Raw genomic sequence first — 41,880 nt, forward strand, 5'->3', positions numbered from 1 at the left:
GAACTATACAGTCAGTCAATGGCATTCATGATTAAATAAAAAAGAGCACTTAAGTGCTCTTCAAAAAATGAATAGAGTTTAGAAACGATAACCCATTTTTAGTCCATATGCCCAAGCATCGTTGTCTTCAAATTTGCCGACTGGTCGACCAGCTGATCGGCCATCAGCATCTCCTAATAAGAAATATTTTACGCCACCACCGATAAAGGTTGCAGGGGTAGGGCTAAACTGAGCACTTAAACCAAAATTCCAATAACCTTCTGTAGGGCCAAGTGCGGTAACAGGATTGCCAGCACCTGAGTCCCAGCCAGCAGAAAGAGCACCACTCCATTTTTCATTAATTTTACGCCCAACACCAACTGTGGCAGACCATTGATCTTTATCATATTCTATAATGTATTGAGGAGTGCCTGTTAAGCCTGCAGAGAGATTTCTAAATTGCTCGATATCAATTTTCATGCCGCCCCATTCAACCCAGCGCACATTCGCAAATGCGACTGTATTGGCCATGATACCAGTTTGGAAATCTAAATTAACAGATTGTGGTGTAGATATTTTAGTATCTTTTGATGGCAGGTTTGGCTCTAATAAACCTGCCGCATCAAGCTGATTCAAGCCAGCAACAAGTTGAGCTTGTTCACGAGTAACTGTAGTACCTGGGATTGGCTGTAATTCATTAACTCCTAATAAATCCATTGTACTTAATAAGTTACTAGCTAAAGGGGCTAAAAGCTGTACACTAGGACTATTGTATAGATTTATTATTCCGTTTAATGATTCTTTAGTTTCTAATTCGTGATCAATTTCAGAGCGATAAGTAATTGATAGCTTTAAGGCGATCTCTGGGATTTGAAAAGCGAAACCAGCTAACCAGCCATACCCCTCGTCCCGTTTAAAATTAGCTTGATAGTTTTCAAGACTTGATAGTGTTAGATTGCCTCTCACATCTTGATAGACGCCCCCAGCATAAAAATTTAACTGCTCATTTGGTTGAAAACCAACTATGGCAGAAATATTATTCGAATTAACTTTTACATTGGTACCTGTATATTTGCCTCCATCAGTATAGTCTGCTGCAGCACCGAATGGTTGATCGTAAAGTAAACCAAATGAGAAGTTTTCATTCAGTTGTAATTTTAAAGCTGCGCTTGGGAAGTAGTAATCTTCAGCCATATCTGAAACTCTATCTCCATCTGTTGTAATACCTCCAACTGAAGGGTCAATAATGGAGATACCAGCTTCAAAGTAGTTATTTGGTTGTAAAAATGCTCCTATCGATTGACCTGAGCGATCCATTGCGGCTGCATAAGCCCCAGAAATCGGTAATAAAGCAAATAATACAGATGCACTGATGGTTTTTAATTTCATGTTATCTATCCTTAGATAATGTGAATTTTTAATTTAATAGAATTTTTTTAGTTATTTCCTTAAGAGCTGATAAATAAACGATTTATGCTTAAATGTTTATTTTTTGCTCTACAAACAACATATCATAAAGGTAATGAGATGCAACAAAAATTTGACTGAAATGACATTATTTTTTTTATTTTGGGTCAATTTGTTGATAAGTGTATTAATCTCAGAAAATGGTGCGCCCTGCGGGACTCGAACCCACGCCGGTCACTTAGGAGGCAACTGCTCTATCCAGTTAAGCTAAGGACGCATACTAATCTGATCAAATAAATTTTTGAAAAAAAGTTATTGCTTAGCAATAACTTTTTTAATGCGTCTTACTATTTTCGGTAAAGTAATTTAAATAATACCAACATCAGGATAATCCAGATCGGAATCATGATCACAGCACCGCTTAAGCCCTGAGTCCACATGATGTAAAGCACGACAATAATAAACCCAAGAACCAAATAGTTACTGGCTGGTGACCATAGAGCAGGAAATTTTGAAGTGGTATTTGACAGTTTCATCGCTTGTTTAAATTTCAAGTGAGTCAACGCAATCATCGCCCAGTTAAGTACTAGAGCACCAACAACAATATAAATTAAATTACTTAAAGCATCTTCAGGTGCAAAATAGTTTAATAAAACACATCCGAAAATTAACACTGCTGACAACAATACAGCAGGAACAGGTACACCTTGTTTATTGGTTTTTTCAAAAATTTTAGGGGCATTCCCTTGTTTCGCTAAACCAAAAAGCATACGGCTATTCGCGTACATTCCACTGTTATATACTGATAGTGCAGCAGTCAAAATAATAAAGTTGAGCAGGTGAGCAGCCCAATCAATACCCAGTTGACTGAAGATCATTACGAATGGACTTTTATCTAGACCACCAAGTTGCAGTTGATTCCATGGAACTAAAGAAAGAAGAATTGTAAGCGACCCAACATAGAAAATCAGAATACGGAAAACAACTTGATTAATTGCTTTAGGAATCGTTTTCTCTGGATTTTCAGCCTCAGCTGCTGCCATACCAATCAGTTCAATACCACCAAAGGCGAACATCAGGAATGCCAACATGAAGAATAAACCTTCGAATCCATGAGGGAAGAAACCACCGTGAGTCCAAAGATTACTGAATGATGCAGTAGAGTCAGATCCTGCTGTAAACAACAAGAATAGACCGAAGATAATCATCGACACGACAGCTGCTACTTTAATAATAGACAGCCAAAACTCTGATTCTCCATAAAATTTAACATTACATAGGTTAACTAAGGTAATGATAATAAAGAAAAAAAGAACTGATGACCAAGCAGGAATGTGAGGCCACCAATAGTTAATATATTTTGCAACAGCTGTTAATTCGGTCATCGCGACCAAAATATAAAGAATCCAATAGTTCCAACCTGCTAGAAATCCAGGAAACTTACCCCAATATTTATTTGCAAAATGACTAAATGATCCTGCAACAGGTTCATGAACAATCATTTCGCCTAATTGGCGCATAATTAAAAAAGCGATTAAACCACCAATTGCATAACCCAAAATAATAGATGGGCCGGCAGATTGGATCACGTGTGCGGAACCTAAAAATAAGCCTGTACCAATTGCACCACCCATAGCGATTAATTGGATATGACGATTCTTTAAGCCACGCTGAAGTTGTGAAGACTTGTTATTCAAAGTATTCAGCCCGACGATTGAAATAAGTTACAAGATTGTAATAGATCAAATTGCATTAGCCTAGTACGTCAGCGTTCATGAATGTTTTTTATGATTTAAATAAAATAAAATTATTATAGAAAAATTATTTAATTATTTTTTAATCAATCATTTAATTTTATTAGAATTTGTTTTTATGAGAGTGAATTAAATTTAATCTATCGTAATTGATGGAAATTCATACCATAGTGTTAAGTGCTCATGTTCACATAAAAAATCATTTATACTGTGTTGAACTAAAAATCACGATTGATAACAAATATTAAAAGAGAAGGAATGAGCTATGAGTTCAACACCACAAATTAAAATTCCAGCCACTTATATGCGTGGAGGAACGAGTAAAGGTGTTTTCTTTAACTTAAATGATTTACCTAAAGAAGCTCAAGTTCCAGGTAAAGCAAGAGATCAGATCTTATTACGTGTGATAGGAAGCCCTGATCCTTATGGCAAACAAATCGATGGAATGGGTGGTGCTTCATCTAGTACCAGTAAGACAGTCATTCTCTCTAAAAGCGCTCAATCTGATCATGATGTAGATTATCTTTTTGGACAGGTTGCGATTGATCGACCATTTGTCGATTGGAGTGGCAACTGTGGCAATCTTACGGCAGCAGTAGGCTCATTTGCGATTTCAAATGGTCTCGTGAGTGCAGAAAAGATTCCAGAGAATGGGATTTGTACGGTAAAGATTTGGCAGGTCAATATCCAGAAATCGATTATCGCGCATGTCCCAATCACAAATGGTCAGGTTCAGGAAACAGGTGATTTCGAGCTTGATGGGGTAACATTTCCAGCTGCTGAGGTGCAAATAGAGTTTTTAGATCCCGCAGATGATGGAGAGGATGGGGCTGCCATGTTTCCCACAGGAAATGTGGTTGATGAGCTGGAAGTTCCAGATATTGGTCGCTTTCAGGTGACGCTGATTAATGCGGGTATTCCAACTATTTTTATGTGTGCTTCAGACTTAGGGTATGAAGGAACTGAACTTCAGGATCATATCAATAATGATGTCGAGGCCTTGGCCAAGTTTGAAAAAATTCGTGCTTATGGTGCTGTAAAGATGGGTATTATTCAGCATATTGATGAAGCGGTTCAACGTCAGCATACACCTAAAATTGCATTTGTATCTGCGCCTAAAAATTACATCTCATCTAGCGGAAAAGCAGTACACGCTGATGAGATCGACTTGACGGTTCGTGCTTTATCTATGGGTAAACTACACCATGCCATGATGGGAACCGCAGCTGTAGCGATTGGAACCGCTGCTGCAATTCCTGGAACATTAGTCAATTTAGCCTCAGGTGGTGGTGAAAAAAAATCAGTCAGATTTGGGCATCCTTCTGGAACACTCAGAGTGGGCGCTGAAGCGGAGAAAATTAATGAGCAATGGACGGTAAAAAAGGCCATTATGAGTCGCAGTGCTCGAGTACTCATGGAAGGATGGGTGCGAATTCCTGGCGATACGTTTTAAAATAAAAAAACCACTTTCGAGTGGTTTTTTTACGCGCTTAAAATATGTGATAAGTATACTAAATTAGCCTGAAAGCATTACTAACAGTACGATTCACTCATAAATAATTGAGACTATGACAATTTTGACATGTTATATTAAGGAAATAAGTCAACGTGATTATATTCACCGAATTCATAAAATTAAGTTGCTGAATAGCCTTCGCTCCACGAATAATTAAAATGAGAAAGACCAATGAAGAAGGATAATAATTTTGAGCAGGATACGCCCAAGATTGATCAAGAGTTTCTAAACCAAATTCATGCTACAAATAAATTAGATTTGGTATCTGTGATTGCCAAAATCCCTGTGCCTGTGGCGCTAGTTCAGCATGATGGTGTATTTATTAGTGCAAATCAATTATTTGCTGATATCTATGAGAGTGATGCACTCTATTTACTCGGAAAGAAATTAGGTTTTGTATCAACGACGGTTTACCAATTATTTCAAGATGCGCTGCAATTGTTTCGAAATGATTCACGTTTATACAAAATTGAAAATGAGTTCTATTCAAAAGGGCATTTTTTTCAAATTTATTTTAGTGCTTTAAGAGATAAATCATCCTCTTTGGATTGCGTGTTGATCGTATGTGCAGATATAACAAAATTGAAAAGACGTGAACGTGTCTTGATCCAAAATAATAAAAGGTTGTTTGAAGAGCTATATTTGGACCCTGTGACTGGGATGAACAATAAGCTGGCATTTGAACAGTTTTTAAAAGATCGCTTCCTTATTCAAGAGCGGAAAAATTATTCTTTTATCAAGTTTGAAGTCGAAAATTTTAAAAAGTTTAATCAGCTCAATAGTTATACCATTGGCGATGAAATTTTGAGTCGTATTGGATCTCTGATTAAAGAGGAGTTGAATCAAGATTTAGCAGAAGTCTATCGTTTGAATTCTGCAAGTTTTATCTTGGTGATTCAAGAATCGACTCCTTGGAAAATTCTCACCATTGCTGAACGCCTAAAACAAACATTGGTCCGTGAAAAAATTTATTTCGATCCTCAAGAGGATGAGGTACTCACGTGTGCGATTGGGATTTTTCATCCTAATTGCCAGAAAATGTACTCAGAAAAGCAAATATTAGAAACCTTAGATCGTGCTGTTGACATTGCACATGTATTGGGTCGAAACTCGATTCATGTGTTAGATGAATAGTCACTCTTCATTTAAACTATCACTAAATAAAACAAATCAGCATTGTGTTTTGTAGCAATCACAATTGGTTGTAGAATAAGGACAATTTTATATATACCGACATGAAACGGTATAACTTGAGGTTCAAAGACGGCAGTGACAGTACATATCTCTGTGAATAGCGAAGTATTACAACGTGCTCAACAGCAAATCCAACAGGATCTGAAAATTGCCCTAGATGCATTTTTCATTCCAGAGCCATTGAAAAGTGCTGTAAATCATGCAGTCATGTTAGGTGGAAAAAGGGTTCGTCCAGCTTTAGCGTATGCAACAGCAGAATTAAGTGAAGATCATAAAAATTTTGCTGCTGTGCGACGTGCAGCAGTTGCAGTCGAGTTAATTCATTGCTATTCACTTGCTCATGACGACTTACCATGTATGGATAATGATTTGTTGCGTCGTGGTCAACCAACTTGTCATGTTGCATATGGTGAAGATACAGCACTACTTGCGGGAGATATCTTGCAGTCGATGGCATTTGAGGTTTTAGGAAGTCGCCTTTTTGATACACAAGTCACTGTAGATCCTTCTATTGTGTTGAAGCAAATGCAGATATTGGCGACATCATCTTCTAAGATGGTTTGTGGTCAAGTCCTAGATTTGCAAGCGGAAGGCAAGAAAATTGATCAGGAAGCATTGGAAAATATTCATCGTAATAAAACTGGTGCACTGATTCAGGCCGCAATCATGATGTCAGCAGTGACAGTGATGGACGGTGTAGATGCAGGAATACCGAAATTGCGTGAATTTGGTCAGGCATTAGGTTTAGCATTTCAAGTACAAGATGATATTTTAGATATAGTTTCGGATACTGAAACGCTTGGAAAGACCGCTGGAAAAGATGAACTTGTCGAAAAATCAACATACCCAGCTTTATTGGGCTTAGATGCTGCAAAAGAATATGCAAATAAGCTTCATCAGCAAGCCATTAGTGCTTTAGATTATTTTGGTGATTCGGCATCTGAACTTAAGCAGATTTCAGCTTTTTTACTTGCTCGAAAAAGTTAAAAAAAAAAGAGGACTGAAAGTCCTCTTTTTCATTTGTTATTTTGTCGCTTTATATAATCGGTCTGCTTCGTCAAATCGGTCAGTAACATCTGAGGTCGGTTGCTTACCTAATAAACTCACAACAATGATTGCGATGAGGGAGCAAATAAAGCCAGGAATGATTTCATAGATTCCAGTATCAGCCCAAATATTTTTCCATACAATAACGGTCACTGCACCAATGATCATCCCCGCCAAAGCGCCATTTAATGTCATGCGTTTCCAGAATAAAGACAGAATAATGAGCGGGCCAAATGCTGCCCCAAAGCCTGCCCAAGCGTAGGCAACTAGACCAAGTACTTTAGATTCAGGGTTTGACGCTAAAACAATCGCAAGTAAAGCAATCAGTAGCACCATCAAGCGACCCACCCAAACCAGTTCTTTTTGAGAAGCAGTTTTACGGATGAAAGATTTATAAAAATCTTCGGTTAAAGTGCTTGAACAAACAAGAAGTTGACAACTCAATGTACTCATTACCGCAGCCAAAATGGCAGCTAATACAATGCCGGCGATCCATGGGTTAAATAGAACTTTCGTTAACTCCATAAATACAGTTTCAGGGTTAGCATTCACAATATTAGCGAACTGTGGATTTTGCTGAAAATAAGCAATACCGACATATCCAGCAGCCACTGCACCACCAAGGCACAGAATCATCCAAGTCATACCAATACGACGAGCATTAGGAATCGATTTAACTGAATCAGCAGCCATAAAACGTACGAGAATATGAGGTTGTCCGAAATAGCCTAAACCCCAAGCCAGTAATGAAATAATTGCGACGGTACTTAAGTTACCCATTAAACTGCTTGCTTCTGGTCGCGCTGCTTCAAGTGCTAGATTCACTTGAGATAAATCGGAAAAAGTCAGTAAAGCCACGATGGGGGTAAGCAATAAGGCAAAAAACATTAATCCCGCTTGGATGGTGTCTGTCCAAGAAACAGCTAAGAACCCACCAATAAAAACGTAACTGATCGTTGCAATTGCACTAATCCAAAGGGCAGTGCTGTAAGAAAGATCAAACATACTTTCAAATAATCGAGCGCCTGCCACCATGCCTGAAGCACAATAAATGGCAAAGAAGATTAAAATGACAAATGCAGAAACGATTCGTAGAATTTTTTTCTGATCATTAAAACGATTGGAAAAGTAATCTGGGAGTGTAAGGGCATTGTGTTGAACTTCAGTATGAACTCTGAGACGTCCTGCCACTAACAGCCAGTTGAGCCATGCACCAATAATTAAACCAATTGCAATCCACATTTCTGATAGACCGGAAAGATAAATAGCACCTGGCAAACCCATAAGTAACCAGCCACTCATGTCAGAAGCACCAGCTGAAAGGGCTGTTACAAAACTTCCCAAGCGTCGTCCACCCAAAATATAATCTGAAAAGTTCGTGGTCGCTCGATACGCGATTAAACCAATCACGACCATGGCGACAATATAGAACAAGAAAGTGATTAAGGTGGGATCAAAGGTGCTCATACAATTTCCATGATGCAGTTAGACGATAGATTGTTTTCATGCAATCTTTCAGGATGCGAAATTTAACCATAAATTTAAAATAAATGCTGAAGAATTGAATCTTGAGTCATATCAATAACAAAGGCAGCCGAAGCTGCCTTTTAAATTTTGAAGAGTGTTTGAGCGATTTAAGGATTATTACGACCCATTACCCCACGAATCGTATTCATAATGTCAGCAGGCAATACCACAGTTTTAGCATTATTAGATTTAGCCATATCCTGCATTGCTTTTACATATTGTTCACCAAGTAGATAAGCGACAGGGATCTCTTTGTCGCCTACGGCATTGGTAACCATATTAATGGCTTTTTCTGAAGCTTCAGCGAGTACAACTTGAGCCTCAGCATCGCGACGTGATGCTTCAAGACGACCTTCAGCTTCAAGAATCGCAGCTTGTTTTTCACCATCAGCACGTGTCACTGTCGCACGACGCTGACGTTCAGCTGCGGCTTGGGCTTCCATTGCGGATTGCATTGTACCTGATGGTTGAATATCTTGGATTTCAACCGTTTTAAGCGTAATTCCCCAATCTGAAATATCATCAGAAATTGCTGCTTTTAGCTTCGCTTTAATGTGATCACGTGAAGATAAAGCATCATCCAAGTCCATTTCACCGACGATTGAACGTAAAGAAGTTTGGACAAGGTTTTGGATTGCCCAAGTATAGTTTTCGATACCGTAGACTGCTTTTTCTGGTGTAGTAATGTTGATATAGGCAACAGCGTTCATTAAAAGAACTGCGTTATCTCTTGTAATCACTTCCTGAGATGGAATATCGAGAACGATATCTTTTGTCGTGACTTTATATGCGACTTCATCAACATAAGGAATCACAAAGTTTAGACCTGGACTTAAGGTTGTATGGTATTTACCCAGACGTTGTACGATCCATTTATAGCCTTGAGGAACAATACGAACCCCTTTAAAAATAGTGATCCCGACGAATGCCAAAAATGCGATGGCAATAATTGAACCAGACATTTCTACTCCTTTAAGAATTATTGTTTATAACGGTGAGTTGAGGTTATTGTGCGCTTGAACGACCAGCTCATTACCTAAAATATCTGTAACTCTGACACGATCACCGACCTGAACAAGGCTCAGTGTTCTGCAATTCCATTCGTCAGAGCCTAGAACTGGAAGCTGAAAACGAACTTTGACCAATTCAGGTTCATGACCAATTTGAATCACCATCCCAACTTGTCCGATTGTCGCTTCACGTGAGAGACCCGCTTTAGTCTTATCAACGGAAAGTGGTTTAATAAATTTAAACCAAACCACCGTACATGAAATCGATAGTACAACCCATAAAATAATTTGAGTTGGAAGCCCCATAGAAGGAAATAGCCACACGAGTATGCTAATAATGACTGCAGCTATACCAAACCACAGTGCAGCAAAGGCCGGTAAAATGAGCTCAGACAGGATGAGCAAAATACCTAATACAAACCAATGCCAAGGTTCAATCAATAAGTCCATACATCTACTCTAATCGTTATCTTGTTATAGACGAAAACATCTATATCAAGATAACAGACTAGGGCAGAGAAGCCTATAAAAAATGCTTAAAAGCGAGCTGTTGGTGCAGGTTTGAAAGCAGCAGGAGATTTTTTGAAATTGGCAATTGCGGTATCTATTGATTTAATTTTCAGTTGCGCTGCTTTCTCACCTTCAAGTATTGCCTCATTGCTGGCTTTCAAATCCAAAGTTCCTAAATGGCCAACTTTTGGCTGAATCACGACTGTAGCTGCATTGAGTTCAGTATTGATACTTTGTTGACCCATAATATTAATCGTTTGATCCAACAGTCCCCACATGCTCATCGGCTTATTGCCTGCAGGGCGTGCAGAAATATCAACTGCTATCACAATATCTGCACCCATATTTTTGGCAGTTTGAACTGGAATTGGACTCACGAGTCCACCATCAACATATTTGGTTTTGCCAATCGTTGTTGGAACAAAGACGTTAGGGATACTACATGACGCTCTTACGGCTTGACCTGTATTACCTTTGACGAAATCAGCGCGTTTACCATTATCTAAACGTGTGGCAACTGCAGCAAATCGAATCGGGAATTGTTCAATCGGTTTGTTCCCAACCTGTCGATTGACATAATCTTGGAGCTTTTGACCGAGGACCACACCCTGTCGATTTAAAGTTAAATCACGAATATCGGACTCTTTCAGCTGAAGTGCAATTTGCTGTAGTTGATAGGGAGATTTGCCTGAAGCATAAATACTACCGACAAAACTTCCAGCACTTGTACCCGTAACAATTTTGGGTTTTATACCATGAGATTCTAAAACCTTTAATACACCAATATGCGCAAAACCTTTTGCACCACCACCGCCTAGAGCAATGGCGATCACTGGCTCGCGTGCTTGAATTTGAGTGGATTGTGTAGGATTTTTTACAGTAGAGTTACAGCCTGATAGCGCCAATAAACTCAGGCCAATGAAGCTGATTTTGGGAAGATTGAGGAGCAATGACATAGACATTAATCTGTTAAAAAGTGTCAAAATTTTAGGCATATCTCAACAGATTGCTGTCTATTTTTCTAGCATTTTTACAAAAGTTCTTTAAAGGGTAATGCTAAACGACTTATATTTTTAGGAGAAATTTTTCCACGATAATATTCTAATATTTTGTGCAGATCAGATTCATAGTCTCCCGTCATTTCAAGGCTTCCTAAACATCGTATGACTTTATGATCATAGTCAAATGCAAACATTACCACTGGTATATTTGCACCTAAGGCAATGTGATAAAAACCGCTGCGAATCTTTTTAGCACTTTTTCGTGTACCTTCAGGTGCCATTGCCACCCAAATTTTATCTCGTTCATGAATAGCTTGAACAATTTGTTGAGTCAAGCCTTGGGGGGTATCGCGTTTTACCGGAATCACCCCGATCCATTTGAGTAAATGTTTGAGTGGAGATTTGAACAGACTATCTTTTCCAAAGATTGTGACTTCAATGCCAATGCCAAGCATCGCGAGAAAGGCATACAGTCCATCATAATTTGATGTATGCGGGGACACAATTGCGACAGCTTTGGGAAAATTTGGAAATTCTCCTTCAAAAGACCAGCCTTGTCGAAGATAAAGCTGTTTGAACGCTGCTCGACTCAACGTTGAACCGCGTTGAGGAACTTGTGATGGTAATTTTGGAAATCTATTGTTCATTGTGCGTTGTATAATTGCTTTTTAAACTTATTATAAAGACCTTGTGTATGAGATACATTGGCAGAATAAGAATCAAGTGACAAGGACATCTCAATACGGATTGATTAAGAAAACATCAGTTGCAGGACACCTCTTTCATGTCACCAAATACCAAGATGTATGTGCTTTTATTTTCACTCTATTGGGCGCAAGGATTGCCAGTAGGATTTATGACACATGCTTTGCCCGTGATTCTGCGTGCTGAAGGTGTTTCCTTAACGCATATTGGTGGATTTGGATTGCTGATGGCTCCGTGGGCACTCAAAGTTTTATGGGCTCCATTGGTTGATCGCCATCATTTGTTCAATCAAGGGCATTACCGCAGTTGGATTATACCCACTCAGTTACTCACAATGATTACGCTGGTTATCTTATCATTTATCCCCATTCAATCACTGAACCAACCTCAATATCTCTTTGGATTTTTCGTGGCATTGTTGATGATGAATAGTATCGGAGCGACTCAAGATATAGCAACCGATGGCTTAGCTGTGAATATTCTAAAAGGTGAACAACAGCATCTAGGCAATATGTTCCAAGTGATTGGTTCAAGATTGGGCTTTATTGTGGGAGGCGGTGCGATATTGTGGGTATTAGATGCATTGACTTGGCAAACCACTTTTTTATGCTTGGCTGTTTTGGTGGCATTTAATACGCTACCCGTATTATTGTATCGTGAGCCTCAACATGCTTCACAAAGTATCAATAATCATCAAGATGATGATTCATCATCTAAAACTCAAAATTTCGTGAAAGCTTTAAGTCATTACTTAAAATATTTTTTTCAAAATCGAGAACTCAGACTTTGGTTTTTTGTATTGTGTAGCATTAAAGTGACGGATGGATTGTCTGGACCTATTCTTAAACCATTGTTGGTCGATTTAGGACTATCTAAGACGCAAATTGGTGTCAATGTGACCATGCTTGGAGCATTTGCTGCTTTGATCGGAGCAGGTATTGCAGGTTGGCTACTTAGGTTTTATTCGCGTCAAAGTGCTTTAATTACTTTTTCACTGCTTAAATTATTGAGTCTCATTGGATTTGCATGGTTATCGCATTATGAGGCGCGACCTTCTGAATTGAACGTCGTGTGGATCTATATCATCAATGCTTTAGAAGATATGTTCGCTGCGATGTTATTGGTGATTATTCTAACCTTGGTGATGCAATACAGTCGGAAAGAATTTGCAGGAACAGATTTTACTTTCCAAGTCGCATTGATGGCTTCCATTGCGGGAGCACTGTATACCGTGAGTGGCATATTAGGCGATTGGCTCGGTTATACCTCATATCTCATTTTGATCTGTATATTAGGATTATTTTTGTTCATACCGATTTTAGTATGGAGTCGGTATACAGCTCAAAACAAACATCAATGGAATTAGTCTGTAATCTATCTTTTATTCATTTTCATGCTTAGGATGAAATAAAAATGAATAATCGAGATTGCTGAGAGTTGATAGCATGGGCAAATGAATACACTCCTCTAAGCAGTATGAAAATTCAAGCTGTTATTTTTGATTTGGACAATACACTGACACACCGAGATTTAAGTGTTCAAACTTTTAGTCGGGCATTATTTAATACTTATAAACAGCAAATCGATCAATCTGCCTCGTCTGCGCAAGCTGAGATTCTCGAAACGATTCGATATATTGATCATGGTGGCTATCCCATCCGAGAAAGAATGACTGAACCTACCATTGGTGGTTCAGTTGCTCATGCATTACTCAAGCAGTTGAAATGGAAAAAAGCACCAGAATTAGATGAATTAAGTGACTATTGGTTTAATCAATTTGGACTAAACGCAGTCATGATGCCAAATGCTATTCAGACGCTTGATCAGCTTAGAAGCGAGGGATTTAAGTTGGCAATCATTTCGAATGGAGGACATTTCACTCGACACAAAATTATCGAAGGTTTAGGAATCGCGCATTATTTTGATGTGATCATGAGTTCTGAGAAGGCAGGTGTGTCAAAGCCTCAAGCAGAAATATTTCATATGACTTGTCAACAATTAGGAATTGCATCTGACCATTGTCTTTATGTTGGTGATCATCCATTGAATGATTATTGGGGTGCTACTCAGGCTGGATTAGATGGACTATATTTGGCGGGGTTTCACCAATCCTTAGCTGAACATCAACCGCCCTTAAATAAAACAATTCAGAATTTGCCTGAAATTTTAGCGTATATAAAACAAGTCAATGCATGATGTAAATGATGAATTTTTGAGACGATCAGCTTGATGCAGTGTAATATAAAATGATCAGTTCAAAATGCATGCAATAAACCACTGTGGTTGATTGAGCGTATTAGGACTGAGCGATCTGCACTCGATTAGGCTCATCATTTATGTACAGCATTGTTTTATCCTTAGTGCCGCTGATAGGGCTCATTTTAATTGGATATTTTCTTAAACAGAAATCATATTTAACTGACGAGTTTTGGGCGGGTGCAGAAAAACTTAACTATTTTGTTTTTTTCCCTGCCATGCTCTTTGGCAATCTGGCTCAAGCTGATATTCATATGGAGATGGTAAGTAAAATTTTAGTCATTTTACTCGTGGTCTTTCCAATTGTTTGTGCAGTTTTATATATTCTAAAAAGAATTTTTCAGACCCCAACACGAAGATTTGGAGTCTATGTTCAAAGCAATGTACGTTTTAATACCTATATTGGTTTAGCAGTAGTTGCTTCGCTTTTTCCAGCAGAAGGCATGACAATTTTTGCATTGCTGTTGGCGATCAGTATTCCTGTTGTGAATATCATCTCGGTATTGGCACTGACCGATCATGAAAATATGAATTTTCGAGCAGTGATTATATCGCTACTCAAAAATCCTTTAATTTTAGGTTGCCTGGTTGGGGTGCTCTACAATGTATCCGGGCTGCCATTATGGAAAGGTGCAGAGTCATTAATTTACCAACTTGCGATATGTAGCTTACCTATGGGACTAATGTGTGTCGGTGCTGCATTGCAATTTGTGGCTCTTAAAAAAGAATCATTTCCGCTAATGATCAACACGCTATCGCGTTTATGTTTAATGCCGATATTGGCTTGGTTGGTCTGTAAAATGCTGGGCTTCAATAGTTTAGAGACGCAAATCTTCATTTTATATTTTGCATTACCAACGGCTTCAGCTGCTTATATTCTGACAAAAGTATTGGGTGGTGACAGTCAATTAATGGCTGGCGTAATTAGTCTGCAAATTATCGGTGCTGCAATCACACTACCCATCGTTTTGACTTTCATATTGCACTAAAACTCAGAAGTATAATTCCAAATATTTAGAATCATTTGAAAGTTTATCGATTCAATTTGAATTAGATTATGTATTTGTGTTGAATTATGAGAAAATGCAAGATTAAGTTGAATTGAAGTACTCCCATGACACACCACAATGCTGAATCTTTAAGTGATATCGAAATTTTAGATATTTTGCAGTCAATGAAATCTGACGAACTTAATGTTGAGGCGAATAAACTGATTCGTAGTGGTGGTAAAGAGGGGCGTCAGGAAGCACATAAAAAAGCCTTGGTTGCATTACATAAATCTTTTGAAGAAAAGTTTGTTGAAGCAGTGACACTTGCGCTAGGCTTAAATGAAGCACAAGCAAAAAAAATTAAATATAAAAAAGACAGAATTCGTATTCTTAAAGCGCGTGGTATTGATTATCTTGAGATTGATGGTGCTGAAACAGCACAAGTTTTATCGCAGGTTGCACAGGCGATTACACGTGAAGAAGCAATCGTAACACATGATCTACACAATATTTTTCCATTTTGGAAAGAAGGCTGGCCAATGGTTCAGTTAGATAATGCGTATACTATTTTAGCTGAAGATATCGATATTCATTATCAAGCAACCTTAGATAAACTTTTAGAAATCTATGGTCGTTAATCCTTTATTATTCAAGTTAAACAAAGAGTTGAAAACGTAGTTCAGCGAACCAAGTGACTGAAAACCGATTTAAGCAAAGGCTTAAATCGGTTTTTTCTTTTACCATCAACCATGGTGTTGTTCTACTCGGACATTGCACTGGGATACTTTTTTAATCTGCCCGCTGTATTAGGATTCTTTATCGGAATTTCTGCAGATACTGTGACCCCCTGTGACAGTTATACAACCATACTTATTGCTTTGTATTCAGTTTTGCTTTGTCTTGGTGCTGACTTTTCAAGTGCTATTGCACATGATGATGTATTTTGGACTAGTAAATATTAAGACCTTCTAAAATAGACCTTAAAATTTTGTTTTTTAGTTTTTTATTGCCATGTTTGTAATGCTCCTACATATTCAATCAATGGTGATGAACGGGCCAATGATGTATCTATCATTTGAAATTGAACAGTTATTTTCGATAAAAATAGTCGACCAGATTATCATAAATAATGTTAAATAAATCACAAAATAATTAAATAACGTTAGTTATTTGTCATTAATACTACATATTTCATCCTGTATATTAAAAAATGCTTAACAAAAGTTAGGTGTATTTAACATAAATTCTTTATAACGAGGTTTTAATCATGAGCTTAGTTGAATTAAAGCAAGAAGAAATCAATGAAGTATCTGGTGCTGGAACGTTGATTGGTGACTCAATCATCCACGGTGTGAACTTATTCAATCAAACACTTAATTCAAAACTGATTTCATCAGTTGGTGTTGTATTTAGTGCAGTAGGTTTAGGGCTAGTACACCAAGCTGCTGATACTACTGGTTTAGTGGCATCAAAAACATTAATTGGTCTAGGTCGTGCACTTGGTGGCGATGTAGATGAAACTCCAAACCATTACGAAAAAGAAAAGGCAGAAGGTCAATATAAACTTCTTCCGACTTTAAATGGCGTTCGTGCTTGGCTTTCATAAGTTTTAAATAAAGTGTTAAAGGCAGACTGGTCATGAGTACTTGTCTGCTTTCAGTTACAGAAATAATAAAGCTAAAACTTTTGGTGGCTATAACAATGCAAAACTCATCAGAACAAATAGATCACGATAAAAGAAACTTTCTAAAAACAATGGGTAGCTTAGCTGCTGTTGGTGCTGTTGGTGCTGTTTCAGCATGGTTCCCAACACAAAAGGCAGAGGCTTGGTTTTTTCCTTTACAAGAAAGATTAGTAAATTTCCCAACTGAAATCTCAATTTTTAAACAGGAATATGAAAATTGGTCTGGGGAATCTCGTTATGAAAATGCATGGACAGCATCACCCAGAAATCAAGAACAAGTTTTAAAAGCGATTAATTGGGCTTATCAAAATGGTTATAAAGTCAGAGCCAAAGGGATGTCACATAATTGGTCACCTTTATTGTTGGATGATCAAGACAAGATTACTAAAATTTTATTGATTGATATGCCAACGCATATCAACAAAGTAAGTATTGAAGCAAACGGTATTGTGACTGCCGAAGCAGGCATTCAAATGGAAGCATTGTTAACCGCAATGGAATACCGTAATCGTGGATTTGTGGCAGTACCAGCACCTGGAGATTTGACTTTGGGTGGTGTGTTGGCCATTGATGGTCATGGCACAGGTGTACCTGCCGTAGGGGAAAAAAAACAAGAAGGTCAAACTTATGGTTCGATCAGTAATTTAGTGGTATCGATCACTGCTGCTGTTTTCGACCAACGAGAAGGTCGATACGTTGCAAAAACCTTCCTGCGAAATGATCCTGAAATTCGTGCATTTTTAGTTCATATAGGTCGTGCATTTATTTTATCTGCACAATTACAAACGTCAAAAAATCAATATATTCGTTGTGAAAGCTATACCGACATTCATATCAATGAGCTATTTGCTCAAGATAAGCATGCTGGACGTACCTTCTCTCATTTCCTGGATAAATCTGGTCGTGCAGAAGCAATTTGGTTTCCATTCACCGATTATCCTTGGTTAAAAGTTTGGACTGTTACTCCGTATCGTCCTTTGACTGCTCGACAGACAGTCAAACCATTCAATTATTGGTTCTCAGATAATTTAATCAAACCTATTACAGATTTAATTCATAAAATCATCGTCAATAAAAGTACTTATCTCACGCCAACCTTCGGTTTTACTCAGTATGAAATCTCTAAACTAGGTTTAAATGGTACGCCATTATCTGGAATAACGACGATTTTGACTGGTGGTTTGGCTTCTACTCAAACTTATGATTTATGGGGAACGTCAAAAAACGTTTTACTGTATGTCAAACCAACAACTTTGCGTGTTACGGCAAATGGCTATGCTGTCATTACAAGTCGTGCAAACGTTCAACGGGTTATTGCTGATTTTTGTGATTATTACGGCATTAAGATGAAGCAATATCAAAAATTGGGTCGTTTCCCAATGAATGGACCTGTTGAAATTCGAGTTACGGGCTTGGATCATCCAGAAGATTCAATTGTTCACGGCGCTCAAACAGCAGCATTATCAGCGATTAAACCATGTCCTGATCATCCTGAATGGGACTGTGCCGTTTGGTTTGATATTTTAACCTTGCCAGGTACGCCATTCTCAGCACAATTTTACACAGAAGTTGAAGAGTGGATGTCACAACGTTATCAAGGTGATTCATTGATGCGACCAGAATGGTCTAAAGGGTGGGGTTATACCAATCAAAAAGCTTGGGACAGTTCAACTTATATCGATTATGAAATTCCACGCGTCCATGCTCAGGGTCAATCTAATCATTTAACCATTCAGTCGAGTAGTCATATTTTAAAGCAATATGATCCTCATGCTTTGTTCACAGCACCTTTAGTTAATCGAGTTTTGAAATAAAACGAGATGAACGCTTCGTTTTTAATCTATTGAAATCAGTATCCAACTGAGTTTATTCAAAGCAGATTTAGCTGAGCGAAGTGTGGGATAGAACAGGAGACAACACAGATCATGACTATTTTATTGAAAACTTTTGGTTTGTGTTTGTCTCTTTTAAGCACGCTGTTGAAATGTAATCAACTTGATGAAAATTCAATATAAAAAACTCGCACTTGAAAAATTAATTACAAATATATATGACAAATAAGCTGTTTAGAGACAAAGCGATTGATGCACAAAAGTCAAAGTGGATTGGTGAAGTCATTTTGATTCGACCATTTTCATTTACGGTACTTACGATTGTTGTCGCCACTTTCACTGTTTTATTAGTGAGTTTTATTTTTTTTGGAAGCTACACGAAGAGGACGAGTGTTAAAGGATTATTGATTCCTAATACGGGTTTAATCCGAGTTTATAGTGCCGAAGGCGGCACAGTAAGTGAAAAATTCGTCAAAGAAGGTCAGTTAGTGGAGAAAGGGACACCATTAATTGCATTAAAAATGACGCGTTATAATAGTACAGGTAACTATAATGAGTCTGTACAACAACAAATTGAGTTAAAAAAACAAAGTTTAGATACTGAAAAAAATAAACTAAAAGACTTACATTTAAATAGTGTTCAACAATTAAATGCAGAAATTCAATCTATACGTTTAGATTTAATAAAATTAGATGGCTTAATTGCCGAGCAAAGCCAACGTCTAGCACTTGCACAAGAAAATGCACATCGTTATCGAGATTTAAAAGATAAAGAATATATTTCGATTGAAGAATATCAACTGAAGCAAGATAACTATATCAGCCTAAAAGTTGCTTTACAGAGCTATGAGCGAGAAAAAAATACTAAACAAGCTGAATTAGAAAATAAATTATTGGCTCAGCAAGGACTAGCATCGAAGTTGGAAAGTGAGCTGACTTTGGTCGATCGTCAATTAGCTTCGAATCAGCAAGAGTTTTTAGAAAATAAAGCGCGGGATAGTTTGCTATTACAAGCCAATGCGACAGGAAAAATAGCATCGATTAATGCAGAGGTTGGTCAGTTTATTTCTCCTAATATTCCTGTCATGAATATTGTTCCGACGCCTTCTTATTTAGAAGCACATCTTTTTGTACCCAGTTCAGCAATTGGATTTATACGGACTGGTCAAACCGTAAAACTTCGTTTTCAAGCCTATCCTTACCAAAAATTTGGTCAAGGTGAAGGTGTGATTCATTCAATCTCAGCGACGACGATGAACCCACAAGAACTGACCAATTTAGGCGAGTTAAGTCAGGGTGTAACACTTAACCAAAGTGAACCTGTGTATTTAGTCAAAGTCAAATTAGAACAACAGTTTGTAAAAGCCTATGGTGAAAGTAAGCCTCTTAAAGTGGGCATGGCCTTTGATGCAGATATCATGCAAGAAAAAAGAAAACTATATGAATGGGTACTCGAACCGTTATATAGCATCACTGGCAAGATATAAGAAGAAATAACATGCAGATATTAGACAAAATTTCTCTTGGATTTGGACGGAAAATTCCAACCATTTTACAGACGGAAGCGACAGAATGTGGATTAGCCTGTATTGCGATGATTGCGCATTATTATGGCTATGAGTCTGATTTATTAACGTTAAGACGTCGTTTTTCAGTTTCTCAAAAGGGTTCAAATCTCAATCAGCTGATCAAAATTAGTAATCAGTTGAAAATGGTAACACGCCCATTAAAGCTGGATTTAGAAGATTTAGATCAGCTTAAAACCCCGTGTATTTTACATTGGGATTTCAACCACTTTGTGGTATTGCAAGAAGTCAGTGCCAATAAAGTCACGATTTTAGATCCAGCATTTGGTAAACGTGTACTGACACTCAATGAGATGTCTGAACATTTTACGGGTGTTGCATTAGAGCTTTGGCCAGATACTGAATTTGAAAAAAAAGAAGATAAAAATCAGATTCAGCTTAAAGGTCTAATCGGTCATGTTCGTGGTTTATGGAAATCTCTCGGGCAAATTTTAATCTTGGCCTTAGCCTTAGAAGTTTTTTCATTAATTAGCCCATTTTTTATGCAATGGGTGATCGACCATGTGATCGTATCTGCAGATCGGGATCTCTTAACGATACTGGCTATTGGCTTTGGCATGTTGATGTTGCTTCAGCAGTTTATCGGGCTACTTCGTTCTTGGATCATGATGTATATGAGCACACATTTAAGTGTGCAGTGGCAAGCCAACGTCTTTAATCACATGATTAATGTTCCTGTCTCTTATTTTGAAAGACGATCACTCGGTGACATTGTTTCGCGATTTGGATCAATTGGTAACATTCAAACCACGCTCACCACAACGTTCTTAGCTGCGATTCTTGATGGATTAATGACAGTATTTACGTTGATTTTAATGTTTGTATACAGTCCGAAGTTAGCTTGGATTGCAATTTTTACCATGGGCTTATACGCCTTAATCCGATGGATTTGGTATGCACCTTTGAAACGAGCGACTGAAGCGCAGATTATTCATGCAGCGAAGCAAAGCAGCCATTTTATGGAAACTGTGCGTGGCGCAAAAACCATAAAACTGTTCCAACGACAAGATGTTCGCCGTTCGACTTGGTTAAATCTTATGGTCAATCAAGTCAATGCTGGATTAACGACCCAAAAGCTGGGGTTGGGATTCTCATTGGCAAATGGAGTGCTATTTGGGATTCAGAACATTCTAATTATTTGGTTAGGTGCCACATTGGTATTGGAGGGTAATTTTACTGTTGGTGTGCTGATGGCATTTATGGCGTATAAAGGCCAATTTGATAGTCGGGTTGCAGGACTAATCGATAAGTTTATCGAAGTTAAAATGCTTCAAATTGATGTAGAGCGTTTATCCGATATTGTGTTAACAGAACAAGAAAAATTATACGGTGATGCTGAAATCACAAATGTAGATCAGGTTGAGAATGCAATTGAAGTCGAAAATCTGCACTTCAAATATTCAGAAAATGACCCTTATGTACTCAAGGGGATTAGTTTTAAGATTCCCCAAAATCAATCTGTCGCCATTATCGGGGCAACAGGTTGCGGTAAGACCACATTGCTACATGTTCTGTTAGGCGTATTTAAGCAGAATGAAGGTGAAGTCAAAATCATGGGGCGTGACTTTGAACAATTAGGATTAAACGCTGTGCGAGATCAAGTCGCGACAGTGTTACAAGATGACATTCTATTTGCTGGTTCAATCGCAGAAAACATTTGCTTTTTTGATTCAAATCCAGATATGCAATGGGTACAACAATGTGCAGCATATGCCGCAATTCATGATGACATTAGCCGTATGCCAATGGGATATCAAACCTTAGTGGGGGATATTGGTAATATGTTGTCAGGAGGACAAAAACAACGAATTTTATTGGCTCGTGCTATCTATAAAAAACCAAAGATTTTATTTATGGATGAGGCGACCAGTAGTTTAGACGTATTAAAAGAACAAGAGGTCAATGCAAATCTCAAACATTTAAATATTACCAAATTGATTATTGCACACCGTCCAGAAACGATTTCATCTGCTGAGCGAATTATCGCTTTACAAGATGGCGTGATTGTCCGTGATATGTTGACCAAGGATTTGCAACCTAAATGAAAATTACATACATCGCTTTCATTGTTGTTGGGTCACTATTCGGACATAGTTCGTTGGCTTATGCAGAGAGTTGGTTGTCAAAACTGACTCCAAATCTAAAAAAACAGCGCGAGACATTATGGTTTGATGAGCTCACGGTTCAGCGTAAAGCCCGTGAGAATGAGACAAAACGTAAGGAAATAGAACAACAACTCAATCAAAATGTGTCACTTGATCTTCAAAATCAGAAAATGTTAAGTCAACCTCAATATTGTTTATCTCAAAATAATCTCAAGAATGAACAGCCAATAGAACTGATTGATGCCATTGAACGTGCAGTTTGTCGTAATCCTGAGACAAAAAGTGCTTGGGTACAAACGCGTATTCAAACTGCTCAGCTTAAAATCTCTAAAGCAAATTATTATCCTCAAGTGAATAGCACCTTGAATTACGATTGGTCACGTGATGATAATCAAGTAAAAGATCGTCCTGTTTTGAGTTATGACACTGACTTACGCCGTTACGGACTTGGAATAAGAGCCAATTGGCTAATTTATGATTTTGGTAGTCGATTTTATCAAGCAGAAGAAGCCGAAAAATTATTAGCGATGTCTTTGGCACAGCATGATGTTGCTTTGCAAAATATGATCATCAAAACGATTTCGACTTATTATCAAATTATTCAGGCTGAGTTAAAGTTAAATAATATTAATGAGTTGGTTTTACTTGCAGAAAAAAACTATGAAATTGCAAATGCTCGATATTGTGCGGGTGTTGGTATCAAATCAGATGCATTACAAATGTCCGCAAATTTGGCGAAAGCAAAGTCAGATCAAACTAAATTTTTAGGTGATTTAAAAATAGCAAAAGGACTTTTAGCATCATTAATGGGTGAGCCTGCATACCAAAATTTCAAAATTAATAATCAATTAAAAATTCCAAAAGAGCTAGATCTTAAACCGATTGAAATCCTCATTCAGGATGCTGAAAAAATGCATCCAAAGTTTAAAGCTGCACAATATGATTCACTCGCAGCTGAAAATAAAATTAAGGCAATACAGCGGTCTAGATATCCATCTGTTAGTTTTAACGGCATTTATGATCAGCAAAAACAAACGAGTGACAGTTATGGCAGTGATCGCCAATCTCTACAAGCAGGTGTGCAAGTCAATTTCCCATTGTTTGATGGTTATAATCGAAAAAATCAAATTGTCGTTGCTCAAGAAAACTTAAAATTAAAGCAATTAGAGCAAGAAAGATTGAAGCTTGAAATTAATGCTGAAATCTGGAAAAGCTATAATGAGCTAAATGCAATCCATGACAATATTAAGGCGCTAACGATATTGAATCAAAGTGCTTCAGAAGCCTATGAAGTCGCCCAAGGACGTTATAAAGCGGGTGTAGGAAATTTACTCGAAGTGCTTAATGCTCAGAATGTGTTAAGTGAAGCAAAAATGAATTATTCCACCTTGTTGACAGAGTTTTTAGTGGTGAGGTATCAACTTCTATCTAACATGGGGAACTTGAATATTTGGAATGAGACTCAAGCTCAATAAGCCTTTATAAATAAGAGATTGGAGTGATCAAAAAATCACTCCGAAACTAGAGATACGATTAAATAGCAGAATAGAATGGGAACATCCCAAATATTAATCCACTTGCAAGCATCACTAAGCACGTAATAATCGCCCATTTAATGGTAAATTTTTGGTGTTGACCAAACTCAATCCCAGCAAGCCCGCAGAGTAAAAAGGTAGATGGAACTAAGGGTGAGAGCAGATGAACGGGTTGACCAACAATCGATGCACGAGCCATTTCCACAGGAGAGATGCCATAATGTGCTGCAGCTTCAGATAAGATGGGCAGAACACCATAGTAAAAAGCATCATTTGACATAAAGAACGTTAAAGGCATGCTTAAAACGGCTGTGATCGGTGCCAAATATGGACCCATACTATCTGGAATAATCGCTACTAACTCTTTTGACATGGCATCGACCATACCCGTGCCAGTGAGTAAACCTGTAAAAATACCAGCGGCAAAAATAATACCAACGACATTTAAAGCACTACCAGCATGATGAGCGACTAAGCTTTTTTGCATATCAATATCACGATAGTTCACGACTAAAGCAATACACAATGCAATCATAAATAAAATAGGCATAGGCAAAATACCCATGACTAGGCTGGCCATCAGTGCAAGAGTTAATAATCCATTAAACCATCTCAAATGCGCTCGATTTGCCTCTGGGTTTGATGAAATTTGAATATTGTCGCCATGGCTAATATCCAATTCCATGATGCCTAATCTTTTTCGCTCCATTCGGCCATACATGGTTCCTAAAAAGTACAACCAACCAATGGCGAACAGCATCGGTAAAATCATAGGAACAAACACATCGCTAGGATCTACATGGAGTGCACTTGCCGCACGTGCAGTAGGTCCACCCCATGGCGTTAAATTCATGATTCCACTGGCTAACATCATGAGACAGGCCATAATTAAAGGGCTCATGCCTAATCGCTTGTAAAGCGGTAACATGGCAGCAACACAAATCATATAAGTGGTAGAGCCATCACCATCTAAAGACACGATCAATGTTAAGGTAATCGTACCTAATACTACTTTGAGGGGATCACCTTTTACCAATCTGAGAATAAATTTCACTGATGGATCGAATAAACCTGTATCAATCATGATGGCAAAATACAAGATAGCAAATAGCAACATGACGCCGGTAGGTGCTAACTTTTTAACACCATCTAACATCATTTCACCAAGTTCATTAAGTTGAATATGGTTCAAACTATCTACAAAAAAACCTAATCCATATGCAATTAGCGCAAAAAGAACGGGAATAAGCGTGAGTGCGACGAGGGGAGTCATACGTCTAGACATAATGAGGTACATAAAGCACAAAATCATGCCCAAACCAAGCAAGGTCAACATGGATCTATCCTTAGATTAGCGTTTTAATCAATATTGTTTCTATTACAGTATTTGTTATCTTCGAAAACGCCGACCATCTTAGAGAAATTTATGATTAAACTAAATATTGTTTAGAAAATATTAAAATAACCATAATTTTTATAAAAAATAGTAGTTAAAATTCATAAGTTTAAAATTTATATTTTGTGATTGGAGACATTAAACATGATTTTTAAGTGTGATATTTGTAATAAAAATTGAGTATAAATTCTAATTTTAATAATTTTTGAAGGCGAAAAATCTCAAGTTTAATTAGATAAACTGAATAAAAAAATCCACCTGAGTGGTGGATAGTGTCTTATTCAAAAGTTGATTCTAATTCTGCTTTTTCATCAAGTAATCTGGTCACGAGTAGTTGGTCAATTTTAAAATGGTCAACATCGACCACCTCGAATTTATAACCATTAAATACTACACTATCAGCAGGACGTGGAATCTTACGAAGTTTAAACATCATAAACCCAGCTAAAGTTTCATAGTTTTCATCATCAGGCATTTCATCAATTTCTAATGCATGCTTGACATCTTCAATAGGTGTACTGCCTTCAATCAGCCAAGAATGATCATCCCGCTTGATAATTTGAAGATCTTCATCCGTTGGCGTAACCCAGTCACCCATCACGGTAATCATAATATCAGATAGGGTAATAACACCAACCACCAAGGCATATTCATTGATCACAACGGCAAACTTTTCTTTACTAGATCTGAAGCGATCAAGTAATTCTGACAGTGTAAGTGTATCTGGAATCGTTAATACATTACGGATAGTGGATTCATTCAACTGATTAAATTTTTGATTATTTAAAATACGAATCAAGATATCTTTAGCATCAACATAGCCAATCACTTGATCAATATTTTCATTGCAGACTAAATATTTTGAATAGGGAAATTCAGCCAGTTTTTGACGAATACTTTCTTCTGATTCATTGATGGTAAAGAAAACTACGTTTTCACGTGTAGTCATGCTCGAAGGAACATTTCGTTCTTCAAGTTCAAATACATTTTCAATAAAGTGATGTTCTTGTTTTTGTAAGACACCTGCTTGTGCCCCTGCATCCATTACCGCGGAAATATCATCAAAAGTAATATTATCATCACGAGTAGTATTTACTTTGAATAAACGGAATAAGAGGTTGGCAATTGCATTGATAAACCAAGCTAATGGACGACAAACAGTAATGAATACCTGAATAGGATTAATTAAAGAGACAGCGATTTTTTCAGGTGCAATCATTGCCAATCGTTTAGGCATAAGATCAGCAAATAAAATAAACAGTGATGTCACTAAAGTAAATGACAATGCAAAACCAATTGATTGTGACCAAGGACCATCATAGAAACGATCGACCAAAATCACAAAATAAGGTCTAAATGCAGCTTCACCTAAAATCCCCCCCAAAATTGCAATAGCATTTAAGCCGATTTGCGAGGCAGCAAAGAAATCAGCTGAATTCTCTTGAAGCGTAAGCACTTTTTGTGCACGATCATCACCAGACTCAGCCAAAATTTTCAGTTTCACTTTACGTGATCCTGCAAGTGCGATTTCACTTAATGATAAGAATCCAGCTCCAGCAATCAAAATCATAATGATCACGAAATTCTGAAAGAGGCTCACACGAACACCTTTGTTTTTAAATTATTTATGAGGAAAGTTTTATCACAAAAAACATAGAGGTAGTGAATTTTTACACTACCTCAATATCATAGTTATTGAGTAAAAAATTTTAAAGTATTGATTTAAATCAGCTCTACTCAATCAAAATTGTGAGAAGTGGGTATTGTTATTTGAAAGAAATTCACGATTTTCTTCCTCAGTCATTTGACGAGCTACATATAAAATCAACTGACGTAACCAACGATGAGCAGGATGATGATGTAATAGAGGGCACCACGCCATTTTGAGTTCAAATTCAGGAATGTAAAATGGAGGGTCTTTGAGCATCAAGTTTTGACTTTTAGCTTGTAGGCGAGCGATTTTCGTCGGTAATGTCGCAATGAGATCGACATTAGACGCTAATAAACCTGGCATTTGATAATGACGTGTAAATACCGAAATTTTGCGTTTTTGACCAATACGCTCTAAAGCTTGATCAATCCAACCTAAACCGGCTTGTTTCTCTGGGTTAACACCAAATCCTACCCCCATCCCAGTTTTAGAAACCCAGATATGTTGCGCATCTAGATAACTTTTTAGATTCAAATTATTTACGGCAGGATGCTTATTATTCAGTAAGCATGAAAAGCTGTCACGCCACACCAGAACCTGATGAAAACTTTGTGGTATTTCGTTGAAACGGTTGATGGCAAGATCAACTTTACCTTGTTCCATATCACGATAAGATACATCACTCGGTGTTAGAAAATCTAAAACAACATTTGGTGCTTCTGAACGCAGAGCCTTAACTAAGCGAGGCACAAGTGTCGCTTCAGCATAATCTGAAGTCATGATGCGGAAAACACGATTTGACGTATAAGGTCTAAATTCTGTTCGTGGTTCTAAGATCATAGATAGATCAGAAAGGGCATCACGAATACGAGGCTGTAGTTCTAAAGCCCTTTCTGTAGGAGTCATTCCTTCAGAAGAGCGAATTAAAAGCGGATCATTAAATAAGTTACGAAGACGACGTAAAATATTACTCATTGCAGGCTGAGTAACACCCAATTGTTCTGCTGCACGTGTAACATTCTTCTCTCGCAAAAGAACATCTAAGTAAATTAAGAGATTGAGATCAACCCGCTCAAGATTCATAAAAAAAATACCGAAAATAAATTTTTGAAATCGTGGAGAATTATGCCATAAGCGCTTAGGTTTGTGTGTTTTTATGCTGATTTTTTCAGCAGAATTTAACATATATTCATCAAATTTACGTTATTTTTGTCATAAGGCAGTACCTATACATTTATTTAAGAAATAGGGCTTTAGTTGTTTTTGAAATTACCATGCTATGTTCTAAATTGTTTTTAGGTTTATCTCAATTTAAATGCTTTATTGTTGATTCCATCAATATGGTTCACAGTTTAAAAAATATTCATTTAAAACTAACAGTTTATTAATGATGCTCTGTCAGAAAAGTCAATTGAAGGGTAAAATCTAAAGATGTTTGAAGAAAAAATAAACGTAATTGTGAGCTTGATACTTAAGTCTAATGAATAAGAATTACTCAAATTGTGTTAAAAGTGTACAAATACTTATTTTATAAATTTTATTAAAATCAATAATTTATTGAATGGTATTTCATTTATATTACGACTTTAATCTACATATTTTTTAAATAAATACTGAGAATTAAACGAAAATATTGGATTAATTTCTAGAGTCAATCTAAGCTAAGTCCATAGCAACGAAGCGCTCTAAATCTGAACAATTAATACCGAGTAGATTTAGTCCTTCGATTGATAAATCCTAAAATTATATACAGGGTAAAATATCATGACTACATACCAAACAGCGATTGATGCAATCCGCGAATTAAAAGCAAAATTCGGCAACACTTGGGCAGACATCAGTCCTGAAGATGCTGCACGTATGCAACTTCAAAACCGTTTCAAAACTGGTTTAGATATTGCGAAATACACAGCTGCGATTATGCGTCGTGATATGGCTGCTTATGATGCTGATTCTAGCAAATATACTCAATCTTTGGGTTGCTGGCATGGTTTCATCGCACAACAAAAAATGATTGCGAACAAAAAATACTTCGGCACTACTGAACGCCGTTACATCTACCTTTCTGGTTGGATGGTTGCTGCACTTCGTTCTGAGTTTGGTCCACTTCCTGACCAATCTATGCACGAAAAAACTTCAGTTCCTGCATTGATCGAAGAAATCTACACATTCTTACGTCAAGCAGACGCAAAAGAATTAAACGACTTATTCCGTGCACTTAAAAAAGCGCAAGAAGCGGGTGATACTGCTAAAGCTGCTGAAATCACTTCACAAATCGACAACTTCCAAACTCACGTTGTGCCAATTATTGCCGACATCGATGCTGGTTTCGGTAACGAAGAAGCAACTTACTTACTGGCTAAGAAAATGATCGAAGCGGGTGCATGTGCACTTCAAATCGAAAACCAAGTTTCTGACGCGAAACAATGTGGTCACCAAGCAGGTAAAGTAACTGTTCCACACGAAGACTTCATTGCGAAAATCCATGCACTTCGCTATGCATTCTTAGAAATGGGTCTTGACGACGGTATCATCGTTGCACGTACTGACTCTGAAGGCGCTGACTTGACTCAAAAAATCCCAGTGGTTAAAGAGCCAGGCGATATCGCTTCTCAATACATCAGCTACTTAGACACTACTGAAATTGATATTTCAGAAGCGCAAGAAGACGAAATCCTAATCAAACGTGATGGTAAATTACACCGTCCTAAGCGTTTAGCTTCTGGTCTATATCAATTCCGTGAAGGTACTCAAATTGACCGTGTTGTACTTGACTGTGTAACAAGCTTACAGAACGGTGCTGACCTTCTTTGGATCGAAACTGCAACGCCAAACGTTGAAGAAATCGCTCACATGGTGAACCGTGTACGTGAAGTTGTGCCAAATGCAAAACTTGTTTATAACAACTCACCATCATTCAACTGGACGTTAAACTTCCGTCAACAAGCTTACGACCGTTGGGTTGCTGAAGGTAAAGACGTATCTGCTTACGACCGTGCTAAGTTAATGAGCGCTGAGTATGACAATACTGAATTAGCTGCTGATGCTGATGCGAAGATCCGTACGTTCCAAGCCGATGCTTCTCGTGAAGCAGGTGTATTCCATCACTTGATTACACTTCCGACTTACCACACTGCTGCGCTTTCTACACATGAGCTTGCAGAAGGTTACTTCGGTTCTGAAGGTATGTTGGCTTATGTTGCTGGTGTACAACGTAAAGAAATCCGTGGCGGTATCGCTTGTGTTAAACACCAAGCAATGGCTGGTTCAGACATCGGTGATGACCACAAAGAAATCTTCGCTGGCGACAACGCGCTTAAAGCGGGTGACGATGCGAAAAATACAATGAACCAATTCTCTGCATAAGCACTGAACTGATTCAAAAAAACCCTGCGTAAGCAGGGTTTTTTTATTGTTAATGAAATTATTTAACTAAATACATGAGCCAATTTAATTGATGTATAGATAGAAAAACAGCGGTAGTAAAACCTAATACATATTTTGAATAAAAGTAATGCCAAAGCTGTTACAATCCCGAAAATTTACATTTGTATATTTATATGTTTGAAAAATTTGCTGAACAGAGTTTAAATGCATTAGGTTGGGAAATTGATAACCATTGGCCCTTAGATTTAGACCAATGTGTCATGATTGCTGCACCACACACCAGTAACTTGGATGCTTTATACGCGCGATTAGCGCTCAAAGCTTTAGGTGTAAATGTCAGAATTACAATTAAAGACAGCTATATGAAGTTTCCATTTGGTCCTTTTGTCCGGGCTATGGGAGGGATCGGAATTAATCGCCGACCGAAGAAAGAGGGAGAGGAAAGACCAAGCATGGTGCAATTAATGGCAGATCTTTTTAAAGATCATCCAAAATTGGTCATGTTGGTGACGCCAGAGGGAACAAGGTCAAAACAAGAAAAATGGAAAACGGGTTTTTACCATGTAGCAATTACAGCGAATGTCCCAATCGCTTTAGCATATATGGATTACAGTCAAAAAAAATGCGGTGTAGGTAAAATTATTTATCCTACTGGAGATATAGAAGTGGATATGGCAGAAATTATGGATTTTTATTCAAAGATTTCAGCTAAATTCCCCGAAAAATTTAGTGTTGACCAACGATATTCACACAACAGTTAATATATGGAGAAGGCAGAACAATCTGCCTTTTTTAATACAAGAAAATTGCGTTTAGGGTTAAAATAAAGCCTGAAAAAAACAATAAAGTTAAGACAATCGATTTAAATTTTTGCTCAGATATTTGATAAAAAATTTTTGCACCAATGATCGTAGGTAGGCTAACTGCAAAGATCAAAATCCACAAATAAGACAAGTGATTCACGTTAATGGTCTGGTTAAATAAATAGATGATCAAAGTAAACAGTTGGATGGCAAAATTAAAATGTCGAAGAATGTTGCGTTGCTCATGTTTAGGAAGTTGTTTAAGCATCACCCAAGCCGAGGGAATTGCACCACAGAATCCACCGAGCCCACCTAAAATTCCACCCAAAAAACCAATCAAGCCGTCCATCCTGAGTCTGGTATCTTTTAAACAATGTAGTTGCGGATTAAAGAACATGAGTGGGCACCAAATTAATAAAAATATCCCAAGTAGTAATTTGAACGTGTCTGCATTGATATAATGAAGCAAAAAAGTACCCAAAGGTACTCCAATTAAGCCAGCGATAATATAGACCCAAACGATAGAAGGCTTTATAAAGGTTCTTGGTTCTTTATACATTGAAATGATATGACACCATAGTGATGCACAAACGACCAAGGGGGCGATGATCTGAGGCGGTAGAATCCATACCCAAAAAGACATCGCAATAAGAGCGAAGGCAAAACCTGTGAGACCTTGAATAAATCCAGCAAAAATTGCGCCTAGAATAAAGATACATAACGTCATAAGGTGACTGCATCAATTGCTGAAGCAGGAGTAAAAGAAAAATGCATGAGATCGTCGGGTAGGGAAAACTGATCAATCCTAAAATAATATTTGTTATCTTAAAAATAATAAGAAAAGCAATAGCTAGCAGTAAAGCGAATAAAAGCCCTGAAAATCAGGGCTTTTATCATTAATTGGTTTTAGGTTTTAGGTTTTAGGTTTTGTGTAAGACCGTTGATGTCTCCACCCTGAATACCGAGTTCACTCATTAAGCTGTCAATAAGAGGGGCTTGTGAACGATATCTGAGTGCGCTATTCACCACTTGGTCTGAAAGTGCAACAGATTGTGATTGATCTGCTTGATCAGCTGAAGTCGTGGCGCCAGTAATGCCACCCAGACCATTCACTTGTAATATCTTGATATCATCAATATTTTCCATTGGTTTAACACTTTCACGGATGATTTCAGGCAAATACTTTAAAAGCGCCAAACGAATTTGCATCTCAACTTGTTCACTCGACAAGATATTATTTGCTTCATTGACTGCGCGTGTCCCTTCAGCATCGACTTGGTATTGTTTTTCTAAAGCTTGAGCCAAAAGAATTTTAGCATCAGCTTCACCTTTAGCTTTTAAGCGGACTTTTTCAGCTTCTGCTTCAGCCGCAGTACGAACAGCTTCAGCCTCATCTACAGCAGCTTGTTTTGATGCCTCGGCAGCGACAGTAATTGAAATAGCATCAGTTTCTGCAGCCTGTTTTGCAGCAACAAGTTCAACCGCTTTAATACGCTCAGCTCGCTGTGTTTCACGAACCGTCACAACTTCTTCCTCGGCTTTCACTGCTTGCGCACGAGCTTGGTCAGCAAGTGCTTTGGCTTCAGATTCAGCACGAGATTTCTCGGCAATCGCGATTGCGCGATCTTGTTCCGCAAGTTCAATGGTTTTCTTTTGCTCTACTTGCGCTTGTTCAATAATTTGTGCTTTTTGAATATTTTGATTTTCGACATCACGTGCAGCTGAAATACGTTTTAATTCAATTTCACGTTCTGCAGCGATTTGGGCTTCTTCTGCCTCACGCTTTTTGGCAGCTTCTTGCGTTGCGATTTCAGCAAGTTGTTCAGCTTTACGAATCGAAATTTCACGCTCTTGTTGCATCTTTGCGTATTCTTGTTCACGCAGGATTTGAAGGCGTGCTTGTTCAGCTTCTAAATTTTTTGCTTTAATGGCTAAGTCAGCATCTTGTTCAATATCGTTACGTTTTTTTCGACGATCTTCAATAGTTTCTGTTAATTTTGTCAAACCTTCTGCATCAAATGCATTTTGTGGGTTAAAAAATTTAAAGCTGGTCTGATCAAGTCCTGTTAAAGATACAGTTTCGAGTTCTAAACCATTTTTGAACAGATCTTCTGAAACAACTTGTTGAACTTTCTGTACGAAGTCGACACGTTTTTCATGTAACTCTTCCATAGCCATTTCTGCTGCTACTGCACGCAGGGAATCTACAAATTTACCTTCAACCAAATCTTTTAATTCATTTGGTGACATGGTTTTTTGACCCAAAGTTTGTGCTGCGGTAGCAATTGATTCAGCAGTTGGCTTAACACGAACATAGAACTCAGCCATCACATCTACACGCATTCGGTCACGCGTAATCAAGGCTTGATCAGCTGCACGTTTAACTTCTAAACGAAGGGTATTCATATTAACAGGAATGACTTCATGTAAAACAGGAAGTACAATTGCACCGCCTCCTAATATAACTTTTTCCCCACCAAAACCAGTTCTGACAAATGAAACTTCCTTGCTTGAGCGTTTATATAGTCTTGCAATAATGGTTCCGATGACAACCAGCGCAATGAGAATAAGTCCTGCAATTATAATAATTTGATAAAAACTTGAACTAAACATTTTTTTCTCTAAGTTGATTTATTGTGAAATTGCTTGAAAGCCTTTGAGACTACGTTGTGTAAGTAAGACTTGCTGACCTTGTACGAATATTTCGTCAGCTTCAGGTTCGACCAAAATGTAATGTGTTTGACCAAAGCGATCTTTGAGTTTTGCTTGCGCAGGATAGTGCAGTCGAGCAGTGCCTAAAATGATTTCTGCTCGAAGTCCAATTAAATCGTCGCTATGAATTGCTGTGGTTTCATCTTTAGGGATGATCTGTGCTATCCATCTTGAGAATAGACGTACGAATGGCATACAGACCACAAGAACCAGTGAAGTAATGAGCCAGACTGTTAAAAATGATCCAAATACATGATGGATGATAGATTGGGCTAAGAAGCCAACAATTGAAAAGGTCGTGAGAAAGATGATCAGCCAAATTAATACAGGAATACGTCCAAGATAAAGCCAATCTAAAAATTGAATCCAAATACTAGATTGATGGTCAACGATCATTTCAGGAGAAGAATCTAATGAACTAGGTAGAAATTGCTCTAAAAATCCTTGACTACTGAGACCTGTTATTAATAGAAAGACTTCAAGAAGGCCTATAAAAAACATCAAGCAGATACTAATACTGAAGAATAGGTTCGACGGATTTATAAACATGTCCCACATGGGTAGTCTCTTATAGATATTAGAATTTTTATCAAATTTTAATCAAAATAATAAAATAAAGTGACGTAATTATCAATTATATAATATTGATTTCATTTTGAATGGATTCAACATAAAAAATACGCAGTGATTGGGGTGATCACTGCGCAGAACAACGAATCTGCTTACACAGTTTCGGTTAAGGAGAAATGTTATGAATTTTGGGGGTATTCATAACAGTAATTAAATGATATTCAATTTCATTTAGCAACTCATTGGTAGTCGGGTTAAAACGTGTAAGATTACGTTAATAAGTTTAATTGAAGGTTAATTTTAAATAGACTAATAAATAACCATAAAAAAAGCCGCAATGTGATGCGGCTTTAAGTTTGCTTATTTTTAGGGATTAAAATTTAAAAACACCTAATCCTGCTTTAACTTCATCCAATGTTGCTTGCGTAATATCACGACATTTGTCAGTACCAGTTTTTAAGATATCCATAATATAATCAGGATCCTTAGCAAGCTCCATACGACGTTCACGAATAGGCGTGATCAACTCTTTTAGAACACCTTCAAGGCGTTTTTTGACTGTGCCATCACCTAAACCACCACGACGATAGTGATCTTTAAGCTCTGCTACTTCTTCTGGATTTGGATCGAAAGCATCTAAATAAGTAAATACAACATTACCTTCCACCTGACCTGGATCTTCAATACGAAGATGATTAGGATCTGTATACATAGCATTTACCGCTTTTTTAATGTCTTTATCAGAAGCATCTAAAACAATTGTATTGCCCAATGATTTAGACATTTTAGCTTTACCATCAAATCCTGGTAATCGACCAACATTCGATAGCAGTGCCTTACATTCAGGCAAAAGCTCTTGACCAATCTGACGATTTAAACGACGAACAATTTCATTTGTTTGTTCAATCATTGGAATTTGGTCTTCACCCACGGGCACAATCGATGCTTTAAAAGCAGTGATATCAGCTGCTTGAGCAACTGGATAGCATAAGAATCCAGCTGGGATGTCACGCTCGAACCCACGCATTTGTATTTCAGACTTAATCGTAGGATTTCGTTCTAGTCTTGAAACTGTGACAAAGTTTAAATAAAGCATGGTCAGCTCATTCAAAGCTGGCAAGCTTGATTGAACGCAAATTGTTGTTTTTGTCGGGTCGATCCCAACAGCGAGATAGTCAGTTGCAACTTCAATAATATTACGTCTAACTTTTTCGAAGTTATCAGCATTGTCTGTAAAAGCTTGTGCATCAGCCAATAATAGATGTTGGTGATGGGAATCTTGCAAACCTACTCGTGAACGTAAAGAACCGACAAAGTGGCCTAAATGAAGTTGTCCAGTTGGACGGTCACCTGTCAAAATAACAGGGCGATTATCTTGATTACTCATTTTCTATACCAAAGTCATCAACACTAGGGCTGAATTTTTAAAATTTCGCAATATTGTACGGCATTATTTTTTTTTATGTCAGCATAAAGCATCGAAAGAATCGAATTAAAAACACCTTATTTGAGATAGTATTAATAATGTTGATACAGAATAAATTGAAATAGAAGAATAAAATTCCAAAAAACAAAGAAGGATAACAATAATGGCAAATAGTTTATTGGTGCTATTAGATGATATAGCCACCATTCTTGATGATGTTGCGCTGATGAGTAAAATGGCTGCAAAAAAAACGGCCGGTGTATTGGGTGATGACTTAGCACTCAATGCTCAACAAGTTAGTGGTGTGAAAGCCGACCGTGAATTGCCTGTCGTTTGGTCTGTTGCAAAAGGCTCATTTGTTAATAAATTAATTTTGGTTCCATTAGCATTATTAATTAGTGTGATTGCACCTTGGCTTATAAATCCATTATTGATGTTAGGTGGATTATTTTTATGTTATGAAGGTGTAGAAAAAGTAATTCACTCATTACACCATAAAAAAGCTAAAACATCTGAACAGGCCGAAAAAGAACTCGAAAACTTAAATGTAGATCTAGCAACTTTTGAGAAAGATAAAATCAAAGGCGCGATACGAACAGACTTTATTTTATCTGCTGAAATTATCGTGATTTCATTGGGTACAGTTGCAGCAGCTACTTTTGGAATTAAGGTTGCAGTCTTGTCAGTCATCGCAATTTTAATGACGATTGGTGTTTATGGTTTAGTTGCTATGATTGTTAAAATTGATGATTTGGGATTTTATCTCGTCAAACAAACGTCTACATTGAAACAGAGAATTGGTCAGGGCTTACTTGCTTTTGCGCCTAAACTTATGAAGACACTAACCATTGTCGGAACAATCGCGATGTTCTTAGTTGGTGGTGGTATTATTAATCATACCATCCCATTATTTCATCATTTTACTGAAGATTCCGTCGATTATATTGAACATATTCCAAATGTAGGCAGTATCATCGGTGCTTTAACCCCGACGCTCTTAAACTTTGTCATAGGTTTTATTGCAGGACTTATTGTTTTGGTCGTTGTTTCAGGAATACAAAAACTATGGAACGCTAGAAAAGTTTAGAGTTTGATGAAATAACGTATTATAAGAAGTTATATGATTTAAAAGGGCTGAGATTATGCGTTGGAAAGGCCGGAGAGTAAGTAGTAATTTAGAAGATCGCCGTGGAGGTGGTGGGGCTAAAGCTGGTGGAATTAGTATTCTCGGTTTAGTTGTTGCATTTGTTGCTTGGAAATTTTTTGGGGTTGATCCACAACAAGCCTATCAGGCAACTAAACAAGTGACTTCTAATAATCAGCAACAAGCGATAGGGATTGAAAACCCAACACCCGAGCAACAAGAAACAGCGGCATTTGTTGGTACAGTACTTGCTGATACGGAAGATACATGGACCACCGTTTTTCAAAAACAGGGAATGCAATATCAAGCTCCGAAACTTGTCATGTTTAGTGGCGTAGTTAATTCAGGCTGTGGTACAGCGCAGTCCGCGATGGGGCCATTTTATTGTCCTGCAGACAAAAAAATCTATATTGATACTGATTTTTTTAAAGATATGCGCCAGCAAATGGGTATTTCGGGTGAACGCAATCAATCAGAATTATCTACACAAAATGCTGCTGGTGACTTTGCACAAGCTTATGTGATTGCGCATGAAGTCGGACATCATATTCAAAATCTTTTAGGTATTTCAACTCAAGTCCAACAAGCTAGACAACGAGCTACTGAAGCTCAAGGGAACCAATTATCAGTCCGTTTGGAATTGCAAGCTGATTGTCTAGCTGGTGTGTGGGCAAAAGATACACATCAACGAACTCAATTCTTGGAGCAAGGTGATGTTGAAGAGGCAATGGATGCTGCGCATAAGATCGGAGATGATTATCTGCAAAAAAAGGCGAGAGGACATGTGGTTCCTGATAGCTTTACCCATGGTACAAGCCAACAAAGAATGTATTGGTTCGATCGTGGCATGAAAACAGGTGATGTGAACCAATGTGATACATTCAATACCTCAATCTAAATCTACCAAGCAGAATCGATTGTTTTTCTGCAAAGTTAAAACATGTAGCCTGCTAATAGAATAATTTATTAGGAAGGCTACACATCTTTAAAAAAAAAGGGATTGCGAGTAAACATTCTTTATATAAAATTAATAAATGGCTATAGTTTTTTCATTTAAAATTTAAATGATCTCATTTAAATAAAACATATCATAGAGTGCAAAATGGGCAACTTTTTTTTTCTCCAAGTATTTACAGTGGTTTTTGCCCTCTCAATTGCCACAACCATATTCAATAAACGAATTCTAGGTTTTCCCCAAGCGATAGGGGTGCCAATTGTTTCAGCAATTTTTGTCTTTATTCTGCAATGGGCTGCCAATTTATTAGGGGATAATCGTTTTATCACCATTAATTTGGCAAATATTGAAGAAGCAGTTCGTCATATTGATTTTTATGATTTTCTCGTAAATGGTGTTATTTGCTTCATTCTTACATCGTCGGCATTGAAATTTAAAGTGTCTGATCTAAAAGTGTATTGGAAGCCAATTAGTATTCTTGCCACTATTGCTTTGGTTTTGTGTGCAGCATTGTTTGGTGGATTATTATTTGGATTTCAATATTTGATTGGTAACCCTGTACCAATACTCGTACTTTTATTACTCGGTTCTGCTTTAGGTGCTACAGATCCAATCGGAATCAAAGGGGTACTCAGTTCTGTACGTGCACCACATCATTTAATGGTGAAATTGGAGGGTGAATCACTGTTCAATGATGCAATGTGTATCGCTGTATTTATGACATTGTTGAATGTGCTTGAAGGCGAGCATTTTAGTCTGTTGCTGACACTACAAACACTCCTTTATGAAATTGTGGTAGCTGTAATTATTGGTTTGGTATTTGGTTGGGGGATTTTACGATTGCTTCGCGGGAAGCATGAAATGGAATCATTAATCCTAACGACAGCTTTACTGGCTTGTGGTTCATATTTGGTTGCTTTATTTGCTCATGCATCAGCACCAATCGCATGTGTGATTGGTGGACTTATTGTTGGTAATAAATGGAAAGAAATTTTACAAAATCGTGAAATCCAAGAAGTAAATCACTTTTGGCATACAGTTGAAGGTATCATTAATTCTTTTTTATTTACTTTAATTGGTTTAGAGCTGTTTATTCTTGATCTTAATGCCAGCATGATACTTGGCGGTATTATCGCATTTGTAATTTTACATATTTCACGTTTTGCTGCGAACTTTCTGGCTTTTGCATTCTTCCCATCGTTTCGTAAGAAAAGCTATAACGGTAGCCTAGCAATTTTATCATGGGGGGGAGTAAGAGGAGGGATTTCATTGGCTCTAATTCTTGCGGTTGCTAATGTCCCAGAGTTAAGGCAATACAGTAGTATCTTGATTGGTTATACTTTTATTGTTGTTTTATTATCGGGCGTAGTATGTGGTTTAGGTTTGCCAGCAGTCATGAATGCTTTCTATTACAACCCTAATGAGGAAAAAGAGGGCTTAAAGGGAATATATCAGCGATTATGTAATAAGCTTAATCGTAAAGGATTTAAATATATTGTTGGTGAAGATAGTAAAGGTAATGAGATTATTACGATTTATAATCCTGAAGTGATATTAGATCGGACTTCTGATGATGGTGTGGCAATCGTCCATCATCCCGCTAAAGCTGAAGAGGTGAAGAAGTTAGAAAATCCAGAAAATTTCTAAAAAAATTATATTTAATTGAAGCAAGCATGATAGTGCTTGCTCTTTTTTTTATGAATTAAGCATGATCAATGCAGAAGATAACAGTGATATTGTTTAAATATTTTATTCAGTTACGCAGAATTTTATCGATGAAATATAAAATTAATATGTGAAAATTACATCATATTTAAAGCAAATTTTATTTCTTAACTTACTAAAAAGTTAGTATTAATTTTCAATATAAAATGAAAAGTATACTAGTTTACTAACATTAAAATGTTAGGTGAGCAAGTTACCGTATGTAGTTAAGCTAAATATAGCAGAAATTATGATAAGTAAGCCTTTGAAATTTGGTGACCTGAAATATCCTAAAAGTAAGTAAAAATATTAATTCTTATGTCATAAGTATTTGTAAATAAAAGATATATTTTGGTTGTGGATGAGCGGTTACAAAAAGCTGATAAAATACGCAAAATCTATTCGCATTAAATCTTAAAAATGTGATATAAATCTCACTTATAGATAATAGTGTCTATCTTTTTTGTATCTTAGATGTAGAAAGATCGATAAAAATAAAATTTATAAGTGAGAATTTACCATGGCTAATATCTCCGTAATATCTAAAGAGAGTCATCAGGTATTAGAGAATGTCAACTCTAGTCAAGTGGGGCTTAACGAAAACTCTGTAGTTGTCGTTCAAGTATCTAAAGATGATGTAGCTTCAATCACTCGTGATAATAATAATGCTCTAATCAATTTGCGTAATGGTGAAGTGATTGTGATTGAAAACTATTTCAATCCTTCATTTGCTGATAACAGCCTCGTATTCCAAGATGAAAGTGGTCAACTTTATTGGGTTAAATTTACCAATGAAGATGGCTCAATTGCAGAAACAATTCTGTATTACCCAATCGAAGAAATCGAACCTCTTCTTTATTCCGATGATTTTATCGGTGGTATTCTCCCTTGGTTAATTGGTGCTGGTGCAGCTGGTGCAATTGCAGCAGTCGCAGATAATGGTTCTGACTCTAATCCTACGCCTCAGCCAAAGCCAAGTGCATTATTAAATGCACCAATCGTCATTGATGATGTGCCAGAGCATATCGGTGAAGTTGCTGATGGTGGTGTAACAAATGATGCTCGTCCAGAAATCAAAGGTTCTGGAGCTCAACCTGGTGCAATCATCAAAATCTATAATGGCGATGAACTAATTGGTGAGACGGTTGCATTGTCTAATGGTGATTGGAGTTTTACACCTGATCAAGATTTAAAAGATGGTATCTATGAGCTTTCTGTCACACAAACTGTAAGTGGTCAAGAAAGTGATAAATCACCGATTAAGACAATCACGCTTGATACTGTCCCACCATCAGACATCACTATTGATGAAATTGGAAATAAGGGTGAAACAAACTCAGAAACACCTAAATTATCAGGTGAAGGTGAGCCAGAATCTAATGTTGAAATAGAAATTAAAGATAAAGATGGGAACGTGGTTGATAAAGAAACTGTTCCTGTTGATAAAGATGGTAAATGGGAATATACACCTGAGAAAAACCTGGATGAAGGTAAATACGAAGTTATCGTAACGCCTATTGATAAATCAGGAAATAAAGGTGAAGAAGAAAAACAAGAATTCAATGTTGACTTAACTCCTCCAGACATAGACATCGATCCAATCCCTACTGATCCTGAACCTGAGGGTTGGGATACAGCAACGAATCAATCAACTTTTGCAATCGCTGCAATCGCAAATACTCTTTCGGAATCGGAGAATAATCCAGTGACTACAACTAAAAATCAAACTCCTACATTTACGGGAACCACTAAAGATAGTGAGAGCGTAAAAGTAGTGATTCGCGATAGTTCAGGTAAGATTATCGCAGAAGGTCCTGCTACAGTGACCAACGGTAAATGGCAGTTTAAATCACCTGTAACATTAGCTGAAGGTGACTATAAACTAGAAGCAACAGCATATGACGCGGCTGGTAATAGTAAAGTCGCTACTTCAAGCTTTACTGTGGATATTACTCCACCTAAAGTAACGATTGAAGAGTTACCACTTACGAACATTGATGCGCCTACCTTTAAAGGTAAAACTGAAGATGGTGCAACACAAGTACGTGTTGAAATCAAGGATGCGGCTGGCAAGGTTGTTCAATCTGCAGTTGTGAATGTTGCAGCCGATGGTAGCTGGACATATAAGCCATCTAAAGCGTTACCAGATGGTACATATAGTGTCGAGGCTTCAGCTCGTGATGCGGTAGGAAATGTAAGTCAACCTGCTAAAACTACGGTTGAAGTTGATACAATCGATCCGGAAATTACAATCGATCCTCTAGAAGATACTAGTGATACAACTCCTGAAATTAATGGTAAGACTGAACCAGGCGCAACAGTAAAAGTTGAAATCTTAGACAAAGATGGCAACCCTGTAGCAACAGGTGATGCGACTGTAGATCCAGAAGGTAACTGGTCGTATACACCGACTGAAGCACTACCAGAAGGTGAATATACAGTTAAAGCTGAAGCGAAAGATGCGGTGGGTAATACTGCTACTGAAACTGCGGATG

General features: G+C 37.5%; 32 protein-coding genes and 1 tRNA gene. 18 read left to right on the forward strand and 15 right to left on the reverse strand.

Going from position 1 to position 41,880, the window contains the following annotated elements:
* Positions 1 to 78: 78 nt before the first annotated feature.
* The 3 genes from AC1M9L_RS06415 to AC1M9L_RS06425 all read right to left on the reverse strand — a co-directional run bounded on the left by AC1M9L_RS06415 (position 79) and on the right by AC1M9L_RS06425 (position 3,083).
* Positions 79 to 1,368, reverse strand: a complete 1,290-nt coding sequence (locus tag AC1M9L_RS06415; RefSeq protein ID WP_481591643.1) for an OmpP1/FadL family transporter — start codon at positions 1,366 to 1,368, stop codon at positions 79 to 81.
* Positions 1,369 to 1,587: 219 nt separating this feature from the next.
* Positions 1,588 to 1,663: transfer RNA gene (locus AC1M9L_RS06420), tRNA-Arg, on the reverse strand.
* 70 nt (positions 1,664 to 1,733) lie between these two features.
* A complete protein-coding gene (locus AC1M9L_RS06425) occupies positions 1,734 to 3,083 on the reverse strand; it encodes an amino acid permease (protein WP_092767004.1) in 1,350 nt (449 codons plus the stop codon).
* Positions 3,084 to 3,405: 322 nt separating this feature from the next.
* Here AC1M9L_RS06425 and prpF point away from each other — a divergent pair, with 322 nt between their 5' ends.
* The 3 genes from prpF to AC1M9L_RS06440 all read left to right on the forward strand — a co-directional run bounded on the left by prpF (position 3,406) and on the right by AC1M9L_RS06440 (position 6,837).
* The gene (gene prpF, locus AC1M9L_RS06430) at positions 3,406 to 4,593 is read left to right on the forward strand and encodes a 2-methylaconitate cis-trans isomerase PrpF (RefSeq protein WP_481591644.1); all 1,188 of its coding nucleotides are present in this window, start codon (positions 3,406 to 3,408) and stop codon (positions 4,591 to 4,593) included.
* A 234-nt stretch (positions 4,594 to 4,827) separates the two neighbouring features.
* Positions 4,828 to 5,790, forward strand: coding sequence for a GGDEF domain-containing protein (locus tag AC1M9L_RS06435; RefSeq protein ID WP_051586591.1), 963 nt, complete (start codon positions 4,828 to 4,830; stop codon positions 5,788 to 5,790).
* A 135-nt stretch (positions 5,791 to 5,925) separates the two neighbouring features.
* Positions 5,926 to 6,837, forward strand: a complete 912-nt coding sequence (locus AC1M9L_RS06440; RefSeq protein ID WP_092767007.1) for a polyprenyl synthetase family protein — start codon at positions 5,926 to 5,928, stop codon at positions 6,835 to 6,837.
* 36 nt (positions 6,838 to 6,873) lie between these two features.
* Here the strand turns inward: AC1M9L_RS06440 and putP are convergent, their stop codons facing one another.
* The 5 genes from putP to AC1M9L_RS06465 all read right to left on the reverse strand — a co-directional run bounded on the left by putP (position 6,874) and on the right by AC1M9L_RS06465 (position 11,592).
* Entirely contained in the window at positions 6,874 to 8,364 is a 1,491-nt protein-coding gene (putP, locus tag AC1M9L_RS06445; RefSeq protein WP_481591645.1) for a sodium/proline symporter PutP, read from the reverse strand.
* Positions 8,365 to 8,531: 167 nt separating this feature from the next.
* A complete protein-coding gene (locus tag AC1M9L_RS06450; protein ID WP_035268029.1) occupies positions 8,532 to 9,386 on the reverse strand; it encodes an SPFH domain-containing protein in 855 nt (284 codons plus the stop codon).
* 24 nt (positions 9,387 to 9,410) lie between these two features.
* Positions 9,411 to 9,884 carry an NfeD family protein gene (locus AC1M9L_RS06455; protein WP_035268023.1) on the reverse strand — a complete coding sequence of 158 codons (474 nt, stop codon included), beginning with the start codon at positions 9,882 to 9,884 and terminating at the stop codon, positions 9,411 to 9,413.
* 86 nt (positions 9,885 to 9,970) lie between these two features.
* Positions 9,971 to 10,900, reverse strand: coding sequence for a patatin-like phospholipase family protein (locus AC1M9L_RS06460; protein WP_051586590.1), 930 nt, complete (start codon positions 10,898 to 10,900; stop codon positions 9,971 to 9,973).
* 74 nt (positions 10,901 to 10,974) lie between these two features.
* The gene (locus AC1M9L_RS06465) at positions 10,975 to 11,592 is read right to left on the reverse strand and encodes a lysophospholipid acyltransferase family protein (RefSeq protein ID WP_481591646.1); all 618 of its coding nucleotides are present in this window, start codon (positions 11,590 to 11,592) and stop codon (positions 10,975 to 10,977) included.
* 137 nt (positions 11,593 to 11,729) lie between these two features.
* Between AC1M9L_RS06465 and AC1M9L_RS06470 the strand changes: the two genes are divergently transcribed.
* From AC1M9L_RS06470 to AC1M9L_RS06510, 9 genes are all read left to right on the forward strand, one after another.
* Positions 11,730 to 13,016 (forward strand): MFS transporter, encoded by a 1,287-nt coding sequence (locus AC1M9L_RS06470; RefSeq protein WP_481591647.1) that lies wholly within the window; start codon positions 11,730 to 11,732, stop codon positions 13,014 to 13,016.
* Positions 13,017 to 13,126: 110 nt separating this feature from the next.
* Positions 13,127 to 13,846: an HAD family hydrolase gene (locus AC1M9L_RS06475; RefSeq protein WP_481591648.1), complete on the forward strand. Its 720-nt coding sequence runs from the start codon at positions 13,127 to 13,129 to the stop codon at positions 13,844 to 13,846.
* A gap of 140 nt (positions 13,847 to 13,986) precedes the next feature.
* Positions 13,987 to 14,895 (forward strand): AEC family transporter, encoded by a 909-nt coding sequence (locus AC1M9L_RS06480; RefSeq protein WP_481591649.1) that lies wholly within the window; start codon positions 13,987 to 13,989, stop codon positions 14,893 to 14,895.
* Positions 14,896 to 15,020: 125 nt separating this feature from the next.
* Positions 15,021 to 15,533, forward strand: a complete 513-nt coding sequence (locus AC1M9L_RS06485; protein ID WP_481591650.1) for a hypothetical protein — start codon at positions 15,021 to 15,023, stop codon at positions 15,531 to 15,533.
* 629 nt (positions 15,534 to 16,162) lie between these two features.
* Positions 16,163 to 16,501 carry a hypothetical protein gene (locus tag AC1M9L_RS06490; RefSeq protein WP_481591651.1) on the forward strand — a complete coding sequence of 113 codons (339 nt, stop codon included), beginning with the start codon at positions 16,163 to 16,165 and terminating at the stop codon, positions 16,499 to 16,501.
* Positions 16,502 to 16,596: 95 nt separating this feature from the next.
* Entirely contained in the window at positions 16,597 to 18,393 is a 1,797-nt protein-coding gene (locus tag AC1M9L_RS06495; RefSeq protein ID WP_481591652.1) for a cholesterol oxidase substrate-binding domain-containing protein, read from the forward strand.
* A gap of 236 nt (positions 18,394 to 18,629) precedes the next feature.
* Positions 18,630 to 19,898, forward strand: coding sequence for an HlyD family secretion protein (locus AC1M9L_RS06500; protein WP_481591653.1), 1,269 nt, complete (start codon positions 18,630 to 18,632; stop codon positions 19,896 to 19,898).
* Positions 19,899 to 19,909: 11 nt separating this feature from the next.
* Positions 19,910 to 22,042, forward strand: coding sequence for a peptidase domain-containing ABC transporter (locus AC1M9L_RS06505; protein ID WP_481591654.1), 2,133 nt, complete (start codon positions 19,910 to 19,912; stop codon positions 22,040 to 22,042).
* The gene (locus AC1M9L_RS06510) at positions 22,039 to 23,577 is read left to right on the forward strand and encodes a TolC family protein (RefSeq protein ID WP_481591655.1); all 1,539 of its coding nucleotides are present in this window, start codon (positions 22,039 to 22,041) and stop codon (positions 23,575 to 23,577) included. Before AC1M9L_RS06505 ends, AC1M9L_RS06510 begins: the two co-directional genes overlap by 4 nt.
* A gap of 58 nt (positions 23,578 to 23,635) precedes the next feature.
* Here AC1M9L_RS06510 and AC1M9L_RS06515 read toward each other — a convergent pair whose 3' ends face one another.
* The 3 genes from AC1M9L_RS06515 to AC1M9L_RS06525 all read right to left on the reverse strand — a co-directional run bounded on the left by AC1M9L_RS06515 (position 23,636) and on the right by AC1M9L_RS06525 (position 27,767).
* The gene (locus AC1M9L_RS06515) at positions 23,636 to 24,973 is read right to left on the reverse strand and encodes a CitMHS family transporter (RefSeq protein WP_092767019.1); all 1,338 of its coding nucleotides are present in this window, start codon (positions 24,971 to 24,973) and stop codon (positions 23,636 to 23,638) included.
* Positions 24,974 to 25,310: 337 nt separating this feature from the next.
* Positions 25,311 to 26,633 (reverse strand): polyamine export protein PaeA, encoded by a 1,323-nt coding sequence (gene paeA / locus AC1M9L_RS06520; protein WP_481591656.1) that lies wholly within the window; start codon positions 26,631 to 26,633, stop codon positions 25,311 to 25,313.
* Between the two features lie 141 nt (positions 26,634 to 26,774).
* Entirely contained in the window at positions 26,775 to 27,767 is a 993-nt protein-coding gene (locus AC1M9L_RS06525) for a LysR family transcriptional regulator (protein WP_035268043.1), read from the reverse strand.
* A gap of 681 nt (positions 27,768 to 28,448) precedes the next feature.
* Here AC1M9L_RS06525 and AC1M9L_RS06530 point away from each other — a divergent pair.
* Both AC1M9L_RS06530 and AC1M9L_RS06535 read left to right on the forward strand, forming a co-directional pair.
* The gene (locus AC1M9L_RS06530; protein WP_035267987.1) at positions 28,449 to 30,050 is read left to right on the forward strand and encodes an isocitrate lyase; all 1,602 of its coding nucleotides are present in this window, start codon (positions 28,449 to 28,451) and stop codon (positions 30,048 to 30,050) included.
* Between the two features lie 194 nt (positions 30,051 to 30,244).
* On the forward strand, positions 30,245 to 30,832 hold the full coding sequence (locus AC1M9L_RS06535) for a 1-acyl-sn-glycerol-3-phosphate acyltransferase (protein WP_481591657.1): 588 nt from the start codon (positions 30,245 to 30,247) through the stop codon (positions 30,830 to 30,832).
* Between the two features lie 31 nt (positions 30,833 to 30,863).
* Here AC1M9L_RS06535 and AC1M9L_RS06540 read toward each other — a convergent pair whose 3' ends face one another.
* From AC1M9L_RS06540 to trpS, 4 genes are all read right to left on the reverse strand, one after another.
* Positions 30,864 to 31,601, reverse strand: coding sequence for a sulfite exporter TauE/SafE family protein (locus AC1M9L_RS06540; RefSeq protein WP_481591658.1), 738 nt, complete (start codon positions 31,599 to 31,601; stop codon positions 30,864 to 30,866).
* 179 nt (positions 31,602 to 31,780) lie between these two features.
* The gene (locus AC1M9L_RS06545; protein ID WP_481591659.1) at positions 31,781 to 33,487 is read right to left on the reverse strand and encodes a flotillin family protein; all 1,707 of its coding nucleotides are present in this window, start codon (positions 33,485 to 33,487) and stop codon (positions 31,781 to 31,783) included.
* Between the two features lie 18 nt (positions 33,488 to 33,505).
* Positions 33,506 to 34,144 (reverse strand): YqiJ family protein, encoded by a 639-nt coding sequence (locus AC1M9L_RS06550; protein WP_481591660.1) that lies wholly within the window; start codon positions 34,142 to 34,144, stop codon positions 33,506 to 33,508.
* A 385-nt stretch (positions 34,145 to 34,529) separates the two neighbouring features.
* Positions 34,530 to 35,543, reverse strand: a complete 1,014-nt coding sequence (trpS, locus tag AC1M9L_RS06555; RefSeq protein ID WP_092767023.1) for a tryptophan--tRNA ligase — start codon at positions 35,541 to 35,543, stop codon at positions 34,530 to 34,532.
* Positions 35,544 to 35,745: 202 nt separating this feature from the next.
* Here trpS and AC1M9L_RS06560 point away from each other — a divergent pair, with 202 nt between their 5' ends.
* The 4 genes from AC1M9L_RS06560 to AC1M9L_RS06575 form a co-directional block, all read left to right on the forward strand.
* Positions 35,746 to 36,669, forward strand: a complete 924-nt coding sequence (locus tag AC1M9L_RS06560; protein ID WP_092767024.1) for a DUF808 domain-containing protein — start codon at positions 35,746 to 35,748, stop codon at positions 36,667 to 36,669.
* A gap of 55 nt (positions 36,670 to 36,724) precedes the next feature.
* Positions 36,725 to 37,624, forward strand: a complete 900-nt coding sequence (ypfJ, locus tag AC1M9L_RS06565) for a KPN_02809 family neutral zinc metallopeptidase (protein ID WP_481591661.1) — start codon at positions 36,725 to 36,727, stop codon at positions 37,622 to 37,624.
* A 204-nt stretch (positions 37,625 to 37,828) separates the two neighbouring features.
* The gene (locus tag AC1M9L_RS06570) at positions 37,829 to 39,328 is read left to right on the forward strand and encodes a cation:proton antiporter (protein ID WP_179998547.1); all 1,500 of its coding nucleotides are present in this window, start codon (positions 37,829 to 37,831) and stop codon (positions 39,326 to 39,328) included.
* Positions 39,329 to 39,905: 577 nt separating this feature from the next.
* Positions 39,906 to 41,880, forward strand: a 1,975-nt coding sequence (locus tag AC1M9L_RS06575) for an Ig-like domain-containing protein (RefSeq protein ID WP_481591662.1), incomplete at its 3' end; no start/stop codon positions are given.

This window comes from Acinetobacter sp. ANC_7511 (assembly GCF_056779975.1).

Excerpts from the sequence above, each read along its gene's own strand:
- AC1M9L_RS06415 (WP_481591643.1), bottom strand. The coding sequence starts at position 1,368 with ATGAAATTAAAAACCATCAGTGCATCTGTATTATTTGCTTTATTACCG.
- prpF (WP_481591644.1), top strand. The coding sequence starts at position 3,406 with ATGAGTTCAACACCACAAATTAAAATTCCAGCCACTTATATGCGTGGA.
- AC1M9L_RS06435 (WP_051586591.1), top strand. The coding sequence starts at position 4,828 with ATGAAGAAGGATAATAATTTTGAGCAGGATACGCCCAAGATTGATCAA.
- putP (WP_481591645.1), bottom strand. The coding sequence starts at position 8,364 with ATGAGCACCTTTGATCCCACCTTAATCACTTTCTTGTTCTATATTGTC.
- AC1M9L_RS06450 (WP_035268029.1), bottom strand. The coding sequence starts at position 9,386 with ATGTCTGGTTCAATTATTGCCATCGCATTTTTGGCATTCGTCGGGATC.
- AC1M9L_RS06455 (WP_035268023.1), bottom strand. The coding sequence starts at position 9,884 with ATGGACTTATTGATTGAACCTTGGCATTGGTTTGTATTAGGTATTTTG.
- AC1M9L_RS06460 (WP_051586590.1), bottom strand. The coding sequence starts at position 10,900 with ATGTCATTGCTCCTCAATCTTCCCAAAATCAGCTTCATTGGCCTGAGT.
- AC1M9L_RS06465 (WP_481591646.1), bottom strand. The coding sequence starts at position 11,592 with ATGAACAATAGATTTCCAAAATTACCATCACAAGTTCCTCAACGCGGT.
- AC1M9L_RS06470 (WP_481591647.1), top strand. The coding sequence starts at position 11,730 with ATGTCACCAAATACCAAGATGTATGTGCTTTTATTTTCACTCTATTGG.
- AC1M9L_RS06475 (WP_481591648.1), top strand. The coding sequence starts at position 13,127 with ATGAAAATTCAAGCTGTTATTTTTGATTTGGACAATACACTGACACAC.
- AC1M9L_RS06480 (WP_481591649.1), top strand. The coding sequence starts at position 13,987 with ATGTACAGCATTGTTTTATCCTTAGTGCCGCTGATAGGGCTCATTTTA.
- AC1M9L_RS06485 (WP_481591650.1), top strand. The coding sequence starts at position 15,021 with ATGACACACCACAATGCTGAATCTTTAAGTGATATCGAAATTTTAGAT.
- AC1M9L_RS06490 (WP_481591651.1), top strand. The coding sequence starts at position 16,163 with ATGAGCTTAGTTGAATTAAAGCAAGAAGAAATCAATGAAGTATCTGGT.
- AC1M9L_RS06495 (WP_481591652.1), top strand. The coding sequence starts at position 16,597 with ATGCAAAACTCATCAGAACAAATAGATCACGATAAAAGAAACTTTCTA.
- AC1M9L_RS06500 (WP_481591653.1), top strand. The coding sequence starts at position 18,630 with ATGACAAATAAGCTGTTTAGAGACAAAGCGATTGATGCACAAAAGTCA.
- AC1M9L_RS06505 (WP_481591654.1), top strand. The coding sequence starts at position 19,910 with ATGCAGATATTAGACAAAATTTCTCTTGGATTTGGACGGAAAATTCCA.
- AC1M9L_RS06510 (WP_481591655.1), top strand. The coding sequence starts at position 22,039 with ATGAAAATTACATACATCGCTTTCATTGTTGTTGGGTCACTATTCGGA.
- AC1M9L_RS06515 (WP_092767019.1), bottom strand. The coding sequence starts at position 24,973 with ATGTTGACCTTGCTTGGTTTGGGCATGATTTTGTGCTTTATGTACCTC.
- AC1M9L_RS06525 (WP_035268043.1), bottom strand. The coding sequence starts at position 27,767 with ATGAATCTTGAGCGGGTTGATCTCAATCTCTTAATTTACTTAGATGTT.
- AC1M9L_RS06530 (WP_035267987.1), top strand. The coding sequence starts at position 28,449 with ATGACTACATACCAAACAGCGATTGATGCAATCCGCGAATTAAAAGCA.
- AC1M9L_RS06535 (WP_481591657.1), top strand. The coding sequence starts at position 30,245 with ATGTTTGAAAAATTTGCTGAACAGAGTTTAAATGCATTAGGTTGGGAA.
- AC1M9L_RS06540 (WP_481591658.1), bottom strand. The coding sequence starts at position 31,601 with ATGACGTTATGTATCTTTATTCTAGGCGCAATTTTTGCTGGATTTATT.
- AC1M9L_RS06545 (WP_481591659.1), bottom strand. The coding sequence starts at position 33,487 with ATGTTTAGTTCAAGTTTTTATCAAATTATTATAATTGCAGGACTTATT.
- AC1M9L_RS06550 (WP_481591660.1), bottom strand. The coding sequence starts at position 34,144 with ATGTGGGACATGTTTATAAATCCGTCGAACCTATTCTTCAGTATTAGT.
- trpS (WP_092767023.1), bottom strand. The coding sequence starts at position 35,543 with ATGAGTAATCAAGATAATCGCCCTGTTATTTTGACAGGTGACCGTCCA.
- AC1M9L_RS06560 (WP_092767024.1), top strand. The coding sequence starts at position 35,746 with ATGGCAAATAGTTTATTGGTGCTATTAGATGATATAGCCACCATTCTT.
- ypfJ (WP_481591661.1), top strand. The coding sequence starts at position 36,725 with ATGCGTTGGAAAGGCCGGAGAGTAAGTAGTAATTTAGAAGATCGCCGT.
- AC1M9L_RS06570 (WP_179998547.1), top strand. The coding sequence starts at position 37,829 with ATGGGCAACTTTTTTTTTCTCCAAGTATTTACAGTGGTTTTTGCCCTC.